This is a genomic window from Alphaproteobacteria bacterium, from assembly GCA_039980135.1.
Classification (GTDB): Bacteria; Pseudomonadota; Alphaproteobacteria; order UBA6615; family UBA6615; genus UBA8079.
In genome coordinates this window covers 171,529-229,199 of the sequence record JBDXCV010000006.1, presented here as the reverse complement: position 1 = coordinate 229,199, position 57,671 = coordinate 171,529, and the positions used below count along the sequence as shown (strand labels likewise).

The 57,671-nt window shown below is 63.0% G+C and carries 53 protein-coding genes and 1 tRNA gene (2 of these 54 only partly in view); 19 read left to right on the top strand and 35 right to left on the bottom strand.

Features of this window, described 5'->3' with window-relative positions; genetic code table 11:
* The 9 genes from ABJ363_09285 to ABJ363_09245 form a co-directional block, all read right to left on the bottom strand.
* Positions 1-54, bottom strand: partial view of an ABC transporter ATP-binding protein gene (locus ABJ363_09285; protein ID MEP4379179.1) — the 5' end (the start) only. Its footprint begins 1,050 nt before the window's first position; 54 of the gene's 1,104 nt are visible here — the first part of the coding sequence; its start codon is at positions 52-54; its stop codon lies off the left edge, out of view.
* 15 nt (positions 55-69) lie between these two features.
* Positions 70-1,821, bottom strand: a complete 1,752-nt coding sequence (locus tag ABJ363_09280) for an iron ABC transporter permease (protein MEP4379178.1) — start codon at positions 1,819-1,821, stop codon at positions 70-72.
* Between the two features lie 149 nt (positions 1,822-1,970).
* Positions 1,971-3,083 carry an extracellular solute-binding protein gene (locus ABJ363_09275; GenBank protein ID MEP4379177.1) on the bottom strand — a complete coding sequence of 371 codons (1,113 nt, stop codon included), beginning with the start codon at positions 3,081-3,083 and terminating at the stop codon, positions 1,971-1,973.
* 99 nt (positions 3,084-3,182) lie between these two features.
* The gene (locus tag ABJ363_09270) at positions 3,183-3,950 is read right to left on the bottom strand and encodes an enoyl-CoA hydratase/isomerase family protein (GenBank protein ID MEP4379176.1); all 768 of its coding nucleotides are present in this window, start codon (positions 3,948-3,950) and stop codon (positions 3,183-3,185) included.
* Positions 3,951-3,975: 25 nt separating this feature from the next.
* Complete coding sequence (locus ABJ363_09265) at positions 3,976-4,839, bottom strand: CmcJ/NvfI family oxidoreductase (GenBank protein ID MEP4379175.1); 864 nt, start codon at positions 4,837-4,839, stop codon at positions 3,976-3,978.
* 152 nt (positions 4,840-4,991) lie between these two features.
* Complete coding sequence (locus ABJ363_09260; protein ID MEP4379174.1) at positions 4,992-5,657, bottom strand: hypothetical protein; 666 nt, start codon at positions 5,655-5,657, stop codon at positions 4,992-4,994.
* A gap of 79 nt (positions 5,658-5,736) precedes the next feature.
* Positions 5,737-5,811, bottom strand: a tRNA-Val gene (locus ABJ363_09255).
* A 124-nt stretch (positions 5,812-5,935) separates the two neighbouring features.
* The gene (locus ABJ363_09250; GenBank protein ID MEP4379173.1) at positions 5,936-6,265 is read right to left on the bottom strand and encodes a cupin domain-containing protein; all 330 of its coding nucleotides are present in this window, start codon (positions 6,263-6,265) and stop codon (positions 5,936-5,938) included.
* A 58-nt stretch (positions 6,266-6,323) separates the two neighbouring features.
* Positions 6,324-6,689 (bottom strand): response regulator, encoded by a 366-nt coding sequence (locus ABJ363_09245; GenBank protein ID MEP4379172.1) that lies wholly within the window; start codon positions 6,687-6,689, stop codon positions 6,324-6,326.
* 194 nt (positions 6,690-6,883) lie between these two features.
* On the opposite strand from ABJ363_09245, the gene ABJ363_09240 reads away from it, so the two are divergent.
* From ABJ363_09240 to ABJ363_09210, 7 genes are all read left to right on the top strand, one after another.
* On the top strand, positions 6,884-7,768 hold the full coding sequence (locus tag ABJ363_09240) for an N-formylglutamate amidohydrolase (GenBank protein ID MEP4379171.1): 885 nt from the start codon (positions 6,884-6,886) through the stop codon (positions 7,766-7,768).
* A gap of 44 nt (positions 7,769-7,812) precedes the next feature.
* Positions 7,813-8,346, top strand: coding sequence for an N-acetyltransferase family protein (locus ABJ363_09235; protein ID MEP4379170.1), 534 nt, complete (start codon positions 7,813-7,815; stop codon positions 8,344-8,346).
* Between the two features lie 301 nt (positions 8,347-8,647).
* A complete protein-coding gene (locus tag ABJ363_09230) occupies positions 8,648-9,325 on the top strand; it encodes a transglycosylase SLT domain-containing protein (GenBank protein MEP4379169.1) in 678 nt (225 codons plus the stop codon).
* A gap of 103 nt (positions 9,326-9,428) precedes the next feature.
* Positions 9,429-10,595, top strand: coding sequence for an ABC transporter permease (locus ABJ363_09225; protein MEP4379168.1), 1,167 nt, complete (start codon positions 9,429-9,431; stop codon positions 10,593-10,595).
* Between the two features lie 3 nt (positions 10,596-10,598).
* Positions 10,599-11,399, top strand: a complete 801-nt coding sequence (locus tag ABJ363_09220) for an ABC transporter ATP-binding protein (GenBank protein ID MEP4379167.1) — start codon at positions 10,599-10,601, stop codon at positions 11,397-11,399.
* Between the two features lie 3 nt (positions 11,400-11,402).
* Entirely contained in the window at positions 11,403-12,401 is a 999-nt protein-coding gene (locus tag ABJ363_09215; GenBank protein ID MEP4379166.1) for an MlaD family protein, read from the top strand.
* Positions 12,385-13,068 (top strand): ABC-type transport auxiliary lipoprotein family protein, encoded by a 684-nt coding sequence (locus ABJ363_09210; GenBank protein MEP4379165.1) that lies wholly within the window; start codon positions 12,385-12,387, stop codon positions 13,066-13,068. The genes ABJ363_09215 and ABJ363_09210 overlap by 17 nt, the downstream gene beginning before the upstream one ends.
* Positions 13,069-13,077: 9 nt before the next feature.
* On the opposite strand, the gene ABJ363_09205 is transcribed toward ABJ363_09210, so the two are convergent.
* From ABJ363_09205 to dgcN, 5 genes are all read right to left on the bottom strand, one after another.
* The gene (locus tag ABJ363_09205) at positions 13,078-13,494 is read right to left on the bottom strand and encodes a response regulator (GenBank protein MEP4379164.1); all 417 of its coding nucleotides are present in this window, start codon (positions 13,492-13,494) and stop codon (positions 13,078-13,080) included.
* Positions 13,495-13,614: 120 nt separating this feature from the next.
* Entirely contained in the window at positions 13,615-13,974 is a 360-nt protein-coding gene (locus tag ABJ363_09200) for a response regulator (GenBank protein ID MEP4379163.1), read from the bottom strand.
* 17 nt (positions 13,975-13,991) lie between these two features.
* Positions 13,992-17,288, bottom strand: coding sequence for a PAS-domain containing protein (locus ABJ363_09195; protein ID MEP4379162.1), 3,297 nt, complete (start codon positions 17,286-17,288; stop codon positions 13,992-13,994).
* A gap of 143 nt (positions 17,289-17,431) precedes the next feature.
* A complete protein-coding gene (gene dgcA / locus ABJ363_09190; protein ID MEP4379161.1) occupies positions 17,432-18,412 on the bottom strand; it encodes an N-acetyl-D-Glu racemase DgcA in 981 nt (326 codons plus the stop codon).
* A 4-nt stretch (positions 18,413-18,416) separates the two neighbouring features.
* A complete protein-coding gene (dgcN, locus tag ABJ363_09185; GenBank protein MEP4379160.1) occupies positions 18,417-19,424 on the bottom strand; it encodes an N-acetyltransferase DgcN in 1,008 nt (335 codons plus the stop codon).
* 106 nt (positions 19,425-19,530) lie between these two features.
* On the opposite strand from dgcN, the gene ABJ363_09180 reads away from it, so the two are divergent.
* From ABJ363_09180 to ABJ363_09170, 3 genes are all read left to right on the top strand, one after another.
* On the top strand, positions 19,531-21,354 hold the full coding sequence (locus tag ABJ363_09180; GenBank protein ID MEP4379159.1) for a gamma-glutamyltransferase family protein: 1,824 nt from the start codon (positions 19,531-19,533) through the stop codon (positions 21,352-21,354).
* A gap of 39 nt (positions 21,355-21,393) precedes the next feature.
* Entirely contained in the window at positions 21,394-22,740 is a 1,347-nt protein-coding gene (locus tag ABJ363_09175; protein ID MEP4379158.1) for an MATE family efflux transporter, read from the top strand.
* A gap of 149 nt (positions 22,741-22,889) precedes the next feature.
* Positions 22,890-24,239, top strand: coding sequence for a M23 family metallopeptidase (locus ABJ363_09170; protein ID MEP4379157.1), 1,350 nt, complete (start codon positions 22,890-22,892; stop codon positions 24,237-24,239).
* Here ABJ363_09170 and ABJ363_09165 read toward each other — a convergent pair.
* The 4 genes from ABJ363_09165 to clpB all read right to left on the bottom strand — a co-directional run bounded on the left by ABJ363_09165 (position 24,229) and on the right by clpB (position 29,511).
* Positions 24,229-24,996 carry an anti-sigma factor gene (locus tag ABJ363_09165; protein ID MEP4379156.1) on the bottom strand — a complete coding sequence of 256 codons (768 nt, stop codon included), beginning with the start codon at positions 24,994-24,996 and terminating at the stop codon, positions 24,229-24,231. The two genes, ABJ363_09170 and ABJ363_09165, sit on opposite strands and share 11 nt — an antisense overlap.
* Positions 24,993-25,508 (bottom strand): sigma-70 family RNA polymerase sigma factor, encoded by a 516-nt coding sequence (locus ABJ363_09160; GenBank protein MEP4379155.1) that lies wholly within the window; start codon positions 25,506-25,508, stop codon positions 24,993-24,995. The genes ABJ363_09165 and ABJ363_09160 overlap by 4 nt, the downstream gene beginning before the upstream one ends.
* A 335-nt stretch (positions 25,509-25,843) precedes the next feature.
* Positions 25,844-26,872 carry a hypothetical protein gene (locus tag ABJ363_09155; protein MEP4379154.1) on the bottom strand — a complete coding sequence of 343 codons (1,029 nt, stop codon included), beginning with the start codon at positions 26,870-26,872 and terminating at the stop codon, positions 25,844-25,846.
* Positions 26,873-26,913: 41 nt separating this feature from the next.
* Positions 26,914-29,511, bottom strand: coding sequence for an ATP-dependent chaperone ClpB (gene clpB / locus ABJ363_09150; GenBank protein ID MEP4379153.1), 2,598 nt, complete (start codon positions 29,509-29,511; stop codon positions 26,914-26,916).
* A 205-nt stretch (positions 29,512-29,716) separates the two neighbouring features.
* Between clpB and ABJ363_09145 the strand changes: the two genes are divergently transcribed.
* Positions 29,717-30,475, top strand: coding sequence for an MOSC domain-containing protein (locus ABJ363_09145; GenBank protein MEP4379152.1), 759 nt, complete (start codon positions 29,717-29,719; stop codon positions 30,473-30,475).
* Between the two features lie 31 nt (positions 30,476-30,506).
* On the opposite strand, the gene ABJ363_09140 is transcribed toward ABJ363_09145, so the two are convergent.
* The 9 genes from ABJ363_09140 to ABJ363_09100 all read right to left on the bottom strand — a co-directional run bounded on the left by ABJ363_09140 (position 30,507) and on the right by ABJ363_09100 (position 42,567).
* On the bottom strand, positions 30,507-31,148 hold the full coding sequence (locus tag ABJ363_09140) for a DUF4167 domain-containing protein (GenBank protein MEP4379151.1): 642 nt from the start codon (positions 31,146-31,148) through the stop codon (positions 30,507-30,509).
* Positions 31,149-31,393: 245 nt separating this feature from the next.
* Complete coding sequence (prmC, locus tag ABJ363_09135; protein MEP4379150.1) at positions 31,394-32,266, bottom strand: peptide chain release factor N(5)-glutamine methyltransferase; 873 nt, start codon at positions 32,264-32,266, stop codon at positions 31,394-31,396.
* Positions 32,259-33,347, bottom strand: coding sequence for a peptide chain release factor 1 (gene prfA / locus ABJ363_09130; protein ID MEP4379149.1), 1,089 nt, complete (start codon positions 33,345-33,347; stop codon positions 32,259-32,261). Before prfA ends, prmC begins: the two co-directional genes overlap by 8 nt.
* A complete protein-coding gene (gene hemA, locus ABJ363_09125; GenBank protein ID MEP4379148.1) occupies positions 33,344-34,681 on the bottom strand; it encodes a glutamyl-tRNA reductase in 1,338 nt (445 codons plus the stop codon). Before hemA ends, prfA begins: the two co-directional genes overlap by 4 nt.
* A 6-nt stretch (positions 34,682-34,687) precedes the next feature.
* A complete protein-coding gene (gene hisS / locus ABJ363_09120; GenBank protein MEP4379147.1) occupies positions 34,688-35,932 on the bottom strand; it encodes a histidine--tRNA ligase in 1,245 nt (414 codons plus the stop codon).
* Positions 35,933-35,955: 23 nt separating this feature from the next.
* Complete coding sequence (gene ispG, locus ABJ363_09115; GenBank protein ID MEP4379146.1) at positions 35,956-37,092, bottom strand: flavodoxin-dependent (E)-4-hydroxy-3-methylbut-2-enyl-diphosphate synthase; 1,137 nt, start codon at positions 37,090-37,092, stop codon at positions 35,956-35,958.
* A gap of 141 nt (positions 37,093-37,233) precedes the next feature.
* The gene (locus tag ABJ363_09110; GenBank protein MEP4379145.1) at positions 37,234-38,709 is read right to left on the bottom strand and encodes a RodZ domain-containing protein; all 1,476 of its coding nucleotides are present in this window, start codon (positions 38,707-38,709) and stop codon (positions 37,234-37,236) included.
* Positions 38,710-38,939: 230 nt separating this feature from the next.
* Entirely contained in the window at positions 38,940-41,249 is a 2,310-nt protein-coding gene (gene ptsP / locus ABJ363_09105; GenBank protein ID MEP4379144.1) for a phosphoenolpyruvate--protein phosphotransferase, read from the bottom strand.
* Positions 41,250-41,331: 82 nt separating this feature from the next.
* On the bottom strand, positions 41,332-42,567 hold the full coding sequence (locus ABJ363_09100; GenBank protein MEP4379143.1) for an aspartate kinase: 1,236 nt from the start codon (positions 42,565-42,567) through the stop codon (positions 41,332-41,334).
* A 183-nt stretch (positions 42,568-42,750) separates the two neighbouring features.
* Here ABJ363_09100 and ubiG point away from each other — a divergent pair, with 183 nt between their 5' ends.
* On the top strand, positions 42,751-43,506 hold the full coding sequence (ubiG, locus tag ABJ363_09095; GenBank protein MEP4379142.1) for a bifunctional 2-polyprenyl-6-hydroxyphenol methylase/3-demethylubiquinol 3-O-methyltransferase UbiG: 756 nt from the start codon (positions 42,751-42,753) through the stop codon (positions 43,504-43,506).
* Between the two features lie 23 nt (positions 43,507-43,529).
* Here ubiG and ABJ363_09090 read toward each other — a convergent pair whose 3' ends face one another.
* Positions 43,530-43,955: a DUF1178 family protein gene (locus ABJ363_09090; protein ID MEP4379141.1), complete on the bottom strand. Its 426-nt coding sequence runs from the start codon at positions 43,953-43,955 to the stop codon at positions 43,530-43,532.
* Positions 43,956-44,067: 112 nt separating this feature from the next.
* Here ABJ363_09090 and ABJ363_09085 point away from each other — a divergent pair, with 112 nt between their 5' ends.
* Positions 44,068-44,583 (top strand): SAM-dependent methyltransferase, encoded by a 516-nt coding sequence (locus ABJ363_09085; GenBank protein ID MEP4379140.1) that lies wholly within the window; start codon positions 44,068-44,070, stop codon positions 44,581-44,583.
* Here ABJ363_09085 and grxC read toward each other — a convergent pair.
* Both grxC and ABJ363_09075 read right to left on the bottom strand, forming a co-directional pair.
* Positions 44,580-44,840 (bottom strand): glutaredoxin 3, encoded by a 261-nt coding sequence (grxC, locus tag ABJ363_09080; protein ID MEP4379139.1) that lies wholly within the window; start codon positions 44,838-44,840, stop codon positions 44,580-44,582. The two genes, ABJ363_09085 and grxC, sit on opposite strands and share 4 nt — an antisense overlap.
* 109 nt (positions 44,841-44,949) lie before the next feature.
* Positions 44,950-45,759, bottom strand: a complete 810-nt coding sequence (locus tag ABJ363_09075; protein ID MEP4379138.1) for a ComF family protein — start codon at positions 45,757-45,759, stop codon at positions 44,950-44,952.
* A gap of 140 nt (positions 45,760-45,899) precedes the next feature.
* Between ABJ363_09075 and ABJ363_09070 the strand changes: the two genes are divergently transcribed.
* From ABJ363_09070 to ABJ363_09055, 4 genes are all read left to right on the top strand, one after another.
* Complete coding sequence (locus tag ABJ363_09070) at positions 45,900-46,844, top strand: methyltransferase domain-containing protein (GenBank protein ID MEP4379137.1); 945 nt, start codon at positions 45,900-45,902, stop codon at positions 46,842-46,844.
* On the top strand, positions 46,844-47,707 hold the full coding sequence (locus ABJ363_09065) for a hypothetical protein (protein MEP4379136.1): 864 nt from the start codon (positions 46,844-46,846) through the stop codon (positions 47,705-47,707). The genes ABJ363_09070 and ABJ363_09065 overlap by 1 nt, the downstream gene beginning before the upstream one ends.
* A gap of 14 nt (positions 47,708-47,721) precedes the next feature.
* Positions 47,722-48,567 (top strand): hypothetical protein, encoded by an 846-nt coding sequence (locus ABJ363_09060; protein MEP4379135.1) that lies wholly within the window; start codon positions 47,722-47,724, stop codon positions 48,565-48,567.
* 82 nt (positions 48,568-48,649) lie between these two features.
* On the top strand, positions 48,650-49,534 hold the full coding sequence (locus tag ABJ363_09055) for a hypothetical protein (protein MEP4379134.1): 885 nt from the start codon (positions 48,650-48,652) through the stop codon (positions 49,532-49,534).
* On the opposite strand, the gene ABJ363_09050 is transcribed toward ABJ363_09055, so the two are convergent.
* From ABJ363_09050 to ABJ363_09040, 3 genes are read right to left on the bottom strand one after another with little or no spacing between them, the layout of a single operon-like run.
* On the bottom strand, positions 49,531-49,938 hold the full coding sequence (locus tag ABJ363_09050) for a (deoxy)nucleoside triphosphate pyrophosphohydrolase (protein MEP4379133.1): 408 nt from the start codon (positions 49,936-49,938) through the stop codon (positions 49,531-49,533). The two genes, ABJ363_09055 and ABJ363_09050, sit on opposite strands and share 4 nt — an antisense overlap.
* 5 nt (positions 49,939-49,943) lie before the next feature.
* Positions 49,944-51,245, bottom strand: a complete 1,302-nt coding sequence (gene argJ / locus ABJ363_09045) for a bifunctional glutamate N-acetyltransferase/amino-acid acetyltransferase ArgJ (GenBank protein MEP4379132.1) — start codon at positions 51,243-51,245, stop codon at positions 49,944-49,946.
* Between the two features lie 53 nt (positions 51,246-51,298).
* Entirely contained in the window at positions 51,299-52,186 is an 888-nt protein-coding gene (locus tag ABJ363_09040) for a peptidylprolyl isomerase (GenBank protein ID MEP4379131.1), read from the bottom strand.
* A gap of 352 nt (positions 52,187-52,538) precedes the next feature.
* Here ABJ363_09040 and secA point away from each other — a divergent pair, with 352 nt between their 5' ends.
* Positions 52,539-55,271 (top strand): preprotein translocase subunit SecA, encoded by a 2,733-nt coding sequence (secA, locus tag ABJ363_09035; protein ID MEP4379130.1) that lies wholly within the window; start codon positions 52,539-52,541, stop codon positions 55,269-55,271.
* A 15-nt stretch (positions 55,272-55,286) separates the two neighbouring features.
* Positions 55,287-56,291 (top strand): LLM class flavin-dependent oxidoreductase, encoded by a 1,005-nt coding sequence (locus ABJ363_09030; protein MEP4379129.1) that lies wholly within the window; start codon positions 55,287-55,289, stop codon positions 56,289-56,291.
* 9 nt (positions 56,292-56,300) lie between these two features.
* Here ABJ363_09030 and ABJ363_09025 read toward each other — a convergent pair whose 3' ends face one another.
* Entirely contained in the window at positions 56,301-57,257 is a 957-nt protein-coding gene (locus ABJ363_09025) for an acetyl-CoA carboxylase carboxyltransferase subunit alpha (GenBank protein MEP4379128.1), read from the bottom strand.
* Between the two features lie 9 nt (positions 57,258-57,266).
* Positions 57,267-57,671: the 3' portion of a site-specific tyrosine recombinase XerD gene (gene xerD, locus ABJ363_09020; GenBank protein ID MEP4379127.1), read on the bottom strand. 552 nt of this gene lie beyond the right edge of the window; only the last 405 of its 957 coding nucleotides appear in the window; the start codon falls outside the window, past its right edge; it ends in the stop codon at positions 57,267-57,269.

Sequence of the window (57,671 nt, the reverse complement as noted above, 5' to 3'; positions counted from 1 at the left end):
ATACTTGACCAGATTATCGACTTCCAGATAGGCGCGAGGTGTCTCGTTGGTCATGAAATACTCCTCCGCCTAGGCCGTGAGAGCTTCGCGCCCGGCGAACCGGCGGAAGGCATAGATTGCGATCAGCAGCAAGACCGTCTGCGCCATCGACAGCGCCGCGGTCAGCGGTTCATTCTCGAAATTCGTCAGATAATAGACGCCGACCGAAAGGGTCTCGGTCCCCGTCGTGAACAGAATGATCGAGATCGACAGCTCGCGCAGGAAGATGATGAACAGCAGGATCCAGCCCGCAAACAACCCCGGTTTCAAAAGTGGGATCGTGATCCGCCACAAGGTGGTGAACCAGGAGGCCCCTGCCATCCGCGACGACTGGTCAAGCTCTTCGGAGATCGCCAGCATGATCGACGAGATGTTGCGCTGGCCGTAAGGGAAGAACCGCGTGATGTAGGCCAGCATCAGGATCCACAAGGTCGCGTAGATCGGCGTCTGGATATAGGTCACCAGCACACCCATCGCGAGCACGATGCCCGGGAAGCCGATCGGCACGACCGACAGGAAGTCGAGCATCCGCACGCCGAAGCCCTTTGTGCGATGGATCATGTAGGAGATGACCAGCGCCATCACCATGGCGATGGATGCGCCGCCGAATGCAAGGATCAAAGAGTTGCCAATGCCGTTGGTCGCCGCCGAAATCGCCTCGGGGCGCCACCAGAACAGGGTCTTCACATAGTTGATCGTCGTGATGTCGGCCCAGACGATCTTGCCCGTCCACACCGGATGTAGGCTGACGATGATGAGGCAGACGATCGGCAGGACAACCGCAACCGCAATGAACATGAGGTTGTAGCCGAACGCCACCCAGCGCCACGGGCCCAGATCGAGCACATTGGGACGAAATCCCTTGCCGGTGACCGTGGTGAACGAGCGCGGCGCGATATAGCGTTGCTGAATCCAGATCAGGAACACCGTGATGATGCCGAGCGCCATGCTCATGGCCGCTCCCAGGAAGTGGTTGGCGTCGTCGCCCACCGCCTTCGAGAAGATCTGGGTCGTCAGGGTTTCCCAGCCATAGGGTGCGGACAGCTTGAACGGCACGCCGAACTCGCCGGCGCTGGTCACGAAGACGATGATCGCTCCCGACAGGATACCCGGCATGACGAGCGGCAGGGTGACGGTCATGGTGGTACGCACGAGGCCGGCGCCGGTCGTCCGCGCGCTGTCTTCGAGCGAGGGGTCCATGCGCCGCAGCGAGCCGACCACGAAGAGATAAACCAGCGGTGCGAAGAAGATGCCCGTGACCCAGATGACACCCCAGATATTGTCGATGTTGATGATCGCGCCTTCAATTCCAAGGACGTCGCGCGCCAGGTTGTTCAAAAGACCGGTCTGAGGCTCACCCAGATTGTGCCAGGCGATCGCACCGACGAAAGGCGACAGGAAGAATGGAATCAGGTTGTAGGGCTCGAGATAATCGCGGCCAGGGCAGTTCGTGCGGGCGTTGATCCAGGCAAGTGACACGCCCAGGAAAGTTGCCAGTATCGTTGAACCCGAAGAGATGATCAGCGTATTGACGAACGCTTTCGGAATGATCCGGTCAGTGAACATCTCGACATAGTTGCCGAAGCCCCAGGTCGTGTCCCAACCCAGCGGGTCGAGCACCTTGAAGCTGGAGACGAACAACACCGCCAGCGGAACGATCACGGCACCGGCGACGATAATCGCGACGATGAATGTGATGATGTTCTCCTGCGTCACCATGGCGCGCAGGCGATTGTTGAGGCGAGAACGCTCGCGTGTCGGCGAGAGGGCTTCCGAGGTCATGGCAAATCCACCGGATCAAATCATGATGAGGTCACACGACGAAAATCGGCGCGCGACAGAGTTACAGGCTTAAAACTGTAAACAGCTGGAAGGGTAGTCACGGGGTCCGGATTTTAGCCGGACCCCGCAACCCCGTCAGGCCAAACGGCCTAGCGGAAGTTTTCCTGCCATTCGCCGCGGACGTCTTTGTACTGCTTCACCGCAGAGACCCAGTCAGACATGCCGATCAGCTTGTGCTGAGACAGGTCCATCAGATACGGCGCGGCAGCTGCAGGCGCCTTGTATCCATCGCGGAACGAGTAGATCGCCTCGCCCTCGACGAAGAGGTCCGAGCCTTCCTCGGAAAGCAGGAACTCGACCAGCAGCTTGGCGGCATTCGGGTTCGGAGAACCCTTCAGCACCGCGAGCTGGTTGCCGAGCATCGCCTGGCCTTCCTTATAGGAACCGATCTTGAGCTTGTCCTTGAGGTCCGGCGCCTTGAGCACGTTCTGATACACGCGGCCCGAGAGGTTCCACATGTCGAACGGACGCTGGCAGGAGATGATCATCTGCATCTTCGGTTCGGTGCGGAACTCGACGATCGGGTCGGTCTTCGCGAGTTCCGGCCAGAAATCCTCGAAGTTCACGGCACCGGCCTGCTGCAGCGCAATCACCGTGTTCGTGTAGGTGAACGACTTGGTGATGTCCGAGGAAATGGTCTTGCCCTTGAGCGAGGCTTCGACGGCATCCGCATAGGAGTCGACGCTGAAGTTCTCCATCCCCGGGCAGGACGTGTTCCAAACCGGCTGGAAGGTGTAGGCCAGCGGCGTCACCACGAGCGGGAAACGCGAATACTGACCCGCACTATTGACGAGCTTTTCGCTGGCAGCCCAGTTTTCGGATTCCAGCTCCACGAACGCACCACGATCAGCCGCCTGATCGAAGAACGCCGGCGAGTGGACCAGGATCATGTCGACGGTGAATTTGCCCGCCTGAATTTCCTGACGGACCTGCGCCACCGTGGCGCCTGTGCCCTTACGCAAGCTATTGAATTCAAAGTCATCGCCGAGATTGTATCGCGCCTTGAAAGCCGCAGCCATGCGCTGCGCCGTCCGGTCCGAGAACAGCGGATGAATGATTGTGACCGAACCCTCTGCCTTGGCGAGAGGCGCAAGCTTGGCCTCGACAGCATTCAGGTTCTGAGCCTGCGCGACCGATCCGACCGCGAGAAGAGCGATCGCCGAAACGGCACCCGCCCAGATTGATTTGCGTTGGAAATTCATCGAATTCCTCTCCCTTTGTCCGCGTTATTTGAAAAACCAAATTTTTTTCTTTTTGTGTAACGGATTTGTGAGGCCGTGGAAAGCAGATGTTGTTCGGGCTCATCCCTTAGTCCGGTTCAATGCCTCGGCCTGCACTTCCAGCGCCTCCCCACTCGTCATGTTGAGCAGCACCTGATCCTGTTCGAGGGTTGCCGTGTCGGGTCCGGAAAAAAGCCGATTCACGGACTCCTTGACCATTTGCTGGGCAACCCGGGGCTTCGCGGTGATTTCCGCCGCCATTTCCAGCGCCGCTGCCAAGGTGTCGTCGCTAACCTCCTCGCACAGGCCCCAGTCCAGTGCGGTCGCGGCATTCACTTTACGACACAGCCCCGCGATGAGCTTCGCACGGGCCGGACCAACAAGGCGGGCCAGCCGCGGCAGGGTACCCCAGGAATAGGTGATGCCGAGTTCAACCTCGGGCGCGCGCAGCCACGCACCCGTCTGGAGAATACGGAAGTCACAGGATAGGGCGAGCGAAATGCCGCCGCCGATCGCGAACCGGTCCACCGCCGCGATCGTCAACTGGGGCAGCGCTTCCCAGGCCCGGCACATTTCCAAGCCCAGCCGAATGTGGCGCCGCGCCTCTGCCAGAGGCAAATCTTGCGCAAACGAATCAGGCTCGGAGATGTCGTTGCCCGCGCAGAACGCGCCGCCCGCGCCGGTCAGGATGATCGCACCGATATCGACCCGCTCGGCGAGGGTCCGCGCTGTCGCGGCGAGCTTGCGCTTCAGCTCGGATGACAGCGCGTTGCGCTTGCGTGGCCTGTTGAGGCGCACGACAAGCGTGTCATTGCCAGCCTCCTCAACGGTGACGACGGGGTCGGACACAACGATTCTCCCTGAACAAACAAATCTAGTCGTAGAAAACGAAGGCGCGAGTCTCGATGGTCTCGCGCGGTGCCGGGTCGGACGGGGTGTTGGGGTCCTCGAATGCCGAGTGCAGCGCGTAGCGCGCGGTGCCATCCGTGCGCGTGTCGTAATTCTTGAACAACAACACCTCATCGCGCGTCATGCGCGGAAAATAGACCCATCTGTGATTGGCGTCATAGGCGGCGTGGCGCGTCTCGCTTGGGCGGTCGTATTCGAATGACGGTTCCGCGCGCATCGGCGCCTCACGGCGGGTCGCATAGAGCAGGGCATCATCGATCGTGCGCGCATCGCAAACGGTCAACGGCCATTGTTCGATTGTCCCGGTCATCGACCGCCAGGCATTCACAATCGCAAATCGGCCCTTCAATCGCGCTTCGGCCGCCTCGCCGAACTTGTCGCGCATGCGCTGCGCCGCCGACCCGTCGGTATAGTCGCTGTGTGGCGCGGGCACGGGGTCGCGTGACGCATGCGCCTCACGATGTGAGCGCTCGGTCGAGCGGCGGGTGTGGTCGAACACCACCACCTCTGTCGCACCGGCGGCAACGGCGATGAGCTTCTCGATTTCTGGCGTATAGACCGATGCCAACTGTGCATCGTCATTGAAGTCGGTCACTTGCGTGACATGGTCGACGAAGGTGAAACCCTCCACATCCAGGGAAAAATCATCTGCCAGAAGGCGCGCGTTCGCAATCGGCATGTCCTGGGGCACACGCGCGCCCTGCATCTGCATTTTCTCAGCCGCAGAGTGCGCCTGATTGAACACCGGCGCCTCGCCCGTATAAACGAGATAGTTGATCGCTGCGGTGATCTCTGCTTCGCCCGGTGAGTCTTCGGCCTCGCGAATCATAGTTCAATCTCCCAAATCGACCACCCGCCGGGTCCTCCCAAGCTTGATGAACAGTCTATGGCCCGGTATGTCGATGAGTCCATGAATGCACCGTTACCCCACGCCGACGAACATCGCGGCGCAGCGTCAGAATCACGTACAATCCTGCCGACTCATCGTGCGATATCACCATCGCCCGCGCGCGCATTCAGCGCCACGCTCAGTACGAACACGCCGACGGCCAGCAGGAAGCCCGACCGGCGCTCGGCACCCGACAGGAACATCACGAGGCCGCCCACGCCCAGCACGAAACCCAGATTCTCGGTCAGCGTCGCCACGGAGACTGTCGCCATGAACGACCCGAGCATCGCGATCGAGATGAGTCCCGCGCTCACCCCCCATCGCCGCGCCGCTGCATATGCCGTCACGAAAGCGGCCGCGCCGCTCACGACTGCCTGGAACAGGATTGCCAGTTGCAGTTCCGTACCGGCGGCCCGCAGCAATCCCGCGAGATAGAGTGCGTACGCAGGTCGGCGCTGACAGAACGCCGACAGGCCCTCGCCATCGAGCACAGCAAGTGCGCATCCATAATAGCCTGCCGCATCGTTCCACGGCAGGAGACCCGCAATCGCATTGGGATGTGTGCGGCCGGCCAACCAGTAGCCGAATATTGGAAGCAGGGTCGCTGCAAGCGACAGCGCCAGCAAACCGACCGTGAGCGGCAGAGGATTCCGGAATGCAGCCGGCAAGCCCGCAGCTATCACGGAGCAAACGACAAACGCCGCAGCCAGCCATGGGGTGCCTTCAATTGCTATTATCTGGACCAGAACGGTCGCCACGCTGCGCCTCCGGAACGGAGTGTCGTGTCGGGACAACTTCCCCCAGCCCCGCGTCGGCCAAGATCAAAAAGGCGAGGAATGGTGGGCACGGCTGGGATTGAACCAGCGACCCCTGCGATGTCAACACAGTGCTCTCCCGCTGAGCTACGCGCCCCACCTGATACGGGTTTCAGCGCCGTCGGCGGCAGTCCAACTCCGGTCTTCCGTCCACGACAGGGGCGGGTGATACACCGCACCCCCGCCAATGGCAAGAGGCGCACCCGCCTAATTCGCCAGCCTTACCGCTTGTACTCGATCTCGTAGCCGACGACGACCGTGTCGCCGGTATTGACTGCGTTATGCTCCACCGGCGCCGAATAGGATCCGGACTTGCCGGGTTCATAGCTAAACACCTTCGTGGTGCCGTCGGCGAAGTGGGACGTGAGCTCACCCGCAGTGAGATATACCACCACATAGTCGAGCTCGTGAGTGTGCCAGCCGGTCTGTTCACCGGGCTTGATGGTATATTTTATGACGCGCGATCGGTCGTCTTCATGGACGAGTTCGCTGGGCTGCGCAGTGCGGTCATCTGAATCGGGTGTGTATTCAATTTCGGCGGTGTTGGACACGAGCGTCTCCAGAGATTTGTCTTCAAGCCAGCCGGACTATAGCAAGAAAGGCATGCCATCAGGCGACCTGTTCTTCCAGGATCGCATCCACATGATCGACCAGATCGCGCAGGTGGAACGGCTTGGACAGGACTTTCGTATCGCCCATTTCCTCACGCGCATTCATGGCCACGGCGGCGAAACCCGTGATGAACAGGACTTTCAGATCCGCATTCACCTTGCTCGCCTGACGCGAAACCTCGATCCCGTCGATTCCCGGCATCACGATGTCCGCGATCAGCAGCTCATAGGCGCGCTCCGACACGGCGTCGAGCGCCGCCAGGCCATCGGGCACAGCTGTCACATCGTGGCCGCTGCGCTCCAGCGCGCGTGCCAAAAACTCACGCATCGATTGATCGTCTTCGGCGAGCAGGATTCGCGCCATTGAACCTTTGTCCTCTAACCTCGTATGTCCGGGTCCACGCCCTCAGCACGGGATGCCAGAGGCTACCTCCAAGCGGTTTCGAAAGGGTGAAGAAAATCAATCGCCGACCGTCGCCATTTCCTGGCGCTCACGTCAAGACACGCAACGGTGTCAAGGGTGACAGTCCGCCCGCTTTTCGCTACATCAGGCATGTTATGGACCGCGAAACCATCAACGATTCCGACGCCGCGATCGAGATTCTCGCGCCCGCCGAGCAGCTTGTACCGCTGGTCTTCTCGTCGCCACATAGCGGACGGGCCTATCCCGATGCGTTTCTTGCGGCGTCCAGGCTTGATGCCCACGCCATCCGGCGTTCCGAGGATTCCTTCGTCGACGAATTGTTTGCCAAAGCGCCCCATCACGGCGCGCCGCTATTGAAGGCATTGTTCCCACGCGCCTTTGTGGACCCGAATCGCGAACCCTACGAACTCGATCCGGCCATGTTCATCGAGCCGCTCCCGGCATATGTCAACAAACGCTCACCACGTGTCGCCGCCGGACTCGGCACGATTGCCCGCGTGGTCGCGACCGGCGCGGAAATCTACGCGTGCAAACTCTCCTTCGCCGAGGCCTGCGAACGCATTGAACGATGCTACCAGCCCTACCACGAGGCGCTGGAAGACCTTATCACCCAGACCCGCACGGCATTCGGCACCTGTGTTCTCATCGACTGCCATTCGATGCCGTCGATCGGCGGTCCGATGGAGAATGACGCCGGACGCCGCCGCCAGGTGGATTTCATCCTCGGCGATGCACATGGCCGGGCGTGCAACCGCTCCCTGACGGGTCTTGTCGAGGAGACATTGCGCGAGATGGGATATACCGTCGTCCGCAACGCGCCCTATTCGGGCGGCTTCATCACCCGCAATTATGGTCGTCCCGAAACCGGTGTGCATGCCCTCCAGATCGAGATCAACCGGGCGCTCTATATGGACGAGGCGACCATCGAACGCACCGACGGCCACGCGAATGTCGCCGAGAATATGAGCCTGCTGGCCGCGCGCCTGGCCGCGCTCGAACCCGCAGCTCTCGCCGCCTGAGACGGAATTTGACAACGGCCCGCGCCCAGGCTGGCTTCTTCACGCTGCGCGATGCGTGCACGCACGACGCGGCGGCCATCCAGGCGATCTACGCCACGCATGTTCTGAACGGGCTCGCCTCGTTCGAAGAAGTGCCACCCGACGCCGGCGAGATGGCGCGGCGCATGACGAGCATTCAGGCAAAAGGCCTGCCCTACATCGTCGCCGAGCGTGAAGGCCGGATCGGCGGATACGCGTATGCCAGCCCGTTTCGCGAGCGTTCAGCGTATCGTTATACGGTCGAGGACTCGGTCTACATCGCGCCCGACGCATTGCGTCTCGGGCTCGGCCGGACCCTGCTGAGTGAAGTGATCACGCGTTGCACCGAGGCGGGATATCGGCAGATGATCGCGGTCATTGGCGACAGCGAAAACAGAAGCTCGATCGGCCTCCACACCCATCTTGGGTTCGAAACGATCGGCACGATGCCGGCCGTCGGATTTAAATTCGGGCGTTGGGTCGACAGCGTACGCATGCAACGCGCACTCGGCCCCGGCGCGTCTACGCCGCCACGGCGTTCCGACGACGACCCGGAATGACGGACCGGCGCAGCGCCCAAAAAAAAGGGCCGTGGAAACCACGGCCCGAAGTCATAGGGAGGAAACGCTTTACAGCGACACCGCAGTACGATGCCGCAACGCAATATATGCTTCTCGCAGATGCGAAGACAACCCATGTGAGAGCATCTCCCGGATATTAAAAGATAATTTTTCAGTCCATAAACCGTATTGAAATAATATTTCACGAAAATCTTGCATTGCACAATATGGCGGCAAATGTCACCCGCGCCGCCGTGCCTGACACGGCTTCTGGCACGGCATTTGCGAAGTGTATGGCGCCATGCCGAACATATTTCTCATCCCCCGCCTGAAGTTCCTGCCATCCACGATGGCCGCCAGCCTGTTCGGGCTGTCGCTCTTCATTGCCGTACATCCCGTCAACGCTATGGAATCCAAAGATATTTGCGCTTCGGCGATTGACCACGCGGAACGTGAACGCGAGATTCCCAGCGATCTCCTGACGGCGATCGCACAGACCGAATCCGGGCGATGGGACGCCGACCGCGAGGCAGTTATTGCCTGGCCATGGACGGTGACAAATGGTCCCGACGGGCGATTCTTTCCGACCAAGGCCAAGGCCATCGCCCATGTCCGGGCCTTGCAGGCACGCGGCATCCGGAATATCGATGTTGGCTGCATGCAGATCAATTTGCGCCATCACCCCGATGCCTTTGCTGATCTGCAGCAGGCATTCGACCCCGCGGCGAACGCCGCTTATGCGGCTCGCTTCCTGAGCGGTCTCTTCGAATCGCATCGGTCCTGGGGCGAGGCGATCCGGCGGTACCATTCCAAAAACACGAAATTCAACCGCCCGTATCACCAGAAGGTCGCGCGTGCCTGGAATGCCGCGCGGCAGAACTCCGCCGAAGCGCATCGACAGGCAGTGATCGCCGCCCATCTGGCACAACGCGCGCGCTGGCGCGCGGAACGCGCGGCCCAACTCGCCGCCGCCCGGTAGCACCCCGGCCCTCGCCACCAGTCAGGACCGTCTTGGACGGCGCACATGCCCCGTGGCATGGTGGATTGCCCATTCTGGAACGGGCCCATTGAGGAACGGCACGATGACCGCGCTCGCCGCCGACGCATACACGGACGCCAATTTCACCATCGGCTCCGCCGGCACCGATACTGGAGAAGACGGCTGGGTCCTCAACCTCGATGGCGCGTGGATCACTCAGCAAATCGCCGCCGTGGACCAGAAGCTTCGGGTTCTCGAAATGCCCACACAAGGAAGCGCTGTTATCGAAATCGGCGGCGTCACCAGCCTCGACACCGCGGGCGCATGGCTGATCCATCGCACCGAGCTCGCACTGCTCGAGCGCGGCAACGCAGTCGATTGTCGGTCCGCCATCCCGGCCTATGCGCGCCTGCTCGCAACGGTGCGTGCCAACGACGCCCATACGCCCGAGCCGCCGGAGCCGACCAACGCCTTTATCGCGATGATCGAGCGGGTCGGACGGGCCACGGTGGACGCGGCCGTGGAAGCACACGACCTGATCAACTTCCTTGGCCATTCCGTCATTGTGCTTGGCCATTCCATTGTCCGCCCTGGCCACATCCGCTTCACATCCCTGGTCCACCATATCGAGCAGGCCGGTCTGAACGCGTTGCCGATCGTCGGATTGATATCCTTCCTGATCGGCATCGTGCTGGCCTTTCAGGGTGCCGAACAACTCAGCAAATTCGGCGCCGAGATATTCACTGTAAATATCGTCGCCCAGGGCGTATTGCGCGAAATGGGTGTCCTGTTGACCGCCATCATTCTGGCCGGCCGGTCCGGCAGCGCCTTCACCGCACAGATCGGGACGATGAAGGTCCGCGAGGAGGTCGACGCCATGCGCACGATCGGCCTCGACCCGATGCAGGTACTCGTCCTGCCGCGCCTTTGGGCGCTCGTCATCTGCCTGCCGCTATTGACCTTCTACGCCAACCTCATGGGCCTGCTCGGCGGCGCGATCATGGCCACCGTCACCCTCGACCTGACATTCTTTCAGTTCGTCCGGCAACTGAGCGGTGCGGTCACCTTGTGGACATTCTGGATCGGGCTGATCAAGGCGCCGGTGTTTGGTTTCATCATCGGCCTCGTGGGCTGTTACGAGGGGATGCGCGTGTCGGGCAGTGCGGAATCCGTCGGCCGCATGACCACCCGCGCCGTTGTCGAAGCAATCTTCCTGGTGATCGTGCTCGATGCGTTGTTCTCAATTCTGTTCGCGATCCTGGGGGTCTAGCGGATGACCGCTGCACCAGAACCAACGCTCGATGCGGTGATCCGTATCCGCGGCCTGCGCACCCAGTTCGGTGCCAACGTTATCCATGACGGGCTCGACCTCGATGTGGCGCGCGGTGAGGTTATGGGCATCGTGGGCGGCTCGGGCACCGGCAAATCGGTTCTCCTGCGCACCATTATCGGCCTGAATGCGCCGGCCGACGGGCAGATCGAGATGTTCGGCCAGGAGGTCACAGACTCGAGCGACGAGGAACGACGCGCCGTCCAGCGCCGCGTCGGGGTTCTGTTTCAGGACGGTGCACTGTTCAGCTCCCTCACGGTCGCACAGAACATCGCCGTACCCCTGGCCGAACACACGCCCCTGTCGCCCGAGTTGCGGAGTGAAATCGCGGACGTGAAGATCAATCTGGTCGGCCTGCCTCTCGATGCAGCCAATAAATATCCCTCGGAACTCTCCGGTGGCATGCGCAAGCGCGCGGGCCTCGCGCGTGCGCTGGCACTCGATCCGGAAATCCTCTTCCTGGACGAGCCCACAGCGGGTCTGGACCCTATCGGTGCCGCGCGGTTTGACGAATTGATCGGCGAGCTGCGCGACGCGCTCGGACTTACGGTCGTGATGATCACACATGACCTGGACAGTCTGAACGCCATCTGTGACCGAATCGCCGTCCTCCTCGACAAACGGATTCGTGTCGGCACAATGCAGAATTTGATGGCAGATGATCACCCATGGCTGCGAGACTATTTCCACGGGCCGCGCGCCCGTGCGGCGATGGATCAGCCAAACGAAGCGGAGCAACGTTGAGCGATGGAAACCCGCGCAAACTATCTTCTGGTTGGCAGCTTCGTGCTCCTGATTGTCGCAGGCACGGTCATGTTCATTCTGTGGCTGGCAAAGTTCCAGTTCGACCAGCAGTTCACGCGCTACGACATTGATTTTCCCGGATCGGTCAGCGGCCTAAAAACCGGCGCGACGGTCGAGTTGAACGGTATTCCTGTCGGGGAGGTGATCGATATCCGGATTGACCCTGACAATGTGGAACGGGTGAAGGTAACGATCGAGGTGCCTGCCAGTACGCCGGTCCGCGCGGATACCGTGGCCAACATGCAGCTCCAGGGGATCACGGGCGGGGTCTCGATACAATTGTCCGGCGGCACCCAGGATGCCCCGCCACTGAAGGCGAGACCAGGCAAGAAGAACGCCGTGATCGCCTCGCAATCTTCCGCGCTGGAGCAATTTCTCGAAGGCGCGCCGGAACTGCTGACAGGCCTGCAAACCCTCGTCGCGCGGGCCGCAAGGTTGCTGAATACGGACAATCAGGATGCCTTCGCGCAAACCCTGGCCAACGCTGCGGCACTGACAGGCGCGCTCGCCGCGCGCACCGGCGATATCGAGCTGCTGCTCAGCGAAGCATCGGGTACGATGACGAATCTGCGCGAAGCGAGCCGGACGATGGTCGCCTTGTCGGCGCGCGCGGACGCCACACTCGCATCCGTCGGCAGCGCCGCCAACAGCGTGACCAGCACGGTGGAGGCCAGTCAGCCCGACCTCGCCGCTTTGATCGTGGACCTGCGGCGCACCTCGAATTCGATCACCACCATGACCGACGAAATGAATGCGTTGATCGAGGAGAACCGCCCGTCGTTGCGTGATTTCACGGGCGACGGCCTCTACGAACTGACCAGCTTCCTGACCGAGGCGCGGGCCCTGATCGACGGGCTTGACCGCGTGACCACGCAAGTCGAGCGCGATCCCGCCCGTTTTCTGTTCGGCAACCAGCAGCAGGGCTATGAAACAGCAAGATAACCCGGAATTTCTGGCACACTCGTTGCGGCACGCGCCGCGTCGCGGATTCCTGCAGGGCGTCGGTGCCCTGTCCCTGACATCGGCGCTCGCCGGTTGCGGTGTCGGAAAGCTGTTGCCGGGCCAGGGCCCGCCGCCGCGCCTTTTCCGACTTTCTCCCAAAAGCACATTCGACGAGGATCTCCCGACCGTTGATTGGCAACTCGTGATCGAAGAGCCTATATCTCCAACGGGACTCAGCACGACACGGATTCCGCTTCAACGTCGCGCCGTCGAGCTGGAATATTACGCGCGCGCGAACTGGACGGACCGGGCACCGGCGATGGTGCATACGCTGGCAGTCGAATCGTTCGAGAATTCAGATCGTATCGTGGCCGTCGGACGCGAATCGCTGGGTCTGCGCTCGGACTTCATCCTGAAGCTCGACCTGCGGGAGTTTCAAACGGAATATACCGGCGAGGGTCCGCCGGCGGCCCACGTGCGCCTCAATGCCAAACTGGTTCAGATGCCCCAGCGGACCATCATCGCATCGCAGCGGTTTACCCGCCGCATTCCCGCCAAGGCAGACACACTCGAAGAGATCGTCGAGGCGTTCGACGAAGCCTTGGGCAAGGTGTTGAAGGAATTGGTAACCTGGACGTTGAGGACCGGGCAGGCCGCGCGGGGCTAGCAGGAATGCCTAGGTCGCGTCCTGATCGTTCAGCGCGTTCTGTACAAACCGCACCAGGACGCGCAGCGGCAGCGGCTTGTCGACCACCGCGAAGACATCGAGACCCTCTTCGGTCGCACGCTTGACCTGGTCCGCGTAACCCGACATCAGAATAATCTTCGGTTTGTAATCGAGATTGGCCGCAAGTTGAGCGGCCTTGATCCCGTCCAGGCCCGGCATGCGGACATCCATGATCACGACGGCGGGTTTTTCCCGGCGCATCGTGTTGACCGCGGCAAAACCATTATCTTCCTGGGCAACCGAAATCCCGAACCGCGACAGGAATGATGCGATCTGCTCGGCCTGTTCGCGGTCATCGTCGACAATCATCACCAGCGGTGGCTGGCGAGAGTCTTCGGATGGGGTCGTGGCTGCAATTCCTGCCATGGACTGGCACTCATTTCCTTGAACACACGCGGTTGTACCGCAGGAAAACTAACACATCCACTCTGATTGGCCGCGTACATATGTATCACATTTGAGAGAAAAATTCAGCCGCGGTGCGTTCTACCGCAGCATTTCTCGAAGAATTCCCGAAACTTCCCTTAGATTCAACGGTTTCTGCAATACCGTCGTGACACCCGCGCGCGCCCAAATCTCATCCTGGCCACCAAGGTTGGTGTGCCCCGTCATCACGACAATCGGAAGTTGTGGTTGCTCCAGGCGCACCCGCGCCAGGAAATCTGCGCCATCCATGCCCGGCATCCGCAAGTCGGTCATCACCAGTTCGTAGTGGGTCTCGCGAACACGATCGAGCGCCTCCGACCCGTTCGCCGCGGTATCTATCGTGTAACCGCGCGTCTCCAGGAATTTGGACAAGGTCGTGGTCGCTTCGTGCTCATCGTCGACAACCAGAATGCTCGCCATCAGTTTTTCCGCACGCCCTAGCCGTCCGCCGCCGTATCATGAGCGACTCCTGAATCCGGCTGGGCGATCGGCAGCCTGATCTCGAACACAGCCCCCTTCGGTCCGTTGGCCACGGAAATCGTACCCCCCATTCCGCTGATGATGCTGTAACCGATCGCCAGCCCGAGTCCGGTGCCCTTTCCGGCACGTTTCGTCGTGAAGAAGGGTTCGAACACCTGCTCCAGATTTTCCTCGGATATGCCCCCGCCATTGTCGGAAACGCTGATCACCACTTCTTCGGGGCGCGCGCGCCCGGCGGGGTCATCGTCTAGGCCTGCGACAAAGGCCGAAACCTCAATCACCCCGCCCTCGATACGCGAACGGTCCCCGGCCCCGTCCACGAGCATGTCCTTCTGGCTGAAAACCGCGTCGCGTGCGTTCGCCAGAAGATTCAGCACCACCTGCTCCAGGCGGATCGGTTGACCGAATACATAGGGGGCCACTTTGGGCAGGATCGTCCGGACCTCAACCCCGTCGAGGCGATACTGTTCGCGAACCATTGATGCCGCGGAGTCAACGCACGCGATCGGATTGAACCTGTCTTCGGTTTCGTCTTCCTGCCGGCTGAACACGCGCATGTGGTTGATGATGTCAGCCATACGCTCGCTCTGGTTCGAAATACGGTCGAACTCCTCGCGGTGGCTCACCATGTCGGCCTTGTTCTCTTCCATCAGGATCAAGCTGGCATCCGCCGCCATGCGAATAATGTTCAGCGGCTGATTCAGCTCATGGGCCATGCTGGCCGCCATCTCGCCGAGCAGCGCCAATTTTGATGTCTGGATGAGCTGCGCCTGGGCAAGCTTGCGGTCGCTGATGTCTCGGATGATCACGAGGACGGCCGGTGCCCCCTGATAGGCGAACTCGATACCCGTTGCCTCACCTTCGAACGTCGTGCCGTCAATGCGGCGTCCGCGGAATTCGTGAATTTCGATATCGCTGTGAAATCCCGACATCGGTTTCGAGGCGCGCACCGAATCATGATTATCCGGATGCACGAAGTCCAGAGCCCGGCGCCCGATAAGTTCGGCCGGACTTGCCGCGCCCAGCAAATGGGCCCCGGCAGCGTTCGCGAAGACAATACGACCCTGTGCCTGGATTGCGATCATATCCGGTGAGGCTTCAATCAGTCGGCGATAGCGATCCTCGCTTTCTTCCAGCGCGGCCACGGCGCGTCGTTCCGCAGTGATGTCGGTAAACACGCAAACCCAGCCGCCATGCGGCAACGGGTCGGCGCGCACGAGCATGATCTGGCGTCCCGTCCGCGTGATTTCGAACTGGAACGGAAGCCCGTCTGCGAGGCGTTCATCGAGCGATTTGTCCGGCTCCGGATTGCCGGGCGCGTCGGCGATGTGCTCGATATCGGCGCCAATCGAACCGAGAATTTCCCGGAATGGCGCGCCGAGCAAATCCTGATCTCCGCCGAACACCGCCAGACGATCGAGGCGTGTATTCGTCAGAACTGCGCGCAGATGCCCGTCGAGCACGATCAGCCCTTCGCCCATTCCTTCGAGCGTGGCCTGCAGCAGCGTGGTCTTTTCCGCGAGCTCTTCCTGCCCCAACCGGATATCGGTGATGTCGGTCATCACACACACGGTGCCGCCGTCGGTCGTCCCGCGCCCGAGCAACTGGACGTGGCGGCCGTCCGAAAATCGCATCTCGCGCCGCTCACGGGGGTTCTCGAACCAGGCCGCCTGGCTGGTGACCCAAGCCTCACTATGTTCGCCGACCTCGGCAATCGCGCCATTCTCCGCGGATCCGCGCATCAAGTGCTCGAACGTACTGCCGGCGACGATGCGTGAACTCGCACCGGGGAAGTATTCCGGCGCCCGTGAGTTCCAGAGGATCAATCGGCCCATCTCATCGAACAGCACGAACCCGGCAGGGATCGATTCGATCGCGTCGAAAAGACGCGATTGCGCCTCACGCGCCCGGTCTTCCGCCAAAACCATGGCCGTGATGTCCGTGCCGGTGCCGCGGTAGCCGAGGAATTGTCCCGAGGGCCCGAAGATCGGGCGGCCGTTGACCAGGAAATGGTAATCCCCGCCGTTGCCGTGCGGCCGTTTCACCCGGACGTTGCGAAATGGCTGACGCGCGGCGATCGCGGCGATCAGACGGCTCCACTCCTCCTTGGACCCCTCCGACGGTTTCTCACCAATTTTGTGACCGATCAAATAATCGCCCAGACGCCCCGATACTTCCGAGAACCTGCCGCTGACATGGGTGAAGCGGGTTTCGGAGTCCAGTTCCCAGACCCAGTCCGAAGCCGCGCTTGTAAAATCCCGGAATCGTTGCTCGCTGTCGGACAGTTCGACTTGTTGGCGCTTCATGTCCGAAATATCGGAAAGCGTGGTCACGGTGCCGCCGTCGTCGGTGGGTGCGTCATCCAGCTGCAGCCATGTTCCATCCACCATCGCAATTTCAACGGGCATGCTGCCCAGACCGCGAAGGCGCTGAATATCCCCGACCCATTCGTCCGGATGCTGGTCCGCATCCACAACGCGGCCATTCACCGCGAGCGCACGAAGAAACTGCGCATAGGACATCGATCGCGGTTCGTCCACCGCCGCCCCGTGCACCAGCCGTCGAAACTTGTTGTTGTGCTCGATCAGATTGTCGTTGGCGTCGAACAATCCGAAGGCATCCGACATGCTGTCGAGCGCGCCTTCCAGCCTGTCCTGGGTCAGTTTTAGCCCGCGTGTCAGCGTTTCGTTCTCGACTCCCAGCCGGAAACTCTCCGAAAAATTCCGATTGGCCGCGCGGCCGAGGAAAACAAGCGCCAACAGGAAGACGACGCCCGAAACACCGAGCACCGTACTTTCGGTGTTCTCCTGGATCACGAGGATACCCGCGATGGGAACCGTCAGCGGCACCAGATAGGCGACGAGTGCCGGAAAGAATGGCGCAAAGCTCGCCGTCGCGCCCGCGCCCATTCCGAGCACGAAAATCACCAGATAGGCCTGGATCAGAAAACTGTCTTGCGTAAACAGCACCGCCGAACCGATGCCCCAGGCCATCCCGGCCGCCAAATGAACACCGATCCAGATGATGCGCCACTTGGCCCCATAGCCCGCGCCACGCGCCACGGCGGTGTCATAGTGACGGTATAACTGCCAGCGGACTGCCGAGGTCGCCCACACAATGCCGACCCAGACAACCAGCGCAATCGTCGGAACATTACCCCAAAGCAGAAACCCCAGAATGATGCTGTTAACCGGCGGAACGAAATTGCTCAGGCGCGCCTGCCGGGTCAGCGCGACCATCTGCGCATGCGCCAAACGGTCAGGATACGAATGTTCCGTATCCGGATTCGCTTTCCGAGAATCCCAGTTCTGCATTTCCGACATACGTTGCTCGTCAGGCGGTGCGGGCGAGAGCGCCGACACGCAACAAGCTATTGAAGAACAATGACTTGGGCAAGTCAGCCCCACAAGCCCGATTGCGGCAGTGCGAGGCAACTGCCATCGATCGACAGGCCCGGCGTACGGTCCCGGGCCAACAACAACGGGCCATCGAGATCCACATAGGCCGCGCCTTGGGCAACAAGCATTGCCGGCGCCATTGCGAGGCTGGTGCCAACCATGCAGCCGACCATCACCCCGAAACCATCCGCACGGGCCGCGGCACACACGGCCAGCGCCTCGGTCAGTCCCCCGGTCTTGTCCAGCTTTATGTTCACCAGATCGTACTTGTCCTTGAGCTCCGGCAGGCTTGTCCGGTCGTGAAAGGCCTCATCCGCACACACCGGAACGGGGCGGTCCAACCGAACCAGCGCCTCGTCATCTCCGGCTGGAAAAGGCTGCTCGATCAACTCTACGCCCAGTGCATTCAATTCCGGCACGAGCGCCTCGTAGACAGGGACATTCCAGGCTTCATTGGCATCGACGATCAGACGCACATTCGGTGCCGCCGCACGTACCGCCCGGACTCGCGCGAGATCGCCCTCACCGGTCAGTTTCAGTTTCAGCAGCGGGCGGCCGGCATTGGTTTCCGCCTCGCGAGACATCGACTCCGGCCCGTCAGCGCTCAAGGTGAACGCCGTGACCACCGGTTCCGGTTCCGTCAATCCGGCGCGCAACCAGGCTGGTATGCCCGTGGATCGAGCCTCCAAATCCCAAAGCGCGCAATCGATCGCATTGCGCGCCGCGCCCGCAGGCATCGCCGCCTGCAGTCCGGCCCGCGTCATGCCATCCCTGATCGCAGGTGCCATCGACTGAATTGCCGACACGACACTCTCCGGCGTCTCGCCGTAACGCGCGTTTGGCCCGCACTCGCCGCGCCCGGTCGCCGCGCCGTCCGATACCTGGGCAACCACCACGATTGTCTCGGTCTTGGTCCCACGTGAGATCGTGAAATGCCGCCGCAATGCGAAGGTTTCGATCTGCGCGTGCAGAAGGCTCACCGTGCTAGGCCTGAATAAGCCGTTCCACGATCGGCGCCACGCCATCGCGGACCGGATCGAGTGCCGGGAGCCCAAACCGGTCCGAAAGCCCCGCCAGCAGATCTGCTCGCGCGCCGGCCTCGCCCATCGCCGACGTATTCACCGCGATCCCGACACATTGCGCATCCGGATTGGTCAGCCGCGCCGCCGCCAGGTGGCCGTCAATGCAGACCCCGATATCGGGCAACGCCTGATGTGGCAGACCGCGCATATGGCTACGCGTCGGTTCATGGCACAGCACCAGCGCATCGGGCTGGGCGCCATGCACCAGCCCCATCGTCACCCCGGCATAGGAGGGATGAAACAACGATCCCTGCCCCTCGACCAGGTCCCAATGACCCGGCGCATTGGCCGGGGCGAGCCACTCGGTCGCACCCGAAATGAAGTCCGACACCACGGCGTCGACCGAGACGCCCGATCCCGCGATGAAGATGCCCGTCTGCCCCGTCGCGCGAAAATCGCAATCCATGCCCCGCTGACGCATCTCTGCATCCACCGCCAACGCGGTGTACATCTTGCCGACGGAGCAATCCGTCCCGACCGCCAGCAATCGTTTGCCCTGCCGGCGCGCCCCCGTTCCCACATCGAAGGTCTGGCTGGGATGGCGCACATCGAACAATTGCGCGCCGTTTGCGACCGCCGCCGCAGCGACATCGGGAATATCGGCAATCCGCGCATGCAGGCCCGAGGCCACATCCATGCCGGCTTCAATCGCCTGCAGAATGGTCGAAACCCAATGCTCGCCGATCACGCCACCCCGGTTCGCGACTCCGATCACCATCGTTCGCACCCCCGCCGCGGCCGCCGCGTCTATGGTCATGTCGGGCAGGCCGAGATCGGCATTGCAGTTTTCGAGGCGCAACTGGCCGACACACCAGTCGCGCCGCCAATGCACGATGCCCTGCGCGGTTTTCGCCGCCAGTTGGTCGGCGGCATCGCCGAGAAACATCAGATAGGGGTGGTCGATCTGCAAAACCCGTCGCTCCTCTCTTGTCCGTCCGTTGATCCCGCCGCCCCAGTTGCTGCGTGCATTGACGGAGAGTTATTGTCCGCCCTTAACCCGTGCGGAGAAATCCCCCATGTTTACCACACGACCCGAAATCCGTGGCACCCACGGTATGGTCGCTTCGACCCATTATCTCGCCTCGATGGCGGGTTGGCGCATGTTCGAGATCGGCGGAAACGCGTTCGACGCCGCGGTCGCGACCGGGCTCGCATTGCAGATCGTCCATCCCTATCAGAACGGCCCGGGCGGCGACTTGCCGATCGTGCTGCACGATGCGCGCACCGGCAAGGTCGAAGTGATCTGCGGTCAGGGCGTATCGCCGGCCGCGGCGAGCATCGAGGCCTACCGCAATCTCGGCCTGGACCTGGTTCCCGGCACCGGCCTGCTCGCACCCTGTGTGCCCGGCGCCTTCGGCGCCTGGATGCTGATGTTGCGCGACTATGGCCGTCTGTCCCTGCGCGATGTGCTCGAACCCGCAATCGGGTATGCCCGCGACGGGTATGCCGTGGTTCCGATGATGAATACGGTCATCGGCGGCGTCGAGGAGATGTTCCGTGCCGCCTGGCCCACGTCTGCCGAGACGTGGCTGGTCAACGGCGAAGCGCCGAAGGTCGGCAGCATGCATCGCACGCCGGTAGTCGGCGCAACCTACCAGCGCCTGCTGAACGAGGCCGAAGCCGCCGGCGGCGACCGCGAAGATACGATCGAGGCGGCCCGGCGCGTGTTCTACGAGGGTTTCATCGCAGAGGAGATCGATGAATTTTGCCGGACCACCGAATGGGTCGATTCGACCGGCGAGGCCCATGGCGGCTTGCTGACCGGCGACGACATGGCGCGCTGGCGGGCGACCGTCGAGGAACCGGCTACCTATGACTATGCGGGCCACACGGTCTGCAAACCCGGTGTGTGGAGCCAGGGACCGGTGTTTCTGCAACAACTGGCGCTGCTCAAGGGCTTCGACATTGAATCCATGGACCCGCTCGGCCCCGAATTCATGCACACCCAGATTGAGTGCGCGAAGCTCGCGCTCGCCGACCGGGAAGCCTGGTACGGCGATCCCGTGGTCAACGATGTGCCGATCGAGACGCTGCTCTCGGACGCGTACAACGAGACGCGCCGCGCCATGGTGGGCGACGAAGCCTCGCTGGAGTTCCAGCCCGGCGCACCGGACGGTCGCAACCCCGCGCTTGCCGAGTTCACGATTTTCGATCCCCACGCGGCGGCCGCATCGGCACCGGGCGCGGGCGAACCCAATGCCGCACAAGCCGGTGTGGGAGAACCCAACGCCGCGCCCAGCAGTTCCAATGGCGACACGGTGCATTGCGACACCGCGGACCGGGACGGCAACATGGTCGCCTGCATGCCCAGCGGCGGATGGCTGCAATCCTCGCCGACGATCCCGTCGCTCGGCTTCTGCCTCGGCACGCGGGCCCAGATGTTCTGGCTCCAGCAGGGGTTCGCGACGACCCTGCAGCCCGGCATCCGCCCACGCACCACGCTCAGTCCGACACTTGCCATGCGCGACGGCGCGCCGTCGCTCGCTTTCGGCACCCCGGGCGGCGACGCTCAGGACCAGTGGGCACTGACCATGTTCCTGCGCCATATCCATCACGGATATGACCTGCAGGCCGCCATCGACGCGCCCAATTTCCATACCGATCACCTGCCCTCGAGCTTCTACCCCCGCACTTTCCAGCCCGGGGAGGTCAAGGCGGAGGGGCGCTTTGCCGACGCCACCATTGCCGCCATGCGCGAACGCGGTCACCGGGTGACCATGGTCGGCGATTGGGCATCCGGCCGGATGACCGCCGTCGGTCGCGAACGTGGCGCACATGGCTGGTTCCTGAAGGGGGCTGCGCATCCACGGTTCCAGGAAGCCTACGCCGTTGGCCGGTAGCGGTCCCGCGAAGCGAACCGGCGGCCGGATGCGCCTGCGGTGACCGAATCCGCACCCACAGGATTGTCTGATCGTCTGCGCCGTGGCCCCTATGGCCGCATCTGGCAACTCTCCTGGCCGACGATCCTTTCGAACCTGACAGTCCCCATGCTCGGCGCGGTCGACACGGCCGTCATGGGCCACCTGCCCGACCCGGCCTTTATCGGCGGTGTCGCGGTCGGCGCCATGATCTTCTCGTTTCTCTACTGGGGTTTCGGCTTCCTGCGTATGGGCACAACCGGGTTTGTCGCCCAGGCGCACGGGCGCGGCGACGGCGATGAAGTCCGCGCCGTGCTCGCGCGCGCACTCCTGATCGGCCTGGTCGCCGCCGTTGTTCTCCTGGTTCTGCAGCACCCCCTACGATTGGGCGCTTTGCACATACTCGATGCCGCACCGGATGTTGAGCGGCTCGCCCAGAGCTACTTCGACACCCGCATCTGGGGCGCCCCGGCGACTCTCGCCAACTACGCGATTCTGGGCTGGATGCTCGGTATGCAGTTCGCACGCGCCGCGTTGCTGGTTCAGATCGTTATCAACGGCCTGAATGCCGCGCTCGATATCTGGTTCGTCGTCGATCTGGGATGGGGGATCGAGGGGGTCGCGCTGGCCACCGCGCTGGCCCAGTACACGGGCGCAATCCTGGGTCTGGTGCTGATCGCATTGCGGCTCCGGCGCATCGACGGGATCTGGGACCGGGTACGAATTTTCGATCTCGTGGAACTCACCAGCCTGTTCCGGGTCAGCCGCGATATCTTCATCCGCACCCTCGCGATGATTTTCGCCTGGTCCCTCCTGACCTGGACCGGCGCGCGGATGGGCACCAACGTGCTCGCCGCCAACGCCTTGCTGATGAACTTCCAGTCGTTTCTGGCGCACGGCCTGGACGGCTTCGCGCACGCCACGTCTGCGCTCGTCGGCGAAGCTGTCGGCGCACGAAACCGCCGCCTCTTGCGTGATACTGTCGTGGCGGCGACATTCATGGCGGGCTGTGTGGCCATCGCCTACGCGGTCGTATATGCCGTTTTCGGCGCCCATCTGCTCGCGCTTCTGACCGACATCCAACCCCTGCGCGAATTCGCCGGCGGTTTCCTGCCCTGGATGGCATTGTCGCCTCTGTTGTCGGTGTGGTCGTACCAGCTCGATGGCATTTTCATCGGCGCCACGCGTGCAGCCGAAATGCGCAATGCCATGATCGTTTCCGTGGCGCTCTACACGGTCGCCATCTTCACCCTGCCTGCATACATGGGTAATCACGGCCTATGGGCGTCCGTCATGCTGTTCATGGTGCTGCGCGCCCTGACGCTGGCGCTGTTCTATCCGCGGGTCGAGCGAATGGTGGCGGAATAGTGGCAAACGTTTGATACTGTTACAAAAATTTTATCAAAACCTGACGATCGATTGTTGACACGAAGCGAGGCTTTTCTGCATCTTGCCGGGGCGTCGGCGGTTCGTTTGAGTGACTCGCCGACATTTGATTCGAGTGAAGGATTCGACGCTTGAAGTTCGACCTGCGCAATAAACCTGCCCTGGCGGCACTCGCGGCGGCCGTGATCCTGCTTCCCGCAGGCGCATTTGTTTTTGGCAGCCTCAGCGGAACCGACCCCGTCCCACAGGTTTCATCGACCGCTACAGCGGCGACCCCGCCCGCCATTCCAGCCCCCGTCGTAGAGCCGGAACCGCTCGGCCCCTTGATCCACACCGTGGAAATCGAAAACGGCGACAATCTGATGGACGTGCTCGTCAAGGCGGGGGCGAAACGCGCCGACGCCCACACGGCGATCCAGTCCCTGAAGGGCGTCTACGATCCGCGCCGCGATTTGCGGGTCGGCGACGAACTGCAAATCACTCTCGGCCCGTTAACTGACCCCGTGGCCGAAACCCCCGCCGATGCGCCCGACTACACGCTTTCATCCCTGCGTCTGCCTGTGACCTATGACCGAGAGGTCGAGGTTGAACGCGCGGACGACAGTTTCGTCGCCCGGGAAATAGAGCTGCCGCTGACGACGGAATTCGTCCGCGTTACCGGCGTGATCGATTCGAGCCTTTTCGTGAACGGACGCGACGCCGGTATCCCGATTTCGGTTCTGATCGAACTGATTCGAATCTACAGCTTCGACGTCGATTTCCAGCGCGACATCTGGAACGGCGATGCCTTCGAAATCATGTTCGAACGCCAGCGCAACGAAGACGATGCCGTCGTCAACAACGGTGAAATCCATTACGCCAAGCTTACCCTGCGCGGCACCGATCTGCCCTTCTATCGGTTCGAAACCTCGAAAGGGACGATCGACTATTTCAACGAAAAGGGTGAAAGCGTGCGCAAGGCGTTGATGAAGACACCGCTCGACGGCGCACGCCTGTCGTCACGCTTCGGCAAACGAAAACATCCGATCCTGGGATATACCCGCCTGCACGCGGGCGTGGATTTCGCGGCGCCCACGGGTACGCCGATCTATGCCGCCGGCGACGGCACCGTCGAGGTCGCCCGGGTCAATGGCGGCTACGGCAAGTATATCCGCATCCGCCACAACGGCACCTACGCCACCGCCTACGCCCATCTGAACGGATACGCGCGTGGCATCAGTTCCGGAAAGCGCGTGCGGCAGGGGCAGGTCATTGGATATGTCGGGACGACCGGCCGGTCCACAGGGCCACATCTACACTACGAAATTCATCGCGACGGCAAGCAGATCAACCCCCTGGGGCTCAAGCTGCCGAGCGGCGAAAAGCTCAAGGGTGACCGTCTCGCAACGTTCCAGAGCCTGCGTGAATCCGTGGACGCGCGCTTCGCGTCTCTGGCGGCACCCGCGCTTACGGCGGGCGGCGACCACTCGCTTACGGATTAAGTTCCTGATAGGTCGCGCGGGCCAGTGACAGCAGGCGGTCACGCGCGCCCTGACCGATCAGCACATAGGCCAGCGGCCCGTCCTTCCACCAGAACGCCGAGACATCGTCATACTCGGTAAAACGGAACGCCGTCTCACCCCCCGCCAGGTTCTGCTCGACATAAAGCGTGAGCCGCTCACCCGATTCCGCTTCGTACATGAATTGTGCCGCCGGACCGGATTCGGACGCCGGCAGGAGACGTCCCCCCACGAGCCGATAACCCTCACCATCCAGGTTGGGTGCCAGCAACGGCGCGTCCAGGCGCTTTGAAAGCCAGGCGACCAGATGGGCTTCCTCGCTCGCCGGCACCTCGACGGCATGGCGTACTTCGCGCGCATACATCTGATGCGCTTTCACCGCACCACGCGCCAGACTGACATTCGGGTCCTCACCCGTACTCACCGCATCATTCGCAAACCAGCCACCGGCGGCGCCCACAGCAATCAGCGCGACCATCGCCGCCACATGCCAGATCGGGCTGCGGACCGGCGCCGACGCGCCGATATTCTGGAGTCGTGCCGGAATCTGCCGTTCCAAAAGAGGGTCATAAACTCGCTCGACGGCGCTCGAAATGGCGCGGAACTCCGCGACCCGCATGGCCTCATCGGGGTTCGCGGACAACCAGGCCTCAACCTCGGCGCGACGACCGGGATCGAGGCGGCCATCCACCAGCGCCTGTATCTCATCCTCGGTGGGAATTTCGGGAAGATCGCTCACGTTATGCTCCGTCCACTGTCTCGCGTTTCCCCCCAACTTGCCGCCCGCACCTTCTCTCGCGCGCGCGACAAGCGAGACATTACCGTCCCGATGGGAACGCCGGTGATGTCCGCCGTTTCGTCGTAACTGAAGCCCTCCATCGTCACCAGCAACAGGGTCTGGCGCTGGGTGTCGGGCAGATCCTGAATAGCCGCGGTCACCTCGCGGAGCTGAATCCGGTCCGCCTGGTTGGGCGGCACCGCCATCGCCGGGAAATAATCCTGGATTTCGACGACATCCGGCCGCGCCACGGCCCGCGCCACGTCATTGACATAGATATTGTGCAGAATGGTGAACAGCCAGCCGCGCAAATTCCCGGGCCGCTTCCAAAGATGCCAGCGGCTCATCGCGCGTTCGAGACAATCCTGAACCAGGTCGTCCGCCCGCGGCTCGTCATGACGCAACAGCACCAGCGCATAACGGCGCAGGTTGGGTATATGCATCTCGACGCGCTCGAACGAACTGCGTTTCATTCCCGGTCTCCGGCCCCCTTATACAACACTGGCATGCGAATGCGGCGGCGGACAGTGACATTGGAAGATATCACCGACCGCCGCCTTTCGGGGTATTCGCCGGCAAGTTCGGCGCGCCCGGGGCGTAGTGGTCAGGGGCGTGGGGATCAGGGCCCGGACCGGCCCAGGAGCCGAATCAAAAGAATCGCCGGATGACCGCGCACGCGGGGCGCCCCCGGTCTCCCGGCGACGGCCTGCACACGGCCACCCGACCGCCTACTTGCCTAGGCACATCATCAACAGGTGGATCGCGGGTTTATTCCCGGAAAAACTTCGCCAGCATAAAATCAGCTTGTTCAGCCACGGACGAAAAACAACAGAAGTCGCATCAACGCAGTCTGATCGATCGGCGCGATCAGTCCCGGTGCGACGATGCCGGTGTGATCGAGCCCTTCCAGGGTGATCGACCGCGGACAGATATCGGTCGCCGATCGTACGGGCACCAGCCCGTCGCTCGGCACGTCATTGCCATGCATCCATAGCAGCGTCGGATAGCTCCAGGATGTCGGCCGCGCAAAATTGTCCGGATCGGTGACATAGGTCGCCACGCACAGGATCGGGACAGTTTCGAGTACCGCCGCGATTTCGGCCCTGTGCACTTCGAGATAGGCTTCACGCACGTCAGTCGTGAGATCTCTCAGGGATTCGCCCCGGCGCCCGAGAACCGAAAGCACCGCATCCATCAGTTCGGGAAATCCCGAGACTTGACGCGCCAGATCGGCAACGGGGGAGCCGCGAAACGGCACCTGCATCGCGATCCAGCACACCACGCGGTCGCGCTGTTCCGGTGCGGCACGGCGCAGATACTCCATGACATCGAGACCACCCTTGCTGTGAGTCACGAAACAAACCGGGGAGGTCCCGTCTCCAACGATCTGAACGAGCCGCTCTGCATTCGCCGCGACGCTGTCTTCGGTCTCGATATCCGCGATCTCGGCATCGATGCCCTCTTCGGCCAGCCAACTGTAGATACCGGCCATGTAACCGAGGTCATTGCCCAGTTCAACCGACGGGATGACGGCATCGCTGAGATAGGACGGCACGAAAATGATGCGCACGCCGTCGAACCGGCCGCGGATCTCCTCAAAGCGAGGCTCAATTCGCGATGCGTCCAGCCGGCCATCAACCAGATACTTGCCGAGGCGACCATTCTGATCGCCCGCCAGGTCAGGAAGCCCGGGCGGGGGCATGGCAATCTCGTGCCGCTCAACTGCGCCGACCGTGAAGAAGTAGCTCAAAATCGCCACGACGACGCATAGCGGCACCAGGATCACCAATCCACCACGGATCAACCAGCGGCGCCTGAGCGAGGATTGTCCAGTCACGCGTCACATCTCCACGCTGGTTGGCGGTGGCAGGTTGCCCGTCAGGCCGCTTCGGCCTGCACGACCTCGCCATTGATGACGAGGCCGTCGGCGCCGGCGCCCACCCGGACCACTTCACCGTCCACAATCGTGCCCTCGAGCAGCATCGTCGCCAACGGATTCTGGAGATACCGCTGGATGACCCGCTTGAGCGGTCGCGCGCCATAGACCGGGTCATATCCGGCGTTCGCCAACCAGGCGGTCGCCGCATCGTCCAGATCAAGACCGATCTTGCGGTCTTCAAGCAGGCGCCGGAGATGGGCCAGCTGGATCTCCACGATGCCGGACATCTGGTCGCGCGTCAGGCGATGGAACAGTAGCACTTCGTCCAGGCGGTTGAGGAATTCAGGCCGAAAGGCACCGCGGACGACTTCCATTACCGCCTCGCGGACCTGACCCGTATCCTCGCCATCTGGCTGGTTGGCGAGATGCTCACTGCCCAAATTCGACGTCAGGATGATCAGCGTGTTCTTGAAGTCGACCGTGCGTCCCTGTCCGTCGGTCAGCCGACCATCATCCAGCACCTGCAGCAACACATTGAAGACGTCGGGATGGGCCTTCTCGATCTCGTCGAACAGGATGACCTGATACGGCCGTCGCCGGACGGCTTCGGTCAGGGCGCCACCCTCTTCGTAGCCGACATATCCCGGCGGTGCACCGATGAGGCGGGCCACCGCGTGCTTTTCCATATACTCCGACATATCCACGCGAACCATTGCGTGCTCGTCGTCGAACATGAACTCGGCAAGCGCCTTGGTCAGTTCGGTCTTGCCGACGCCGGTCGGCCCGAGGAACAGGAACGACCCGATCGGCCGATCCGGGTCCTGCAGCCCGGCGCGCGCGCGACGCACCGCGTTGGAGATGGCGCCGATCGCCTCACCCTGCCCGATGACCCGGGCACCGAGCATGGCTTCCATCTCCAGCAACCGCTCCCGCTCGCCTTCGAGCATCTTGTCCACGGGCACACCCGTCCAGCGTGAGACCACGCCGGCGATATGGGAATCCGTCACTTCCTCGTCGAGCATGTTGCCGTCCGGCGCCTCATTGGCCTCGGCCACGGCGCGCTCCAGGTCGGGAATCCGCCCATAGGCCAGTTCACCCGCGCGTTCCAGGTTGCCGACACGCTGCGCCTGTTCCAACTCGAGTCGCGCGGCATCGAGCTGCTCCTTGATTTTCTGGGTCCCGGCAAGTTTCTCCTTCTCCGCCTGCCAGACAAAGGTGAGATCCGCCGACCTGGCTTCGAGCTCGCCGAGATCTTCCTCCAGCACCTCCAGCCGGTCCTTGGAAGCCTTGTCGCTTTCCTTCTTCAGCGCTTCACGCTCGATCTTGAGCTGGATGATGCGGCGGTCGAGTTCATCGATCTCCTCGGGTTTCGAATCGACTTCCATCCGCAACCGGGATGCGGCCTCATCGACGAGGTCGATCGCCTTGTCCGGCAGAAACCGGTCAGTGATATAGCGGTTGGACAATGTTGCCGCCGAGACAAGCGCGGAATCGGTAATCCGCACACCGTGATGAAGCTCGTACTTCTCCTTCAGGCCGCGCAGGATCGAAATCGTATCCGCCACGGTCGGTTCGGAGACAAAGACCGGCTGAAAGCGTCGAGCCAGGGCCGCGTCCTTCTCGACATGCTTTCGATACTCGTCCAACGTCGTTGCACCTACACAATGCAGCTCGCCGCGCGCCAGGGCGGGCTTGAGCATGTTGGAGGCATCCATTGAACCCTCGGCCGCACCGGCGCCAACAATCGTGTGCATCTCGTCGATGAACAGCACGATCTCACCGGCCGCCGAGCCGACCTCTTCGAGCACCGCCTTGAGGCGTTCCTCGAACTCACCACGGAACTTCGCCCCGGCGATCAGCGCACCCATGTCGAGCGACAGCAGCCGCTTGTCGCGCAGGCTTTCGGGTACATCGCCATTGATGATACGCAGGGCGAGCCCTTCGACAATGGCGGTCTTGCCGACGCCCGGCTCACCAATAAGCACCGGGTTGTTCTTGGTTCGCCGTGCGAGAACCTGAATCGTCCGGCGAATTTCCTCGTCGCGGCCGATCACGGGATCGAGCTTGCCGTCGCGGGCCGCCGCAGTCAGGTCACGGGTGTATTTGGCCAGGGCCTCATAGGCATTTTCCGCCGTGGCGCTGTCGGCTGTCCGACCCTTGCGCAACGCATTGATCGCCTCGTTCAACGCCTGCGGCGTGACATTCGCATCAGCCAGGATTTTTGCCGCATTGGTTCCCGTCGCCAGGGCAACGGCCAGCAGAAGTCGCTCGACCGTGACGAAGCTGTCACCTGCCTTGTCGGCGACATCCTGTGCGGCGCTCAAGATGCGGCTGGTTTCCTGGGACAGGTAAATCTGTCCGGCGCCTTGACCCTCGACCTTGGGAAGTTTGCCGAGCGCCAGCTCGACAGCCTGCTCCGCGCCTGCGGCATCGCCGCCGGCGGCCCGGATAAGGTTGGCGCACAAACCCTCCTCGTCGTCGAGCAGGGCCTTCAACAGATGCTCCGGCACCAATTGCTGATGCGCACTGCGTTGCGCCAGATCCTGCGCGACCTGAACGAATCCGCGCGCGCGTTCGGTATATTTCTCGAAATTCATGTTCTACTCCTCGAACGACCCCCTCGCATGAGGCGGGCATGGACGGCGAACCCGGTTCCGGCATTCGCCACAAGGACACGCTGGCGGCCCGCCATCTCGATGCACAAGCCAGTCCACGTCCTTGAAATATGGTGTTGCTTTGACGCAACACAAGACCTTCGTCTCGACCCATCGTCGACTAATTCAGCAGGAATAGTTCCCTGATATGAACGCCAGTATCTCAGAAATTCGTAGCTACCCGGTTAAGGGCCTGTCGGGCCTCATTCTGCCCCGTGCAAGCCTGACAGAAGGGCAAACAATCAAGGATGACCGGCGGTTTGCGCTCGGTCGACCCGGATTCGCATTCGACACGGAAAACCCGGTCTGGATGCCGAAAACCAACTTCCTGGCGCTTGTGCGCGATGAAAAACTGGCGGAACTGGAAGCCGAGTTCGATTCCGCGGCGGATCGACTTACCCTGCGCCGGAAGGCCCGGATCGTCGTCTCCGCAAGCCTTTCCACGCCCGAGGGCCGCGCGAAGGTCGAGGCATTCTTCAGCGAATTTCTCACCGACGAAATCGACGGGCCACCGACTCTACTCGAGGCCGGCAACCATAGTTTCTCCGATCTCGACGCGAAGGTGATCTCGCTGGTCAATCTCGACAGTATCGCCGCGCTGGGCGCATCCATCGACGCCGACATCGACGCGCGCCGGTTTCGGGCAAACGTCTATTTCGACGGTGTACCCCCATGGTCGGAATTCGACTGGTTGGACCGCAGGATTCAAATCGGCAGCGCCGTCGCCGAGGTCGTCAAACGCATTCGGCGATGTGCCGCGACCAACGTCAATCCTGATACGGCCACGCGCGACATGAACCTTCCCGGTGCCCTGCAAAAGGATTGGGGCCATGCCGATATGGGGGTCTATGCGCGGATCGTCGAACCGGGCGAAATCCGACCGGGAGACCCGATCGCGCCGCACTGACCGCCAGCCGGCAACCGGCCGACATGAGCAACTAGGCCGTCACGGTCTCGCCGTCGTCGTTGCCATCCGTATCGTCTGACTTGCTTGCAGAGTCATCGGCGACATTACCGTCGGAATCCGCATTGCCGTTTGCCGCAGCCGTGCGGCCGTTGCTGCGACGCGAGCGCCGCTTGCGACCATTCGAGCGTGAACCGGCATCGTCTGCCTTCTCGCCCTTCGATGCGGCACCTGCGCCATCACCGTCGGTGTCCGTATCTTCGGCCTGCAAGTTCTCGACAAAGGATCCATGACCGTTGCCCGAATCGCGGTTCGAATCGCGGCTCGATTCACGCGGCGGATCGTTGCGTGATGAATCATCGCGAGATGAATCATCGCGAGATGAGTCTTCCCGCGCCCCGTCATCCGAGCCGCTGCGTTGCTCGTTCTTCGCGGCGGCGGCAGCCATCAATCGGTAATAATGCTCCGCATGCTGCAGATAGTTTTCTGCCCCCACGCGGTCACCGGCCGAGCCCGCATCGCGGGCCAGTTGCTGATACTTCTCATAGATCTGCGACGGATTCCCGCGTACGCGTGCGCCGGGGCCGTTGCTGTCATATGTCTGGTTCCGGGAATTGCCGGACTTGCGTCCGCCGCGGCCCCGTGCCCGCCTGTTGTTATTCGAGTTTGGTCGCATTGCTTCCGTCGATCAGATTACTGATTACGGTCCAACTCCCGTTCAAACCGGCGCCGCCCTTTGGGATCACACGCTTTCCGGAAATGACCGCTCAACCGCAAGAGGTCACTTCAAGTTCGGATCCGGGAGTTCAGATTATTCGCCAAGGCCTGTGGGATTGTGATCCCTACAGGCACCCTACGGCATATCTGACCGGGGCACCCTATGCGGCCCGGTTTTGTTTTCCAAGCACTTTTTGCGCTTCATTAACCCTGCGTATTCGGCTCAAAGGTGATGACCCGCGCCCGACGCGCGATATCCTGGTCGACCTCGGCGATGCGCAGCCCGGCAACGCGGCCGAGTGCGGCAACACCGCGCGCCTGCCCCTGCCCCAGTTCCAGGGCGATCACCGACCGGCCGGTCCCGAGTCTTTTGAACTGGGGAATGATGCGCCGGTATGCGGCCATTCCGTCGGCCCCCCCGTCCAGGGCCATGTTGGGTTCAAACTCCCGCACTTCCGGATCGAGATGCTTCAACTCGTAGCGCGCGATATAGGGGGGATTGGAGACGATGACGTCGAACGGCCCCTCGATACCCTCGCACCAATCAGTCTCGCGCCACTCGACCCTTCCGGCCAGACCCAGCGCTTCCGCATTGGCGGCCGCCACGTCCAGCGCCGCCGGAGACACATCCACACCCAGCGCGGTGGCGTTCGGACATTCCGCCAGCAACGTCAACGCAATACACCCGCTACCGGTTCCCAGATCCAGTATACGCAACGGCGCATCTCGGTCCTCGATGCGCGCCAGAACCGTCTCGATCAGGGTTTCGGTATCGGGACGCGGCGTCAGAACATCTGCCGTCACGCGGAAAGTTCGCGACCAGAACTCACGTTCGCCGACGATCTGCGAAACCGGTTCGCGGCGTTCGCGGCGCTCCAACAGTTCCGTAAAGCAGTGCAACGCAGCCGCATCGATTTCGGCGTCGGGATTGGCGATCATCCAGGCATCTTCGTGCCCGGTCACCTGGCGCAACAGGACCCGCGCATCGAGTTCAGGGCTGTCGGCACCGACCGCGCGCAACCGCCCGCCGGCCTCCGCCAGCGCTGCGGCAATCGTGTTGGAAATCGTCTCAGGCATCTTGACTGTCATCCTCGGCAAGTTGGGCGGCCTGGTCTTCGGTGGTCAGCGCATCAACCAGTTCGTCCAGCGCCTCCCCGTCGAGGATTCGGTCGAGTTTGTGAAGGGTCAGGTTGATCCGGTGATCGGTCACCCGGCCCTGGGGAAAATTATAAGTGCGGATACGCTCGGAGCGGTCTCCCGAACCCACCTGGCTGCGCCGCGACGCGGCGCGTTCGGCGTCGATCAGCTGGCGCTCATGTTCATACAGACGCGCGCGCAAGACCCGCATCGCCTTGGCCCTGTTCTTGTGCTGGGATTTTTCGTCCTGCTGGGTCACCACGATCCCGGTCGGAATATGGGTGATCCGCACCGCGCTGTCGGTCGTGTTGACCGACTGCCCGCCCGGGCCCGACGCGCGGTAGGTATCCACCCGCAGGTCGCTCTCGGCGACGTCGATATCGACTTCCTCGGCTTCCGGCAGCACCGCGACAGTCGCCGCGGACGTATGAATCCGACCGCTGCTCTCCGTCTCGGGCACCCGCTGTACCCGGTGCACCCCGGATTCGTACTTCATACGCGAGAACACATCCTGGCCGCTGATGCTCGCGACGACTTCCTTGTAACCGCCGATACCCGTGCCGCTGGAATCCATCACTTCGACTTTCCAGCCCTTGTTCTCCGCATAGCGCTGATACATCCGGAACAGGGTCCCGGCGAAGAGGCCCGCCTCGTCGCCCCCGGTACCGGCGCGTATTTCGAGGATCGCATTCTTTGTGTCCGCCTCGTCCCTGGGCAGAAGCATGAGCTTGAGAGACTGCTCGAGCTCGGGCACACGGTCGCGCAGTTCCTCGATCTCGAGCTGGGCGAGATCCTTCATTTCAGCATCGGCCTCGCCATCCGCAAGGATCTCGTCGAGGCCCGCGATTTCGTCATGCGCACCGCGCAGCGCCAACACCTTCTCCACCACCTGGCCAAGTTCGGCATACTCCTTCGACAGCCGGACATACTCCTGCGGATCGCTGCCGTCGGTATTCGCCAGCAGATCGGACAGTTGCGTATGGCGTTCGACCACCCGGTCGAGTTTGTCATCCAGGCTCATTCGTCTTCACTCCCGGACGATCCATCGCCGTCCGTCTCCGGTTTGTCATTTTCAGCCTGCTTGCCCGGGGCCAGTCCGAACATGCGCCGTGCGACCGCCACCACCGGGCTGTCGATACCCTCGTCTCGCGCCGCCGCACGCAATGCCAAGGAGGGCGTGTGTAACAGACGATTGACCAGTCGCCGCGTTATTTCGTCCGCATCGCCCTGGGGATTTTCCGACAGGACCTCGGTCCTGACCGCATCGAAATGCGCCCGCAGGTCCGCCACAACCGGCACCGCGTCGCGCTCCGCCCGTGAATCCTGAAACAATGTGAGGTGCCGGTCGATCATCTGCCACGCTTCCGCCGCCGCCGCGTCACGCGACTGGCGGTTGGAGCGGGAAATCGATTCCAGATGATCGAGGTCAAACAGAAAGGCATCGTCAAGGCTGGCAACATCCGGGTCGACATCATTGGGAATGGCCACGTCGAGCACGAAGACCGGCTTGCGCCGCCGCGCACGCAAGGCGTCCTGCAGCAGGGCGGCGGAGATCATCGGGCGGCCGATTCCTGCCGCGCAGATCACCAAATCCGCACCGACGAGCGCCGCCGGAATGTCGTCATAAGTCACGCTATGGCCTTCGACAATCCGCGCCAGCGCCTGGCCGCGCGCCACATTGCTGGCCGCGACCGTCACCCGCCGCAGGCCGCCATTGCGGAACTGGTCGAGCATGAGCATCCCCATCTCGGCCGGGCCGATCAGCAGGGCCGACACATCATCCAGATCGCCGAACAGGTTGCGCGCCGCCTGCACAGCCGCTGTCGCCAGAGAAACCGGCCCCTCGGCGATCATCGTGTTCGCGCGGACATCCTTGGCGGCCGCATAGGCGTGCTGCATCAGACGTTCGATCTCGCGGCCGACGCCACCGGCATCGCGGGCGACGCCATGGGCGGTCTTGAGTTGTCCCAAAACCTCGGATTCACCGACCACGACGCTTTCGAGGCTTGCCGCGACGGCAAAAACATGCCGCGCTGCGGCAGCCCCCGTCAGATGAAAGAATTCGCCATCGGCGAGATCCTGGCCGCCCAAACGCCGGCTCAGCAAATCCCGCGCCACGGCAATCGCGCGGTCGGGGTCGACGGCCGCGCCGTGCAGCTCGACCCGATCACAGGTCGAGACGATCAGTGCCTGATCGAAACCGCCCTGCCGCAGCACGGCGAGCACACCGGGCACGTCCCCATCCTCGATGAACAATCGATCCCGCATGGCGGCACTGCTGGTCTTGTGGCTGGCGCCCACGACGACATAGTCGGCCGGCGCCGCCCGATCTTCAGGACGGTGGCCCATATCCATGTGTCGCTAACGGTAGGCGGCGAGGTGGTCGGTCAGGTCGGCGATGGCCACGTCGGACTGTTCACCGCTGTCGAGGTCGCGCACGGTAACGGTTCCCTTGGCCAATTCGTCGTCGCCGATCAGCACGGCCGCCGCAGCGTTGATCCGGTCGGCGCGTTTAAGGCCGCGTTTTACCCCGCCCTTGTAGAGCAGTTCGATCGTCAACCCGGCGCGGCGCAGTTCGCGCGCGAGGCGAACCGTTTCGCGTTCGCCATCCTCGCCCATCCCGACCAACGCAATCGCGCGGGCCGGCTGGACAGGCGCGCCGAGCATCATCGCGAGCCGCTCCACACCGGCGGCCCAACCGACCCCCGGTGTCGCGGGGCCACCCATGGTCTCGATCAGCCCGTCATAGCGTCCCCCGGCAAGCACGGTCCCCTGGGCACCCAGCGCCTGGGTCGTGAACTCGAACGCGGTGTGGCTGTAGTAGTCGAGGCCGCGCACGAGCCGCGGGTTGAGGGTATAGGCGATCCCGATCGTTTCGAGGCCGGCGCGCACCCCATCGAAGAATTCGCGCGCCGTGTCAGTCAGATAATCGTCAAACACAGGCGCGCCCGCAATCACGGCGCGGTCACCCTCATTCTTGGAATCGAGAATCCGCAACGGGTTGCGGTGCAGGCGTTCACGGCTGTCGTCGGACAACTTGTCGGCATGGCCGGTGAAATAATCCACCAGGGCGTCACGGTAGGCCGCACGGCTCTCGCCATCGCCCAGCGTGTTCAACTCAAGCGTGGTCTCGGACAGAATGCCGAGCGCATCGAGAATATCCGCGCCCAGCGCGATCGCCTCGACATCGCCGGACGGCTCGGCGACTCCGATCAGCTCGACACCGATCTGATGGAATTGACGCAGACGTCCCTTTTGGGGCCGCTCATGGCGAAACATCGGGCCGGTGTAGAAACATTTCAGCGGCAGTTCGTTGCGCAAGCCCCCCGAGATAACCGCGCGTGCGATCCCCGCTGTACCTTCCGGGCGCAGGGTCAGGCTGTCGCCGCCCTTGTCCTCGAACGTGTACATTTCCTTGGTGACGATATCGGACGTGTCGCCGAGGGTGCGCTGAAAGACGTCGGTGAACTCGAAGATCGGCGTCGCCATCGGGCCATAGCCATACCGGTCGGCGACCTCGCGCGCCGCCGCGACAATGGCAAGTTGCGCGCGCGCCTCGTCACCGATCAGGTCATGAGTTCCTCGTACAGGCTGAAGCTTTGCCACGATCGTCTCGGCGCGTGTCGGCTCTATTCGGCCGCGGACGACAGGCTACCGGCGTCCTCAGCTTCTGCCGCATCGATCTCCGCCGCCTTGGCCTCCACGAGGCCGACCAGATGATCGACGATGTCCTCGTCCTGCAGGCGGTGATGGGGCTGTCCGCCGATATACACCTGATGGGTGCCGCGACCGCCGCCGGTGAACCCGATATCCGTCATCGTCGCCTCGCCCGGCCCGTTCACAACACAGCCGATCACCGACACCGTCATCGGCGTGGTGATATGTGACAGGCGTTCTTCGAGAACCTTCACGGTCTCGATCACGTCATATTGCTGGCGCGCGCAGGATGGGCAGGAGATCACGTTTACGCCCCGGTGGCGAAGCCCGAGGGATTTCAGCAGATCGAACCCGACCTTCACCTCTTCGACCGGATCGGCCGACAGGGATACACGCAGCGTGTCGCCAATCCCCGACCAGAGCAGCATGCCGAGGCCGACCGAGGATTTGACCGTCCCCGAACGCAGGCCACCCGCCTCCGTGATGCCAATATGCAGCGGATAATCACAGGCCTCGGCAAGCCCCATATACGACGCAACGGCGAGGAAAACATCCGACGCCTTCACCGAAATCTTGAACTCGTGAAAATCCTCATCCTCAAGCATGCGGACGGAATTCAGCGCGCTTTCGATTAATGCTTCGGGACAGGGCTCACCATACTTCTCGAGCAATTCCTTCTCGAGACTGCCCCCGTTGACCCCGATGCGCATGGAGCAATTGTTATCGCGCGCCGCATGTACGACCTCTCGTACGCGCTCGCGGGAGCCGATATTGCCAGGATTCAGACGCAGGCAGGCGGCGCCGGCTTCGGCCGCCTCGATGGCCCGGCGATAGTGAAAATGGATGTCCGCGACGATCGGGACCGTGACCTCGGGAATGATCTGGTGCAGTGCGGCCGTACTTTCCTCATCGGGACAAGATACGCGCACGATATCCGCGCCCGCGACCTCGAGCGCGCGGATCTGATCGATAGTACCGGCCACGTCGGTCGTCCGGGTATTGGTCATCGACTGAACCGTGATCGGCGCGTCGCCGCCGACGGGCACATCGCCGACCATGATCTGACGACTTTTTCGCCGTTCGATGTCGCGATAGGGACGGACGCTCATGCTTGTTTCAACCTTCGGATTCGACGCCGGAAATCAACCTTGAAAATCTGCCGTAACATGCGCGCCACCGGGTGAAATATCAACCGCACACAGGCGCCACCGAGACCTACGCAGCGACCGACATCGAGACGGCGGCGAGCGCTATCTGACGACCGCGGCCCCTGTCATGAGGAGTTCGGGGTCCAGGCGGACATCGCGACGGCTTTCACCGCGCGCGCCGATCGCCGGAACCGATTCCCCGTCGACGGAAATATCGAGACCACCGGCATTGCCCGTCATCAGCCGCAATCCGCCGCGGTTCGGCACCATATATCTGTCGCCGGCCTGTAGCATCTGAGTCAGGACAACATTCTCTTCCTCGTCACGGACCTGGACCCAGGTGTTCTCCGCGGCACGCAGGATGATCCGGGCGGCCGAATTTCTGGCCCCGTATGTGCGACCCTCCCGATCCGGGGCGGCGTCGCTCGCCGACGCCTGCGGGTCCTCGATCTCGGGAAGCGCGATAATCGCCGGTTCGGATGAAAGCTCGGCCGGAGCCGGCGTCACCACAGCGACGTCCGTGTCCGCGGCAGGCTCACCCGCCGGCGTCCCGTCGTCGGATGCCAGGTTGTCGGACGTCACGTTGTCGGATGTCGGGTCCACCGGCACCGCAGCAACGACCGGTTCGGAAACTGCCGGTTCAGATACCGCCAGCCGGACAGGTACTGGTTCCGCCATGTTCGTCCCGGACGCGCCTGTTCCCGTGGGGGCCGTTTCGGTGGTCACATCGGGAGCCGGCACTTCGGCGACCGCGACGGTTTCGTTCGGCACTTGGGAAATGACAGGCCGTGCGTCCGGTTGCGTATTCGGTGGCGCAACCTGTGATATCTCCGGCGGCGCTTCGGCGGTAGTCGGCGCATCAGCGTCGCCAGCGGGCGGATTTCCCTGCGGCCGCTGAAAAGTCTCCGGTACGAGGGCAACTTCGGAAGCATCAGACGCCGGTGCGGAATCGTCCGGTTCCGAAATCGTCGGCGCGGCCGGCTCGGCGGTGTCGGCGGCAGTCTCTATCGCCGTTTCAGCCACCGTACTTGCCGGCGCGGTCGTCGGCGTTTCCGATGCAACCGAGCCCGTTACAGGACCCGCGACCCGGGCCGTTCTCTCACCCGAAATACCTGGCGGTGGCGCACTCACCTCGGCCGTCGCCTGTTCTTCCCCGGGCGGCGGGGGAACCCGCGCGACCTCGATGCCGTTCTGACTTTGCAGCCAGTACCAGCCGCCAAACGCCGCGGCGCCGAGCAGCAGACTCAGGGTGACCAGCAACCCCCCGGGGAACCGACCCTCCGGCACCGGTGTGGGAAACTCAAGCTCCTGCGGGGCTTGAATGCCGCTCGCCTCCTCCTTGAATCGTGCCACCAATGAGGGCGCGTCCAACCGAAGATAGGCTGCGTAGGATCGCACAAAGCCGACGGCGTAGGTCGCACCCGGCAACTCGTCGAAACGACCGTCTTCGATGGCCTCGAGATAGACCCGGCGAATGCGCAAATTCTGCGCAACATCCGCCACCGTCCGGCCGGTTGTTTCTCGCGCCTCGCGCAGGAACGCCCCGACATGATCCGCGCCCTCAACCGAATGCATCATGTCTGACGCGCCATCCTGATTCAGGACGCGAAAAGAGCGTGGGTTTAAACGTACCATCTTGTCCCCAGCCAACGACGTTCGGTGAATTCCGCCAGCCGCATAAACCAGTTCCTGTCAGATGCCTAGCCCAAGTAAGCAAACCGCAATCTGAGACCTAAGTCACCATAATCAAACGAATTTCACGTTTGTGCCTCGACTTAGTATCAAATGCGAGTCCCAGCCGCAACGATTTAGACCTCTACCCCGTGATCTCGCGCGAATCCGCGCAGATGTGACCGAACGCTCGGGGTTGGTGCGTGCAGCAGGTCCTCGAGATAGTCGGTCACGCCCGCCACCGACATCGAGCGGATCATGGCCTTTACCGGCCCGACATTGGCGGGTGACATGGAAAGCCGCCGATAGCCGATCCCGATCAACGCCATCGCCGCGACGGGATCACCCGCCATTTCGCCGCAAACCGTCAGGTCGACCCGAGATCGGTCGCATTCCTCGACGATTCGCTTGAGGAAATTCAGAACCGCAGGCGACAGGGTGTCGTACCGCCCTTCCATCCGCGGGTTCCCGCGATCCGAGGCAAACAGGAACTGCACCAGATCGTTGCTGCCGATGGACAGAAAATCGATCCGCGGCAGCAGATTCTCAAGCTGCATCGCGAGCGCGGGAACTTCGAGCATGACACCGGAACGGACCGTCGCGGGAACCGGCTCTCCACGCCGGACGGCCCGCGCAAGCTCCATGTCCAGGAGTTTCCTGGCGGCCTCGAACTCCGAGACTTGCGCAATCATCGGGAACATCACCGCAAGTTCGCGCCCGGCGCTCGCGAGGATCAGCGCCCGCAACTGATGTCGCAGCATCGCCGGACGGTCGAGCGCAATACGCGTCGCACGCCAGCCCATGGCGGGATTCTCCTCGGCGGCGTTGTGCAAATAGGGCAACGCCTTGTCGCCGCCGATGTCGAGCGTGCGAAACGTCACGGGCCGCCCGGCCGCCTCCTCGATGACCCGGGAATAGAATTCGGTCTGTGCGGCCACATCCGGATAGTCGGCGCGCATCATGAACGGGATCTCCGTCCGATAAAGCCCGATTCCCGCCGCACCCGTTTCGTCCAAACGCACCATATCGGCCAGCAACCCGGCGTTGAGGAGCAACATGACCGGGATGCCGTCGCGAGTCTCCGACGCCATGTTGCGCAAATTCTGGTAAATCTCGAGGCGCGCGCTGCGCGCGGCCACGGCCATCTCGAAGTTCGATCGCACTTCGTCGCCCGGTCGCAGATAGACCACGCCGTTCTCGCCATCGACGAGTACCGCATCCCCCGTTTCGATCCGCGACAGCAAGCCCTCGAGCCGACCGACAAGCGGCACCCCCAACGCCCGCGCGACGATCGTGGCATGGGCGTTCGCCGAACCTTCTTCCAGGATCACCGCCTTCAGGTTCTCCGGTTCGTAATTCAGCAACTCGGCAGGCCCCAACGTCCGAGCGACCAGCACCGCATCCGCGGGCAGCTGGAATCCGGCATCCGGCCCACGCCCGGCGAGCTGGCGCAGCAGACGATCCGTCAGCTCTTCGAAATCGAGCAATCGCTCGCGCAGGAAACTGTCGGTGACCTGCCCCATCCGGACGCGCGTTTCGTCCTGAACGCGCTGCACCGCGGCCTCGGCGGACAGACCCGAGCGGATCGCCTCATTGATCCGGCGCAGCCATCCCCTGTCCTCGGCGAACATCCGGAAGGTCTCCAGAACGTCGCGATGCTCGCCCGTTCCGGAAAATTCGGGCCGTTCAAGCGCTGCGTCGAGCTGCCCGTGCATGCCGGCAAGCGCGTCACGGACACGCTTTTCCTCGGCCACGGGATCATCGCTGAGCATGCGCTCGATGGTGACCCGCTGGCGTTGAACCACGGCCGTCCCGATCGTCAGGCCCGGACTCAGCGCCAGACCTTCGAGGCGCTGGGGCAGGGCTTCCGTGACCGCGTCGTAGCGCGCTTCGTCCAGATTCAGAATACCGCTGCCACTGATAAGTTCGGCAAGGACCATTGCCGTGGTCTCGAGCGTCTCGACTTCTTCGTCGGTGTAGCCGCGCTGGGTCCGGTTCTGCACGACCAGCACACCGAGAACGCGCCCTCCACGCAGCACAGGCACACCCATCAACGAGGAATAGAGCTCCTCGCCGGTCTCCGGACGATAGACGAACTGGGGATGGCTCTGCGCGTCGGCGAGCGCCACCGGCATCGCCTGCGCCGCCACGAATCCCACCAGCCCCTCGCCGACCATCAGACGGGTGTTGCGGACAGCATCAGGACGCAATCCCTCGGTCGCGAACAACTCGAGCACGTCGCCGGCGCGACGCACATAGATCGAACACACTTCGGCGACGAGTTCGCGGGCGATCAGGGTGGCAATCTGGTCGAGCCGCGCCTGGGCGGAATCCGGTCCCGCCATGATATCGCGCAACTGTCGCAACAGACGTCGCGAGCCTGTCCATCCGGAAGAACCCGCCTTCACATCTGTCGGCTTTTTGCCGGAGGCGACAGGCGGTTTCATGGCCACACCCGCCGCCACGCCGTCGCCGAAGCGCGGCTTCGACCGTGCTCGGAGGGGGCGAAGCTGGGTAACATGTCGATCTCTATGCGGCGTCGAGCCCGTAGGCGGTGTGCAGCGCGCGCAGCGCCAGTTCCGTGAATTCCTCGGCGATCAGCACACTGATCTTGATCTCCGACGTGGAAATTACCTGAATGTTGATCCCGCGTTCCGCGAGCGCCGAGAACATCCGTTGGGCCACGCCCGCATGGCTGCGCATGCCGACACCCACAACCGAAACCTTCACCACGTCGGCGTCCGGCACCAACGACGTGAAGCCGAGCTCGTCCTTGCGTGCCTTGAGTATCTCGATGGCGCGATCCAGGTCACCGCGGGTCACCGTAAATGTCATGTCCGTGCTGGCGCCGTCTTCGGAGACGTTCTGCACGATCATGTCGACATTGACGTTCGCGTCCGCGAGCGGACCGAATATGGCGGCCGCCACGCCCGGCCGGTCGGAGACCTGGACCAGCGTAATCTTGGCTTCGTCGCGGCTATAGGTAACGCCGCTTACAATTTCGTGTTCCACGATATCTTCCTCGTCCACGACCAGGGTTCCCGGTCGCTCGCTGCCGACGGCTTCGTCGAATGATGAGAGAACTTGAACCGGAACCCGGTGGTTCATCGCCAGCTCAACCGAGCGGGTCTGCAGGACCTTCGCACCGAGGGATGCCATTTCGAGCATCTCCTCATAGGTGATTTTACTCAGCTTGCGCGCGCGCGTCACGATCCGCGGATCGGAAGTATAGACCCCGTCCACGTCCGTATAGATGTCACAACGGTCCGCCTTGAGCGCGGCCGCCAGCGCCACCGCGGTCGTGTCCGATCCGCCGCGCCCCAGGGTGGTGATCCGATTGTCCGGCCCGACACCCTGGAATCCCGCAAGCACGCAGACCTGACCGTCGGAAAAGCGGCGTTCCATTTCGTCGATCTCGATCCCCTCGATGCGCGCGCGCGCATGGGCGTCCGAGGTCCTGATCGGGATCTGCCAACCGAGCCAGGATCGCGCCGGAACCCCCTTCTCCTGCAGGCAGATGGCAAGCAGGCCGGCGGTCACCTGTTCGCCGGTCGATACCACGACGTCATACTCACGAGCATCATGCAGGGCGTGGGCCTCGCGCGTCAGCGCGACCAGGTCATTCGTGACCCCGGCCATCGCCGACACCACGACGGCGATCTGATGCCCGGCTTCGTACTCACGCTTGACCCGCTCCGCGACGGCGCGGATTCGATCCAGATCAGCGACGGAGGTCCCGCCGAATTTTGCAACAATTCGTGCCATTGTCTCTTCCGTTGCGCCCGTCACAAGCACACATAAGGCGCGCAGAACGTGCGGTTTTGCCGCGTCCGGCGCTTGCGCGCCAACTTGTGATGCAAGGGCGGCGTATCCATACTCAGCCCCATCCCCGCTTGCAAGCACTGCGGGCGTGGCTAGAATCAACGGTACGAAGGAATCGACGGCCCGATGACCGACCAGACCGGCACACAGGATTCCCGCGATCCGGTGGAGCTTGAGAAGTTCCGGCGCATGGCGGACGAGTGGTGGGACCCCGCCGGCAAGTTCAGGCCGCTGCACCGGTTCAACCCGGTGCGCCTGGAATATATCCGCGATCGGGCGTGCGCGCATTTCGGCCGCGACACACATTCCGTGCGCCCGCTGGAGGGACTTAGCCTCGTCGACGTAGGTTGCGGCGGCGGGCTGTTGTGCGAACCCATGGCGCGCCTGGGCGCAAAGGTAACCGGCATTGACGCCGTCGCCCAGAATATCGAGATCGCATCGCTCCACGCCGAGGAAGCCGGCCTCGACATCGACTATCGCGCGACGACCGCCGAGGAACTGTGCGCGGCAGACCTTCGCTTCGATATCGTGCTCAGCATGGAAGTCGTTGAGCATGTGGCCGACCCGGCGGCCTTCCTGGGCGATTGCGCCCGGCTGGTCGCGCCCGGCGGACTTACTTTCGCCGCCACCCTGAACCGGACGCCGAAAGCGTTCGCGCTGGCGATCGTGGGCGCGGAATATGTCATGCGCTGGCTGCCGCGCGGGACTCACAACTGGCGCAAGTTCGTCAAACCGTCGGAACTGGTCAACGGGCTGGAGGCCGGGGGCATCGAAATGCTCGAACTGACAGGCGTGGTCTTCAACCCGCTCACGGGCAGTTGGTCACGCAACCGGTCCGACATGGATGTGAACTATATGGGGGTGGGCTGCCGCCACGCATAAGGCGCAGCACGCCGGTCATCGGCCTAGTTGTCGGCGCGCTTCACCCAGGGCAGCTTGCCGACCGGGACACCTTCATCGGCCAATTCCTTTGCGTCCTCGTCCGTGGCATTGCCGTAGATGGGGCGTTCGTCGGTCTCGCCGTAATAGATCTTCCGCGCCTCGTCCGTGAAATCGTCGCCCACATCGTCGAAATTGGTTTCGACATAATCGCGGACCTGGCCCAACATCTTGCGCAGCTTTCGGGCCTGCTCGGCCTTCTCGGTCCGGTTGGCGCGGACCGTGTCCTTGGCGCCCACGACCGGTGCCATCAGCGATTTTGCGATGTCGGTATTGTCACACTCGGGGCACGCGATCAGCCGCTTACCGGCCTGCCGGTCAAAGTCGGCCGAATTGCGGAACCAACCCTCGAATTCGTGGTCGTTCTTGCAGATCAGATTGAAACTAATCACCCCGAACGTTCCCTGTGACCGCATATCGGCGATGGCCGACGCTGAAAGAATACGAAACACCTGAAAATTGGTGCTATTGCAGAAAGATTACAAGTCTCCATCGAGCACAAGAATGGCTACCGACAGTCAACCGTCCCCCTGGATCAGCCGGTTCGCCCCGCAAGCCCGTGGCCCTGTAATCGATGTCGCCTGCGGTTCGGGGCGTCACGCGCGGCTGTTTCTGGATCGAGGCCATGACGTCACCGCAGTCGACCGCGACACCTCGCGCCTGAATGACATCGCGGGCCACCCGAACCTGACCATCATCGAAACCGATCTCGAAGCCGGCGTTGATCCCTGGCGCCCCGCCGCCGCGGCATACGGCACGGTGGTGGTGACCAACTATCTCTGGCGGCCGTTGCTGCCGGCGCTGATCGACGCCGTGGCACCGGGCGGCATGCTGCTCTACGAGACATTCGCCCTGGGGAATGAGCAATATGGAAAGCCGTCCAATCCCGACTTCCTGCTGGCGCCAAACGAGCTAATGGATGCGGTCAACGACGTGTTGGACGTGATTGCCTACAAGCATGGCGACGTCACCGATCCGCGCCCGGCGGTGATCCAGCATATCTGCGCTGTGCGGCGCTAGGCGATCCCCAGCATGCTGTCGAGCTTGCCCGCGGATTCGAGTGCGAAAAGATCATCGCAACCGCCAATATGCGCATCGTCGATGAAGATCTGCGGCACGGTGTGGCTGCCATTTGCGCGCGCCATCATTTCGTTGCGCTTGCCGCTGGAGAAGCTGACATCGGTTTCCTCGAAATCAACACCCTTCTCCTTGAGCAGGCGTTTGGCGGCCGAACAGTAGCCACACATCATGCCCGTGTAGATTTCGATCTTCGCCATAATGTCCGTGCCTCCAGAGCGCTGTTCACCACTATCTAGGGAACCCGGACCCGCTTGACCAGTGGCTGCCGTGCCAGCGGGTTCACAACGATGTCATCACATGCGCGGCCTAGCGCGGCCGCTCGACCCGCGCGAGCACCAGCGCATCCACGGCGCCCGCGCCGGCTTTCAGGAGCGCGCCGGCGCAGGTGTCGAGTGTCGCACCCGTCGTGAAAACATCATCGACCAGCAATATTCTGGCGCCCGCGACCGCCGCGCAGTGGCGGGCATTGACCGAGAATGCGCCGCGCACATTGCGCCGCCGCGCCGCCGCATTAAGCCCACCCTGGCTCGGCGTGGCGCGGTCGCGTGTCAGCAGGTCGAGAAGCAGTTCCGGCCCCTCGGTGATACGGCCCGCGCCGTCACGCCGGTTGTTCTTGACGACCGCCCGGGCCAGCAATCCCGACTGATTGAAGCGCCGCCGCCAAAGACGCCCCCGATGCAGCGGCACAGGCGCGATCAGGTCAGCTTCCCGCACGAGCGTCCGGCCAGCCCGCGCCAGCCAGTCGCCGAGCGCGGGAGCCGCGTGGGTGCGGTCGCGATATTTGAGGCCGGTCGCCAGATTGCGGCTGACGTCGTTATAGACGAACACCGCGCGGGTCCGGTCGATCCGCGGCCGGTCGCGCATACACGCACCGCACAGCGCATCGGGACCATGATCGAACTCGAACGGCGTACCGCAGGCCGCGCACAACGGCGCGGAGACGAAGACCGAACCATCCCAGCAGGTGTGGCACAGGGTCCCCGGCGCAGAAACGAGCGCGTCGCAGGCCAGACATTGCGGCGGCAAAAGCACATCGAGCGACATGCGCGCGGCATGCAACGCCGGGCGTAGTACGGCCGCCACGACGTCGCGTTTGTGTTCCAGTTGGTCCGACATGCAGAAGCATCTGGCCGGAAAGTCGCAATCGGTGTCAATCGCCGCCGGTTCGCCACGGACACATGCTTTCACGTTCACGTCTGCGCGCAATCGCGCGGCGGCCGCTTTGCCCGCAGCCGGTGCCATGCCATATAGCTTCCATGAGCGGACCCGTGGACATTTTCGACCGGACCCTGCTGCGCCAACGCAGATCACGGGTCGCATCCGACTTCGCCGCCCATGATTTCCTGTTTCGCGAAATCGCCGAGCGGCTCGCCGAACGCACCGCCGATGTCCGCCGCGACTTCGACCTCGCCCTCGACTGGGGTAGCCGCACCGGGCTCTATGCCGATGCCGCCCAACGGCTGGCACCGGGCAAGATCGGCCGGTTGGTCCACAGTGAAATCTCGTTCGAGATGGCCCGGGACGGCCGGGCAGCGCACGGAAATCCGACAATCGTCGCCGACGAAGAGGCGTTGCCGTTCGCCGAGCATAGTTTCGATCTTGTCGTCAGCACCGGCGTCCTGCATGCCGTCAACGACGTACCGGGGGCGCTGGCGCAGGTCCGGCGCGCACTCAAGCCCGACGGGCTGTTCCTGGGCGCCCTGCTCGGCGGCGAGACATTGCACGAGCTGCGGACGGCCTGGCTGGCCGCCGAGGCGGAGATCGAGGGCGGCGCCAGCCCACGCGTGGCACCCTTCGCCGAACTGGCCGACGCAGCGGCCCTTCTGCAACGCGCCGGGTTCGCGCTGCCGGTGGCCGACCTGGATCCCATCCAGGTCACCTACGAACACCCGCTCAAGCTGATGCATGACCTGCGCGGCATGGGCGAGACCAACATCCGGCAGGACCGGCGGCGTTCGCCGACCCGGCGCGAAACCCTCTTCCGGGCGGCCGAAATCTACGCCGAGCGTTTCGCCGGGTCCGACGACCGGATCCCCGCCACGTTCGAGCTTTTTTTCCTGACCGGCTGGGCACCCGATGCGAGCCAGCCCCGGCCGTTGCGTCCGGGCAGCGCAGACACCCGCCTTGCCGACGCCCTGGAGACGGTCGAGCAGGCAACAGGTGACGCCGCCAACCCGCAACCCGGCAAGGATCAGAACTGATGCCGCTCACCTTGTTTGCCTCCCTCGGCACCGCCTACCGCTTTCTGTGGAACGAACGCCGCGACCTGTTCGCCTATGCGTTCCTGCCCGTGCTTCTGGTCTCGTTCGTCCAGATCGTCGGCCTTTGGGCCACCGGCGACTGGCAGCTTCAATTCGGTTCGCCCGTACCGGCCGAACCGCCCCTTCCTGTCGACCCCGACGCGCGGCCGGTCACGGTCAGTTTCGAGAATGTCGACCCGGCACGGCTGACGGCAACCATCGCGAACGGCGTGGCCGCCTTCGTGGCCTATGTCATGTTCGCGGTCGCCTGGTTCCGGCGCTACCTGATCGGGCCCGAAGGCATGACAGTGGGCGCGGCCATGCGCTGGGGGCCGCGCCATTGGCGCTTCATCTCAAGGTTTTTCATGCTGATCGGGCTGGTGCTACTGCTCGGGTTTCTGATTACGGGGCCGATAAATCTTCTGACCTCGGTCAATCCGACACTGGGAATATTCGGGCGCGCGGCGATCGTCGTCGGAACATTGCTGATCACGTCACGCTTGCTGCTGGTCCTGCCAGCGGCGGCCGTCGATCAGCGTTTCGGGTTTCGCGATGCCGGGAATGTCACCCGCGGCAAGAGCTGGTACATGCTGGGCATCTACCTTTTCTCACTGCTGCCCGCACTGTTCGCCCTTATTGTCATCGCGCAATTGTTGGCCGGACTTGCCGTCTCACTGACCGGGCCGTCCCTGTCTTTCCTGTTCGTCGTCCTGCTGGTGCAGCAGGCGATCATGTTCGTGGCAATCGCGTCCCAGGTGACGGCGCTGGCCGAGGCGTTCCGCCAACTCGCTACACCGCCGACGAATACGACCGCGACCACCTGAGGCGGAATTGCGCAATGACCTACAAACTGCCCATTCTCGAGACCATCGCCGACGCTTGCCGGTTCCTGATCACGCAGTTCACCGCCTGGTTCCAACTCGCCATATTACCTCTGATCATCTGGATCGGCCTGGATGTCGCGGTCGCTAACGGCTGGCTCGCCGGCGGGTATCTCGGGGTCGGCAGCGAGATGCCGATCTTCGCCTATATTCTGCTCAACGCCCCGTTCATTCTCGCCTATGTGGCCATCACGGCGAGCCTGCTCATGTATGCCGTTGCGCTGCACCGGCTAGTACTCGGCGCCAACGACCGAACCGGACCTCTCGCCTGGTTGGCCTGGCGGACCCGGCACTGGCGCTATGTCGGCCAGGGGATCGTGATGGTCGCGATCATCGGTCTCGGCCTCATCGTGACGGCAACGTTCGTACCGGCGATAGGCGCTGTCGCCGGTGCCGCCGGGGTCCTCGAATCCGCAGCGGGTCAGGTCACGCTTACATTCATCGTCCTGATCCTGTTCGCCGTCCCGATAGCGCTGCTCACCTGCATGGTCCTGCCCGCGCTCCCGGCGGCGGCGATCGACGACCATGCGGTCAGCCTGTCCGAGGCTTCGAACCAGGCCAAGGGCAACCTCTGGCGGATGGCAATCATCTTCGCACTGGGCGCGATGCTGCCATTCTGGCTGATCGAGAAAGGCGTCGGCTTTTTGATCAACCGATCAGTTACCGTCGGCAGCCTGCCGAAACTGGTGACCCCCATCGTGATCAACTTCATCGGCTTCACCGTAACGATCGTATTGTTGTCGTTGATCTACCGCCACCTGCGCGACAACACGACCCTGCGGGTGGACGTTCCGGAGCGCTAGTCAAGCCTGTTTTCGCGGGTGACGCCGCCATCAGAGGTTGTGTTAGCGTTATCCCAATACCGCGCTAATCGGGGGACAAAGCATGTACAAGCTACCGGTCTGGCAGACGATCAAGGATGGTCTGGGGTTTATCTGGACAGAGAAACGCGCCTGGTTTGACTACGCACTCATTCCCATCATCGTGGCCACAGCAGCGCCGATGCTACTCGGGCTCTTGCTTGTCGGCACGCCGATCATCGGCCTGGCGTCCGAAGCTGAAATAAACAGCCTGTTCCAGGATCTGGATTTCATGTTCTTTGCCGCCATCGCTCTTGGCGTCCTGGTGTCCGTTTGGCTCTATGTCGCATTCGCGGTCGCCTGGCATCGCCGCTACCTGCTCGGCCCGCAGAACACGAGCGCGCGCGAATTGATTCAATGGAGCCGACGGCACTGGATCTTCGTTGGCCGAGGCGTTGGCTACTTCGTCTTGCTTGCCGCAGCCATGATTCCGCTCGTTTTCGTTCTTAACCTCATTCTCGCCAGTTTGATCATCGCCCTGGGGCCCGCAGGCCCGGTGCTGGTTCCCGTGATCGTATTCGCCTTGTTCTTGTTCGTCGTCGTTCAGATCGTCGGTCTGTCGCTCGCCTTCCCGGCGGCAGCGATCGAAGATTCCGAGCTGGGTCTTATCGCAGCCTGGAAGCTCGCACGGGGCAACCGCTGGCGCATGTGCGGAATCATCGTGTTCGGCACAATTGTACCGACATTCATCATTCAGCTTATACTGCTCGCCATCGTGTCAGCCATTCTAATCGCCGTGGGATTGACGGCGGACACGAGCGTGACACCATCAATTGCGGCCTTGGTTATTATCGAGTTGGTGTCACAGGCCATCAGTTTTCTCGGCATCGCGATCGGCGTGTCGATGCTGTCGATCATGTATCGCCGCCTGCGCGACAACCTGCCCCTCGACGCGAAGGAAACCGCCTAAAGCAAGTCCTGCAGCTGGGCAACAAGCGGCACGTCGGCCGGGGGCATCGGATAGTCGCGCAGCGCGTTGGGGCGTACCCATTTGAGTTCCTGCCCCTCGCGGGGCCGCGGCGTGCCTTCCCAGACCCGGCACACAAACAGCGGCATCAGCAGGTGGAAGTCATCGTAAGCGTGGCTGGTAAAACCAATCGGTGCCAGGCAGCTCTCGAAGGTATCGATGCCGAGCTCCTCGTCGAGCTCGCGGATCAGTGCCGCCTCGGGGGTCTCGCCGTCCTGCACCTTGCCGCCGGGAAACTCCCACAAGCCCGCCATCGACTTGCCCTCCGGGCGTTGTGCGATCAACACCCGGTCATCGGCATCGATCAATGCGACGGCGCTGACCAGCAGCAGGCGCGCGTCAGACAAGACGCCTAGCTCCGGTAGTCGGCGTTGATCGATATGTAGCCGTGGGTCAGATCGCAGGTCCAAACGGTCCCACGCCCGCGCCCGATGCCCAGATCGATGTCGATGTCGATTTCCTGGCCCTTCATATGGGCGGCCACGGGTGTCTCGTCATAGCCCGGCACGAGCTGGCCGAGGCGCGTGATCGGCACCCCGCCGACGGCAATCGACAGCCGGTCCCGGTCCGCTTTCTCGCCTGCCTTGCCGACCGCCATGACGATCCGCCCCCAGTTGGCGTCCTCGCCCGCGATGGCCGTCTTGACCAGGGGCGAGTTCGCCACCGCGAGACCCACGGCGCGTGCCGCGCGTTTCGATTCCGCACCACGGACGTTGATGGTGACGAATTTCTGGGCCCCCTCGCCGTCGCGCACGACCTGCTGGGCGAGATCGACAAACACCTCGCGGAGCGCTGCCTTGAAGTCGGCAAGCACCTTGTCGCCCGCGCCCTTGATGCGGGGCTGACCCTTGGCCTGGCCGGTCGCAAACAGGAGAACCGTGTCCGACGTGGAAGTATCGCTGTCGACCGTTATGGCGTTGAAAGACTCGTCCGACGCCCAACGCACGAGCCGCTGCAGCACCGGCGCGGGGATCTTTGCGTCCGTGAACACGAACCCCAGCATCGTCGCCATGTCCGGCGCAATCATGCCCGAGCCTTTGGCGAAACCCGAGATCGTGACAAGCGTCTTGCCGATCCGCACCTTGCGGCTCGCCCCCTTGGCAAACGTGTCGGTTGTCATGATGGCATCGGCGGCGGCGCGCCACTTGCCTGCGCCCAGCGCCTTTTTCATCCGCGGCAGCTTGCCCGCCACATAGTCGGGATCGCGCGGCTCTCCGATCACCCCGGTCGAGGCGACATAAACGTCCTGCGCGCGGCAACCAAACAGGTGGGCGGCCTGCCCGGCGGTCTGCGCCACCTGCAGGTCGCCAGCCAGACCGGTGAAGGCATTGGCGTTGCCGGAATTGACCACCAGCACGCGGGCCTTGCCGCGCGGCAGTATGGCCCGGCACCACTCGACGGGTGCGGACGGACATTTCGAACGCGTGAGCACGCCGGCCGCCGTTGTGCCCGGCTTAAAAGCCGCGACCATCAGGTCCTTCACACCGCGATGCTTCTTGAGGCCGACGGCGAGGCCGGCCAGCTCAACGCCGCGGACATTCGCCAGCGTGGGAAACCGCGCGGGGGCGAGCGGCGAGCGCGGTAGCGCCGGTGCCTTGGCCGGCACCTTGGCGGCAGCCCTTGATTTCACAGACTTCTTGGCAGACTTGGCCATGGCATTAACCCCCGGTGATTCTCAGCCGGGGCGCGTCACCGCGACGTCTTGCGTCACTTTGGTGGGGTGCCCTCGACCGGCGAGCCGTCGAGATTGAACATCTTGATCTCGGCTTTGCTTCGTAATTCCGCCATATGCGTGGCGATCAACTCGCGCGTCAACTGCTGTTCGAGCGTGGGCAGCGATTCCTCGAAACTGGGCGCGGGCTGGCGGCGTTTGTCGAGGACCTTGATGACATGCCAGCCGAAATCTGTCTGGACAGGGTCCGGGCCGATTTCGCCTGGCTCAATCGCGAAGGCCGCGCTGGAAAACGGCCCCACCATCGCACTGCGGGTGAAGTAGCCGAGATCCCCGCCACGCGGCGCACTCGGGCCTTGCGAACGCTCCCGCGCGAGATCCCCGAAATCGGCCCCGCCTTCGAGCGCCTTGATGATGTCGTAGCCGTCCTCTTCGCTCTCGAGCAGAATATGCTGCGCGTGAACCTCGAGCGGCCCCTCCGTGTTGGCGATCGTGGCGTCGTAGGCCGCGCGAAGGTCGTCTTCATTGAGGCCTTCGGTGATCAGGCGGTTCATATAGGTCTGCTGCACCGCGACCCGCGCGAACTCGGCGATCTGGGCCTGCACTTCCGGATCGTTTTCGAGATCGACCTCGCGGCCGGCCTGCACGATCAGTTCACCATCCACCAGCTGCTGCACGAGCTGGGTGAAAATCTGGCCGATCGGTGCCTGGCGGAACTGTTCCGGAAGGCGTTGAAACGCGACGGCCACGTCCGACTGGCGAATCTCGAACCCATCCACGAGGGCGACCACCGGGTCGTCGGGTACATCGGCGGCTTTCGCGGTGCCGCTTTCAGCGTCACCGGCACCTTGCTGGGCCGTGGCGGGCGCCACGCCGAGGGTCAGGAATACGAGCACGAACAACGTGGCGTACGTACGAAACATCTGAATTCTCCTGTGGATGACCGCCCGGACGGCATGGGCCCGGCCGGCCATTTTATGATGCGGGCCAGACTGCCGTGTTCGCGAAGGGGGCACAAGATGCACACCGCCGCAGCGGCCTTCGCTACACGGCAATGTGAATCAGAATTCGGGCGAGAAAACGGCAATCCGGTGATGCTCCGGTGCCGGATCCGACCCGCGGCCGGCAGCGACATTGACACATGTTCGGGCGCGCCCTAGACAATGCGCCCACAATCCCCATCTATCCGGGAGCGGTAACCAGCCCCCGGCACCAGCGGCATCTCGCGGCAGGCCCTGCCGGAGACGTCAGCACAAACGGGTTCGAGGTAGAGGTATGGTCCTCAGTCTGGTCACACGGGCTTTCGGAACGGCGAATGACCGATATCTGAAGCGGCTTCACAAGGATGTCGAGGCGATCAACGCCCTCGAGCCCGAACTTGAGGCGCTCGACGACGCGGCCCTGCGCGCGCGCACCGATGCCTTCCGTGCGCGGCTCAAGACCGGCGAGAAGGTCGACGACCTCCTTGTCGAGGCCTTCGCGACGGTCCGCGAGGCCGCGAAACGCACCCTGGGTCAGCGCCATTTCGATGTACAGCTCCTCGGCGCGATGATCCTGCACAAGGGCATGATCTCCGAAATGAAGACCGGTGAGGGCAAGACTCTCGTCGCCACCCTGGCCGTTTATCTGAATGCGCTCGAGGGCAAGGGCGTCCATGTGGTCACGGTCAACGACTATCTGGCGCAGCGTGACTCCGGCTGGATGGGACAGATTTACGAGTTCCTGGGCCTGACCACCGGCTGCATCGTCAATTCCCTGTCCGACGCGGAACGCCGCGCGGCCTACGCCGCCGACGTGACTTACGGCACGAATAACGAGTTCGGATTCGACTATCTGCGCGACAACATGAAGTTCCATCTCGACGAGATGGTGCAACGCGATTTCAATTTCGCGATCGTTGACGAAGTGGACTCGATCCTGATCGACGAGGCCCGCACACCGCTGATCATCTCGGGTCCCGTCGAGGATTCCTCCGAAGCCTATGTCCAGGCCGACAAGCTGATGCCGCAACTGGTCGAGGAAGATTTCGAGGTCGACGAAAAAGCCCGCGCCGCGACCCTGACCGAGGTTGGCGTCGAGCATGTCGAGGCGCTTCTCATCAAAGACGGCCAGCTCGAGGAAGGCGCCAGCCTCTACGACATCACCAGCGTCACGCTCCTGCATCACGTGAACCAGGCGCTGCGAGCCCACAAGCTGTTCCAGCGCGACCGGGACTACATCGCCCATGAAGGCCGGATCGTCATCATCGACGAGTTTACCGGCCGCATGATGGAAGGCCGGCGTTTTTCCGACGGCCTGCACCAGGCGCTCGAGGCCAAGGAAGGTGTCCAGGTTCAGAACGAGAACCAGACCCTCGCCTCAATCACGTTCCAGAACTACTTCCGACTCTATCCCAAGCTCGGCGGCATGACCGGCACGGCGATGACGGAATCCGCCGAATTCGCGGAAATCTACAAGCTCGAAGTGGTCGACATTCCGACCCACCGGCCGATGGTGCGCGACGACCAGAATGACGAGGTCTATCGGACCCTCGAGGAAAAATACAACGCCATCAACGAACTCATCGAGGACGCCAACAAGCGCGGCCAGCCGGTGCTCGTCGGCACGGTCTCGATCGAGAAGTCGGAGGAAGTCTCGGCGGCGCTGACGTCCCGCAAGATCGCCCATGAAGTGCTCAACGCGCGCCATCATGAGCGCGAGGCCCAGATCATCGGTCAGGCGGGCGTGCCGGGCGCGGTCACGATCGCGACCAACATGGCCGGCCGCGGCACCGATATTCAGCTCGGCGGCAATCTGGACATGCGCCTCGAGGCCGAGCTCGCCGACATGGAAGACGGACCGGCGCGCGACGAGAAGGAAGCCGCCATTCGCGCCGAGGTCGAGAAACTCCACGACGCGGTCATCGCGGCGGGCGGCCTGATGGTCATCGGCACCGAACGCCATGAAAGCCGCCGGATCGACAACCAGCTGCGCGGCCGGTCGGGCCGCCAGGGCGACCCGGGCACCTCGCGTTTCTTCCTGTCCCTGCAGGACGACCTGATGCGCATTTTCGGCTCCGAACGCATGGACGGCATGCTGACCAAGCTGGGCATCGAAGAGGGCGAGGCGATCGTCCACCCCTGGATCAACAAGGCGCTCGAGAAGGCTCAGCAGAAGGTCGAGGCCCGCAACTTCGAGATCCGCAAACAGCTGCTGCAGTATGACGATGTCATGAATGACCAGCGCAAGGTCATCTACGAGCAGCGCAAAGACCTGATGCGGACCGACGACGTGTCCGACACGATCAAGGCCATGCGGGCCGAGACCCTCGAGGACCTGATCGCGCGCACGATCCCCGAGAAGGCCTTTGCGGAACAATGGGATACAAGCCTGCTCCACGAGGAGACGCTGCGTATCTTCGGGATCGACGCGCCGGTCGAGGAATGGGCGGCCGAGGAAGGCATCGCCGACGAGGAAATCCACGACCGGCTCGAGAAGCTCTCCGACGAACACATGGCCGCCAAGGTCGCCAACTATGGCGAAGAGATTATGCGCATGGCCGAGAAAAACCTGCTGCTGCAGATTCTCGACCAGCACTGGAAGGACCATCTGCTGCGCCTCGACCATCTGCGTCAGGGCATCGGCCTGCGCGCGTTCGGCCAGAAGAACCCGCTGAACGAGTATAAGCGTGAAGCGTTCGATATGTTCCAGGACATGCTCGGGCGGCTTCGCGAGGGCGTCACCCAGCTGCTCAGCCACATCGAGATTCAGGTCAACGCACCCGAGGCGGTGCCGGAACCCCAGTCGCCGCAGAACACCGAGGCCCAGCATGCGAGCGTGGGACAATTCGGCGACGCCACCCCGCGCCGGGAAAATTCGGGCAACAGCGCCGCATCGGCCCGCAGCCGGGCCGCGGCGGCCACGATCGACCCGGACGACCCGTCCACCTGGGGCAAGGTCCCGCGCAACGCAGCGTGCCCGTGCGGCTCCGGCAAGAAGTACAAGCACTGCCACGGTCGCAGCGCCTAGCAAAGGGCGCGCGCGATGGTCGAATTCGGTGTCTTCGATCACCTCGACCGCCGGGCCGGCGTGCCCGACCATACAATCTATGAAGACCGCCTCCGCCTGATCGCCGCCTATGACGAGGCCGGAATCGCGATGTATCACCTGGCCGAGCATCACGCGACGCCGCTCGGCCTCGCCCCCTCGCCCGGCGTGTTCCTGTCGGCCGTCGCCCAGCGCACCACGAAAATACATTTCGGGCCGATGGTCTATTGCCTGCCGCTTTATGAGCCGCTGCGCCTGATCGAGGAAATCTGCATGCTCGACCAGTTGAGCGACGGGCGGTTCGAATTCGGGGTCGGCCGGGGTATCTCGCCTTTCGAGGTCGCCTATTTCGGGATCGACAAGGAAAACGCCGGCCCGATTTATCTGGAAGCGTTCGAGATCGTAAAGCGCGGCCTCACGTCGGAGACGCTCAGTTTCGCTGGTGAACATTTCAACTATGACGATGTGCCGATGATCGGGTCGCCGATCGGCAAGCCCCACCCGCCCATGTGGTACGGCGTGGCCACACCCGATGGTGCCGCCTGGCCCGCATCCCAGAAGATCAACATGATCAGCAATTCACCGTGCGAGATCGCCCGCAGTGCCACAGACCAGTATCGCGAGACCTGGGACCGTGAGCATGGCGGGCCGGTCACGGCGAAGCTCGGCGTGGCGCGGCATGTCTATATCGCCGACACCCAGGCCGAGGCGGACAGAATCGCCGGGCGTGCCTACGCGGCCTGGTACGAGAATTTCATCAACCTCTGGCGCAAGTTCGGGGTCGAGGACCCGGCCTATGCCTCGACGCTTGCGACCGCCCGCGACCGCGACGCGATCATCGCCGGTACCCCGGACATGGTGGCGTCCGAAATCGAGCGCCAGATCGGCGCGGCAGGGCTCAACTATTTCGTGTGTCGGTTCGCCTATGGCGATTTGAGTTTCGAGGAAGCCGCGGGCTCGTTCGACTTGTTCGCGCGCGAGGTCATGCCCCGCTTGGCCTGACTACCGTGGTCAGGCCAGACCCGCACTGCCCAGATTCATGAACTTTTCGCGACGCTGGGCCTGCAGCGCCGCACCGTCCATCCCGTCCATCGCCTGCAACGCGGCGTACATCGCCGCATCGACGGCAACAATCGCGGCAGCGGGCTCACGGTGCGCGCCGCCCAGCGGCTCCGGCACGATGCCGTCGATCAGTTTCAGCTCGGCCAGATCCTGCGCCGTGATCTTGAGCGCCTCGGCGGCGTCCTGCGCCCGCTCGCCGTCGCGCCACAGGATGGAGGCACAGCCCTCGGGCGAGATCACCGAGTAAACGGCGTGTTCCATCATCAGGACCGTGTTCGCCGTCGCGATCGCCACCGCACCGCCCGAACCGCCCTCGCCAATGATCACCGACACGAAGGGAACCTGCAGGCTCATCGAGGCCTGGATCGCACGCGCGATGGCCTCGGACTGGCCGCGTTCCTCGGCACCCACACCGGGATAGGCACCCGACGTGTCCACGAAGGACAGGATCGGCATGTCGAACCGGTTTGCCAGTTCCATGAGGCGCTGCGCCTTGCGATAGCCCTCGGGCCGCGCCATGCCGAAATTATGGTGAATACGGCTTTCCGTATCGTTGCCCTTTTCCTGGCCGAGCACGATGACCGGGCGGCCGTGATAGCGGCCCATGCCCGCCACCAGCGCGCTGTCCTCGGCGTAGAGCCGGTCGCCGGCCAGGGGCACAAACTCGGTGATCAGTCCCGAGACATAGTCGCCGCATTTCGGCCGGCCCGGATGGCGGGCGACCTGGACCTTCTGCCAGGCCGATAGCCGGTCATAGGTCTGGTGCAGCTGACGATCAACCTTCTCCTCGAGCTTGCCGACTTCATCGGCGATGTTGAGATCGCCGTTGTCGGACAGCCTGCGAAGCTCTTCGATCTGACCTTCAAGCTCGGCGAGCGGTTTTTCGAATTCCAGGAAATGCGCCATGGCGTTCTACTAGTTCGCGTTTGCCCGGCTGGCAAGAGGATGATGATCGGCGACGAGACGCCGCATCCGCTCATCAAGCACATGGGTGTATATCTGGGTAGTCGATATGTCGGCGTGACCGAGCATTTGCTGGACGCTGCGCAGGTCCGCATCGTGATGCAGCAAATGCGTAGCGAAAGCATGCCTGAGCACATGCGGGCTGACCTTGCGCGGGTCGAGATCCGCTTCTTCCGCCAACGCCTTCAGAAGCTGGAAGAAGCGCTGGCGGCTCAGATGCTTTCCACCGCGTCCGGGAAACAGGAACGGGTTGGTGGTTCCGTCCGGCACGAAGGCGTCGCGTTCCCCCAGATAATCCCGTACGGCCTGGCGGGCGGGCGGGCTCATCGGGACCATCCGTTCCTTGTCACCCTTACC

Bases quoted from the DNA above. Each gene is read 5' to 3' on its own strand.
- hemA (MEP4379148.1), bottom strand. From the start codon at position 34,681: ATGGATATGGGCCACCGTCCTGAAGATCGGGCGGCGCCGGCCGACTAT.
- ubiG (MEP4379142.1), top strand. From the start codon at position 42,751: ATGACCGACCAGACCGGCACACAGGATTCCCGCGATCCGGTGGAGCTT.
- ABJ363_09160 (MEP4379155.1), bottom strand. From the start codon at position 25,508: ATGAAACGCAGTTCGTTCGAGCGCGTCGAGATGCATATACCCAACCTG.
- ptsP (MEP4379144.1), bottom strand. From the start codon at position 41,249: ATGAAACCGCCTGTCGCCTCCGGCAAAAAGCCGACAGATGTGAAGGCG.
- secA (MEP4379130.1), top strand. From the start codon at position 52,539: ATGGTCCTCAGTCTGGTCACACGGGCTTTCGGAACGGCGAATGACCGA.
- ABJ363_09075 (MEP4379138.1), bottom strand. From the start codon at position 45,759: ATGTCGGACCAACTGGAACACAAACGCGACGTCGTGGCGGCCGTACTA.
- ABJ363_09245 (MEP4379172.1), bottom strand. From the start codon at position 6,689: ATGGCGCGAATCCTGCTCGCCGAAGACGATCAATCGATGCGTGAGTTT.
- ABJ363_09055 (MEP4379134.1), top strand. From the start codon at position 48,650: ATGTACAAGCTACCGGTCTGGCAGACGATCAAGGATGGTCTGGGGTTT.
- ABJ363_09220 (MEP4379167.1), top strand. From the start codon at position 10,599: ATGACCGCTGCACCAGAACCAACGCTCGATGCGGTGATCCGTATCCGC.
- grxC (MEP4379139.1), bottom strand. From the start codon at position 44,840: ATGGCGAAGATCGAAATCTACACGGGCATGATGTGTGGCTACTGTTCG.
- ABJ363_09030 (MEP4379129.1), top strand. From the start codon at position 55,287: ATGGTCGAATTCGGTGTCTTCGATCACCTCGACCGCCGGGCCGGCGTG.
- ABJ363_09210 (MEP4379165.1), top strand. From the start codon at position 12,385: ATGAAACAGCAAGATAACCCGGAATTTCTGGCACACTCGTTGCGGCAC.
- ABJ363_09265 (MEP4379175.1), bottom strand. From the start codon at position 4,839: ATGATTCGCGAGGCCGAAGACTCACCGGGCGAAGCAGAGATCACCGCA.
- ispG (MEP4379146.1), bottom strand. From the start codon at position 37,092: ATGAGCGTCCGTCCCTATCGCGACATCGAACGGCGAAAAAGTCGTCAG.
- argJ (MEP4379132.1), bottom strand. From the start codon at position 51,245: ATGGCCAAGTCTGCCAAGAAGTCTGTGAAATCAAGGGCTGCCGCCAAG.
- ABJ363_09200 (MEP4379163.1), bottom strand. From the start codon at position 13,974: ATGGCGAGCATTCTGGTTGTCGACGATGAGCACGAAGCGACCACGACC.
- ABJ363_09215 (MEP4379166.1), top strand. From the start codon at position 11,403: ATGGAAACCCGCGCAAACTATCTTCTGGTTGGCAGCTTCGTGCTCCTG.
- ABJ363_09145 (MEP4379152.1), top strand. From the start codon at position 29,717: ATGAACGCCAGTATCTCAGAAATTCGTAGCTACCCGGTTAAGGGCCTG.
- ABJ363_09180 (MEP4379159.1), top strand. From the start codon at position 19,531: ATGTTTACCACACGACCCGAAATCCGTGGCACCCACGGTATGGTCGCT.
- ABJ363_09085 (MEP4379140.1), top strand. From the start codon at position 44,068: ATGGCTACCGACAGTCAACCGTCCCCCTGGATCAGCCGGTTCGCCCCG.
- clpB (MEP4379153.1), bottom strand. From the start codon at position 29,511: ATGAATTTCGAGAAATATACCGAACGCGCGCGCGGATTCGTTCAGGTC.
- prfA (MEP4379149.1), bottom strand. From the start codon at position 33,347: ATGAGCCTGGATGACAAACTCGACCGGGTGGTCGAACGCCATACGCAA.
- ABJ363_09065 (MEP4379136.1), top strand. From the start codon at position 46,844: ATGCCGCTCACCTTGTTTGCCTCCCTCGGCACCGCCTACCGCTTTCTG.
- ABJ363_09140 (MEP4379151.1), bottom strand. From the start codon at position 31,148: ATGCGACCAAACTCGAATAACAACAGGCGGGCACGGGGCCGCGGCGGA.
- ABJ363_09225 (MEP4379168.1), top strand. From the start codon at position 9,429: ATGACCGCGCTCGCCGCCGACGCATACACGGACGCCAATTTCACCATC.
- ABJ363_09100 (MEP4379143.1), bottom strand. From the start codon at position 42,567: ATGGCACGAATTGTTGCAAAATTCGGCGGGACCTCCGTCGCTGATCTG.
- prmC (MEP4379150.1), bottom strand. From the start codon at position 32,266: ATGCCTGAGACGATTTCCAACACGATTGCCGCAGCGCTGGCGGAGGCC.
- ABJ363_09070 (MEP4379137.1), top strand. From the start codon at position 45,900: ATGAGCGGACCCGTGGACATTTTCGACCGGACCCTGCTGCGCCAACGC.
- ABJ363_09275 (MEP4379177.1), bottom strand. From the start codon at position 3,083: ATGAATTTCCAACGCAAATCAATCTGGGCGGGTGCCGTTTCGGCGATC.
- ABJ363_09040 (MEP4379131.1), bottom strand. From the start codon at position 52,186: ATGTTTCGTACGTACGCCACGTTGTTCGTGCTCGTATTCCTGACCCTC.
- ABJ363_09240 (MEP4379171.1), top strand. From the start codon at position 6,884: ATGGACCGCGAAACCATCAACGATTCCGACGCCGCGATCGAGATTCTC.
- ABJ363_09110 (MEP4379145.1), bottom strand. From the start codon at position 38,709: ATGATGCATTCGGTTGAGGGCGCGGATCATGTCGGGGCGTTCCTGCGC.
- ABJ363_09230 (MEP4379169.1), top strand. From the start codon at position 8,648: ATGCCGAACATATTTCTCATCCCCCGCCTGAAGTTCCTGCCATCCACG.
- ABJ363_09025 (MEP4379128.1), bottom strand. From the start codon at position 57,257: ATGGCGCATTTCCTGGAATTCGAAAAACCGCTCGCCGAGCTTGAAGGT.
- ABJ363_09060 (MEP4379135.1), top strand. From the start codon at position 47,722: ATGACCTACAAACTGCCCATTCTCGAGACCATCGCCGACGCTTGCCGG.
- ABJ363_09205 (MEP4379164.1), bottom strand. From the start codon at position 13,494: ATGGCAGGAATTGCAGCCACGACCCCATCCGAAGACTCTCGCCAGCCA.
- ABJ363_09280 (MEP4379178.1), bottom strand. From the start codon at position 1,821: ATGACCTCGGAAGCCCTCTCGCCGACACGCGAGCGTTCTCGCCTCAAC.